Genomic DNA, 55,718 nt, shown 5'->3' with positions numbered 1-55,718 from the left:
GGGCAAGGGGGATGAAGAAGAAGCAGGGGTGCGAGGGGGAGTTTGAAACTACTTCGCACTTATTCATTTGTGATTAACACTCTTTCCTCTTCTCCCCTGCCCCCTGCTCCTCTGCTCCTCTGCTCCCTGCTCCTCTGCTCCCTAGATTTTAGCCCCTAGCCCCTATCTAGAAACTTTTACGAGATTATACTGGTCTGGTTCTCCAAATTCTATAAGAAACTACAATGTCTTTTTCTACTCAGGGTGTTCCAGGATTACCCGATCTCACACATCCAGCAGAACTAATCCAATTTGGAACCGATGTACTAAAAGCTTCGTTATTATTGGTCTTTTTGATAGTAGCTTTGGGAGTGGCGATCGCTCTTGTCAGTTTTACCTTTCGTCGCCATCAGGCGGAAGAAGCGATTTTCATTGGTGAGTGGGCTGTTCGTTATTCCCAACTATTGCGGGGATTGCAGCATTTAACTCTGGTATTAGTTCTGTTGGTGGTGGGATTTTTTCTTTGTTCAACTTTGAGCAATCGCTATCACTATTGGGAACAAGCCAAGGTGACTCAAGTAGCTCAAAGTGTGGCTGGGGATAAGCTAGAACAAGTTGCACCCCAAGTACGTTATGTAACTCAAGAGCCGATTACGTATACAACTCAAGTAGATGGCAAGATAGTCAAGGTAAATGATACGCAACAGGTCAACCGCTTTTTGACACTTGCTGGATCACAAATTCAAGTCAAGCTTGACCAAAATACCGATGTTCAAGGTCGCAGCGCCATTTATCGCATAGATTATAGTGCTGACTACAAAGTTGTGAATCGACTCAAAGATATTAGTAATTTTTTCTTTGAAGTACCACCACCCAACGGTTACTCGCTGCTTTCTAACTATAAAGTAGAACGCGATCGCATTCGATTAGAACAAACAAATCCGGGAGACTATGGTTTTCCTTTTCGCCTGCAACCAGGTGAAGAAACTAGCTTTCGCGTCACCTATCAGGCTCAAGGAGGGCCGCGTTGGGTTTATAGCACCACTGGACAGTTACTCTCTGGGTTCCGCCTTACAGCAATTGCCAACTTTTCTGCTGATTTTGCCAGCGGTATTGTACCTAATGAGATTAAAACTGAGGGACAAAGTACTCAATTTACTTGGATATTTGACGATAATGTTTCCGTGAGAAATCCATTTGGAGTATTTACCAACACTAACCCTATTCGTAATACTGGTATAATTCCCCGTCTTTTATTGCTAACACCAGCAATCTTTTTGTGGTGGATATTATTGTTATATTTATCCCTACCAATGAGTTTAAAAAATGTCGCGATCGCTGGTAGTATTTTCTTTGCTTGTTTATTGACTTTGACTTATCTAGCTCGCTTCATGAATGCTGAGTTGGCTTGGACGATGATTTCCCTAATCTTACTAATATTGACATGGGGGTTGGGGTCAACTAAAAGTGCTTCTTTAGCTGCGATCGTTTGTACCATTGCTGGTGCAGTATTGCCAGTTTTCGGATTATTAGTACCTTTTAGTGGTTTGACTCTCAGCGGCGCAGGCTTGCTTTCTGCTGTTTGGCTAGCGGTGCGTCATTGGTATGGCTGGTATGGTTTACAGCTAGAAGACTTTAAAAAGTGAAAAAGCTTGTAGAGACAGTATTATGAAACTGCCTAACCCTGAACGCGCTATCGTTGAAATAGACAAAATAGCAGTTTACTGTCTCAACCCAGAGCATCCAGAAGGAAAACATAAAGCCCGTGTATTCAAATCTGCCCTAGATTTAGATTTAAATGATGCCGAAGAGTTACAAGCCATACTTTTACAAGCAGTAGCTAATTATGATGCTATCCCTGGTAAAAGAAATCCATACGGTCAAAAATATATTATCGATTTTCCCTTGATTCGTTCAGATAAACAAGCAATTATTCAAAGCGTTTGGATAGTGAAGAATAATGAAAGCTTTCCCCGCCTAGTTACCTGTTATGTACTCTAAACAATGAGGTAATAGCAATGAAATTATTAAATGTTGTGGCTTTAACCGAAGACTTACCAGAATTAGGATTGCACCGCGGTCAAGTAGGAACAATTGTAGAAGAATATGAACCTGGAGTTTTTGAAGTTGAATTTAGTGATTTAACAGGAAAAGCTTATGCATTAGAAACATTAAATGCTAATCAGCTAATGATTTTATATCATCAGCCAATTGTTGCAAGAACATTAGTGTAATTCTGTGTGGTCGTTGCAGTCTGACAACTCATCGTTCTATTTTCTTATGACGTTCTTGGAGTTTCAGCATAATTTCTGCGTGCATCTCGCGGGTAATTGGGTAAAAATACGTCAAAACTAAGCCACAAATCAAACAAATTGTTGGTAGCGGCCCGACTGCAATACGAATAGCCAATAGGGCTGAATCTGGTTGTGTTGGTAGTATACTTTGCCCTGCTACAGCTGATTGAAAACCGGATGCTTGCAAGGCATTACCTACTAGAAATAACCCGAAGGCTAAACCGAATTTTTGCAGCAAAACCATGAAGCCATAAAAAATCCCTTCTCGGCGTTGTCCGGTTTGAAGTTCATCTAATTCAATTACATCTGGAATCATTGACCAGGGAACTAAATAAGCTGTAGATACGCCAACACCTGCCATGACAGCCATAATATACATTAAAACTATTTGACCAGGCTGTAAGAAGAATAGTCCGGCGGCTGCTATTATCCACAGACTCATTCCCAAAAAATAAACAATTTTTTTCCCAATTCTCTTACTCAAAGCAGTCCAGACAAATAACATCAGCAACGCAGTTCCTTGGACTGCAATCATGACTGTAGGTACGTCTGATTCTTGCAGACGCATACAGTTAATCACAAAGTAAGGAATAATGCTGGCTGTAATCTGTACACCTAACCACGAAAAAAGATAAATACCGATTACAAATAGAAAAGGGCGATTGGTAAAAACAATTTTTAGTTGTTCAAAGAAAGGGATAGATGGTGGTTCTTCAAGTTGGGTGCGTTTGGCTTCAAAAGCTAAAATACGATCGCGGACTCCAAAAACACACCAATATAAAGATAAAACCGAAATTACAGTACAAACTGCTGCTAAAACTAGATATTGTTGTTGGCGATCGCTAATCAAAGAAAAAACTACTTTTGATAAAATTAACGAAAGTATACTGCCACCAATAGAAAACGTGAAGCGAAAACTATTGAGGCTAGTACGTTCGTCATAATCTTGAGTTAGTTCTGGAGTCATTGCCGTGTAAGGCAAATTCACAACCGTGTAAAACACCTGAGAAATTAATCCAATCGCTACGTAATACCAGAACAAAGGCCAAATATTTGCACTCTGATCAGCACTAAATCGCGGTACAATCCACTGCAAGAAAAAGAAAATCCCAAAGGGAATTGCTCCATAAAGCATCCAAGGAAGACGACGACCCCAACGACGAGATTTAGTTTTATCCGTTAGTACTCCCACCATTGGATCATTGACTGCATCCCAAATTTTGCCAATCATCAAAACGCTACCAGCTAAACCCGCCGGGATACCAGCGACATTAGTAAAGAAAACCAACAAAAAAAATATCGAAATATTGGCAGTAATCGCTGGGCCTAAATCTCCTGCACCGTAAGCTAATTTTGTTTTAAAATCCAATTTTTGACTTTCAGGGGTTTTTTGGCCATCATCATCAGCAGAATCGTTCATAAATACCTTACGCTCATACTAAAATAAAGAGTTTGTGTTGCTTTCAGTACTAACTAAAAATTACTTCCTTTAAGTTTATGCCAGACCTTTATGTTTCTTGGTCAGATTATCACCAAAAAATTGAACAACTGGCTGCTCAAATTTATCAATCTGGTTGGGAATTCAATCAGATTGTCTGCCTTGCCAGAGGGGGACTGCGAGTCGGAGACATTCTCTCCCGTATATACCAGCAGCCGCTAGCAATTTTAGCAACATCTTCTTACAGTGGCTCTGGCAAACAAGAAAGAGGTAATTTAACATTCTCTCGTCACTTAACGATGACTACCGAAAAATTAGGTGAGCATATTCTTTTAGTCGATGACTTGGTAGATTCTGGAGTCACTCTCCAGCAGACTATCCCTTGGTTAAAGCAAAATAGTAATTTTCCAATTGTGGAAATTCGCACTGCCGTACTTTGGTATAAAGCTTGTTCGGTAATAAAACCCGATTATTATGTTGATTACTTGCCAGACAACCCTTGGATTCATCAACCCTTTGAACATTACGAGCAGATAAACCTCGCAGAACTAGTGGCTAAGGTGAGTCAACTGTGTTGATAAACACATCTACAAAATTAATTTCACACTCACTCATCCCTAAATCAGTGTTTGGATTGATTTCGATAAATAATTCAATTTGCATAAGGTAGTTAATCTAGCGATTTCATTATTACCACTACCAGGGACAATATAAAGCAGCTTCCCGTTTTCTATAGTTGGGAACTGCCTTTCTAGTTTTCGTATTGAAAACTAGAAAAAGCAAGTATTTTGAGAACCAACACAGCTTAAACCCTATTTATGCGATCTAATTAAGCAGGAATGCTTTTACAGGAATTTTTTAGCAGCTTTGCTATTTCTACAATTAACTGCTCAAGGTTTAAAGGCTTTTCCAGAAAAGTTTGAAACCCAGCAAAGAGAGCTTTCTCACGCGCCTGATTTCCAAAATGTCCAGTGATAGCAATCGCTGGAATGTCTTTTTTTTGTGGCAGCGTTAGTGAACGAATTTTATGTATCAACCAATATCCGTCTTCTTCAGGCATATTAATGTCTGAAATTAAAACATCAACTGGTGATTGTTTAATGGCTTCTAATCCATCTTTTGCATTGGATGCTGCTACTACCTGTATTCCATAGCTTTCAAGAAGAAAGGTAATTAAAACAAGGTTATCCTCTAGATCATCTACTACAAGAATTGTCAATCCTTTGAAGATATCTATGTTTGGTGTATCGTTTTTCGGATTCCTATTAAAAGAATTACCTGACACGAGAGATTGTCCCCTTTAGTTGTCTACTCAATTACAAATCTTTTCACCTAGAGCCAGCGCTACAGTTTGACCTTGAAACCTAGTAAATCAAAAGTTTTGAGTATGTTTTTCATAAAAACTACACCCTATTTAATAGGGACACGACTCTTAAGTAATGCCGCTAAAAAAAACGACCGTTGTAATGTTTGTAACCGCGATAAATTAACTACTTATGATCAGGTTGTTGGAGATGCTTATCTATTTTATTATCCCCCTGGTAGGGATTTTTTGTGCGTTATATCCCCTCCCTAAAGGCTAATTTTCACGGCATCTGCAAAGTCAGCACCCGCCTTTAATTAAAAAAGAATAGCTTAAACCTCGCAAGGAAGTTTCGCGGTCATACCTGCCTGAAAGCTTTACAGATAGGTATTTCGACCGAAACAGAAAACTTCATTGCTGACTTTTCTTTCTTAGTTGCGCCCAGTTATGTTGTGCAGATCCTTTATCCTCGTTAGCCATCTGGATTTTTACAAGCAGTACAGTTTCTATCCCGCTACTGGCGAGACTTTAAACCTAGTTTGCACACCTTTTGCACAAACCATACGCCAATGTAAGGTATCAACACTTTACTCAAATAAAAGCGTATGACTCAGTTTATGCAAACATCATTGCGATCGCGTCAACATCCCCTAATTCACCAACTGGCAAATTGTATTGAAGAAGTTTGGCAAGAACATCTGGATTTATCGCCCTATCAAGTTCCTGAAGATTTAGGTTACGTTGAGGGTTGCTTGGAAGGGGAACGGTTGGTTATTGAAAATCATTGCTACCAGACACCGCAGTTTCGCAAGCTGCATTTAGAACTAGCTCAGGTAGGCAATTCGTTGGATATTCTTCATTGTGTGATGTTCCCGAATCCCGAATATGCTCTACCGATTTTTGGAGCAGATTTGGTGGGAGGGAGAGGCGGTATTAATGCGGCGATCGCTGATTTGTCTCCCATCAATAAAGATCGCTCATTACCAAAAAGTTACCACACAGCGTTATCAGCTCTTTCTACCATCCAGTTTTCCCAACCACGTGCTTTGCCCCAGTGGGGTGATATTTTCTCAGAATTTTGTTTGTTTGTGCGCCCAGTTAGCACTCAAGAAGAAGCAGCTTTTTTGCAGCGAGTCCGGGAATTTTTAATCTTGCATTGTCAAATTGCCAGTACCTCAACTCCTTTAACTTCTGATCTTGAGGTAGCCAAGGTATTGGCAGGGCAACTCTCCTACTGCACAAAGCAGCAACAGAATGATAAAACTCGACGGGTTTTAGAAAAATCTTTTGGATCAGAATGGACGGAACGCTATATGACTACCATGCTCTTTGATTGTGCAGCTTGATTGTGAAGTTGATTGTGTGGCACATCCCACAATCAACTTAATAGGAAATGTAAAGAAACATTAAGACAATAGCATGATTGGTAAAGTGCTGAAACGTTTTGTAGATAAGGGTTTTAAATCATGTTTATATTTCTTAATCAACTCTCTCAGGATGTTTAAAAAATTGCACAAGATTTGCACAAACAGGTTGCTTTAATCAAAGGTGGTTCAAAAGGCACTGAACTCTTGACTACTAGGTCAGGGTTCAGATTCCCTCAAACTCTATTAGATATTAGGGAATTGATTGTCATGGATATCTATTTATTAGGCTGTGCAGTGGGTTGCTCTGAATCGAAAAACAGCGTTAGAGGCTGAGCTCTCCTTTGTTACGCCTTCAAAAGCTTTTGTTTGCCCGTTCATCAATACTCACGGCTCAATATCCTGCACCAGTCAGCCTTTGAACTACTTAAACTCATGTCACAACAGGAGATGATCAAATGCTAGACGCTTTTACCAAAGTAGTTGCTCAAGCAGATACCAGAGGCGAATACGTAAGCGATACTCAAATCGATGCGTTGAAAAATATGGTGGCAGAAGGCACCAAGCGCATGGATGTTGTTAACCGCATCACCTCAAATTCCTCCGCTATTGTGGCTAATGCAGCGCGTGGATTATTTGCAGAGCAACCCCAATTGATCGCACCTGGTGGTAACGCTTACACCAACCGTCGGATGGCAGCCTGTTTGCGAGATATGGAAATTATCCTCCGCTATGTAACCTACGCTGTATTTGCAGGTGATGCCAGCGTTTTAGACGATCGCTGCTTGAATGGTTTGCGCGAAACATACCAAGCTCTAGGTGTTCCTGGTAATTCTGTAGCAACTGGTGTCAGCAAAATGAAAGAAGCAGCGATCGCGATCGCTAATAACCCCGATGGAGTTACCCGTGGTGACTGTAACAGTTTGATGTCCGAGTTGAGCAGCTACTTCGACCGGGCAGCTTCAGCAGTAGCTTAAGATTTCCATAAAAAACGCACTCCCTGTCTTAGACTCACAAAACTGACAACCATTTTTGCAAAATTTTTGAGAGGTATATTTAGCATGAAAACTCCTTTAACAGAAGCAGTAGCAACAGCAGATTCTCAAGGACGCTTTCTCAGCTCCACAGAAATTCAAGTGGCTTTTGGTCGGTTCCGTCAAGCTGCTGCTAGCTTGGAAGCTGCTAAAGGATTAAGCTCCAATGCTCAAAGCCTAGCTAATGGTGCAGCAAATGCGGTGTATCAAAAATTCCCTTACACCACCCAAATGCAAGGCTCTAACTATGCTTCAAGCCAAACAGGTAAAGACAAGTGTGTGCGGGACATTGGTTATTACCTCCGCATGATTACTTACTGCTTAATTGCAGGTAGCACTGGGCCAATGGATGACTATCTAATTGGTGGACTGGCTGAAATTAACAGAACCTTTGAGTTGTCTCCTAGCTGGTACATTGAAGCCCTCAAGCATATCAAAGCTAACCACGGTCTTAGTGGAGATCCGGCTGTAGAAGCTAATTCTTACATTGACTACGCCATTAATGCCCTAAGCTAAGGGTATTCTTCTAGCCCAGAACAGCAGAATACTAGTTAATGCTCCGTTTCGTTGCATAAGTAGTCTGTAGTTCTGGGCATGTTGTTTGTAATAGTCAGGAGCTGAGATATGACAAGTTCTATGGCAGCTAGGCAATTAGGATTTGAGCCATTTGCAGAGGCATCTCTCTTAGAATTGCCGATAAATTGGACTGAGGGTGATTTACAAGCAGTGATTTCTGCTGCCTATCGTCAGGTATTTGGCAACGACCATTTGATGGAAGTAGAACACTTAGTCAGTGCCGAATCCTTGCTACGCAAGGGTGACATTACAGTTCGGGATTTTGTGCGGGCTTTGGCTCAGTCAGAATTGTACCGACAAAAGTTTTTTCACTCAACACCCCAGGTTCGCTTTATCGAATTGAACTATAAACATCTTCTCGGTCGCGCACCTTATAACGAGTCAGAGATTACCTACCACGTCAATCTTTACATTGAGCAAGGATACGAAGCAGAGATCAATTCTTACATTGACTCAGTGGAATATCAAGAAAGTTTTGGAGAATCCATTGTCCCATATTACCGAGGGTTTGAAACTCAACGCGGACAAAAAACCGTAGGTTTTAACCGCATGTTGCAACTTTATCAGGGATATGCGAACAGCGATCGCGCCCAAGGTAAAAACAAATCGGCTTGGCTAACTCACGATTTGGCTCGTAATTTAGCAAATCCAGTGCGGACACCTACCTTTGGAAAGAAACTAACAGGCACAATCAGTGGCGATCGCGGACAGGTATATCGAGTGCGTGTGATGCAATCTCACAGCGGCCGCACGCCCCAAATCCGGCGCAGCATGAGTGAGTATCTTGTTGCCTACGATCAGCTTTCACCCACACTCCAACGGTTGAATCAACGTGGTAGTAAAGTAGTAAGTATTTCCCCTGCTTGATCAAAATTAATGGTCAAACACACCATATAAGGAGAAGAGTTTAGTGGCAATTACAACTGCGGCTTCCCGTCTAGGAACTGCCGCCTTTAGCGAAAGTAGCCCTATTGAACTGCGTGCCAATTGGACACTAGAAGATGGTAAAGCTGTTGTGAATGCAGTTTACCGTCAGGTATTGGGCAATGAGCATCTAATGGCAGCAGAACGTCTTACCAGTCTTGAGTCTCTGCTTTATAACGGTCAACTTAGTGTACGTGAGTTTGTCCGTGCTGTTGCCAAGTCTGAGTTATACAAAAACAAGTTCCTTTACCCCCATTTCCAAACACGAGTAATTGAATTGAACTTCAAGCACTTGCTAGGACGCGCTCCCTATGACGAGTCTGAAGTAATTGAACATTTAGATCGCTATCAAAATCACGGATTTGAGGCAGATATTGATTCTTACATCGATTCTGCTGAATATGAAGCGAGCTTTGGTGATTACATTGTGCCCTACTATCGCGGGTTCTCAACTCAATCTGGTCAAAAGACCGTGGGATTTACCCGGATGTTTCGTCTCTATCGGGGCTATGCTAGTAGCGATCGCTCCCAGTTGGAAGGAACTAGTTCTCGTCTAGCGGGTGAACTTGCTAGAAATAGCGCCTCTACGGTTGTCGGCCCCTCTGGTGGTAGTGAAGGCTTCGCTTACCGCCCTTCCAAACAAGGTGTTACGCCCAACCGCACCTTTGGCAGATCCTCTGTTGGCTCTTCCAGTGGTCTTTACCGCATAGAGGTATCGGGAATCTCTCTGCCAAGATACCCTTGGGTTCGCCGCAGCAATAAAGAGTTTGTTGTTCCCTACGACCAGTTATCAGATACCCTCCAGCGGATTAATAAGCTGGGAGGTAAAGTAGCAAGTGTCACACTTGCACAATAACTTAAAATAACAAATTGGCTCAGGGAATATTAAACCTCCTGCAAAAGTCATTGATTTAGAAGATGAGAGACAGGAGTCAGAATATTTCGACTTCTGTCTTCTGAATTTTAATTCCCAAGCAAAAGTCTATAGACTTCTTGCAGAAGTGGGGGAAAGGGGAAAGGAGAAGGGGGAAAGGTATGGAATTTTCCCTTACCCTTTAACCTTTAACCTTTCCCCAACGTCTTGCAAAAATTACTTTTGCAAGATGTCTTAATTTAGACACAATTAAAAATCGCTATCATACCCTTAATTAGGAGATATTGCAGCCATGTTGGGAAAATCTGCATTAACTAGAGCCTCTAACTCAACATCAAATAACCGTATCTTTGTCTATGAAGTGGAAGGATTACGGCAGAATGAGCAAACTGAAAAAAACAGCTACCCGGTTCGCAATAGCAGCACCGTTTTTATTCAAGTTCCATACAGCCGTATGAATGATGAGATGCGTCGTCTGACTCGTTTAGGAGCCAAAATCGTCAGCATCCGTCCACTTACAGAAAGTTCAACTGAAGCTACTAAAAATTCAGACGAGAATTAAGGTATAGGGCATGGGGAAGAAGGGGTAAGGGGGAAAGGGTAAGGGGGAAAGGGTTTGTCTCTTCATCCTTTACCCAGCCCGCAGGGCTATTTTCCCTTTACCCTTTACCCAAGATTGTTTATTCCTCATCCTTTACCCCTTGCCCTGTAACGTTTACCCAAGATTGTTTATCCCCTGCCCTCTGCCTCTCTCAATGTTTCTGAATTTGAGAAATCGCTAATTTTGCAAGTAGACGCACAACCTCTAGTTCGTCGTTGAGGGCAGATTGTAGAGGTGCTAATGCGGTGCGATCGCCTATTTTGCCGAGGGAAGTTACAGCTGCCTTTCTCACTTCCCCATCGCGATCGCCCAATGCCAAAATTAGATGAGGGACGGCGGGAGGATAGTTAATTTGAGCTAATGCCGCTGCGGCTTCTGTACGAATTACGGGGGCTGGATCGGTCAGAGATGATATTAGTACGTTACAAGCGCGTTCGTCTGACTGTTCTTGAGCCACATGGGCGATCGCACCAACTACCGCGCATCTAACATCAACAGAATCGGAATCGAGGGCTTTATACAAATATTCTGCGGCTTCTGAGCCAATAAATGCTAACGCCCAGGCTGCTTGTCCTTTGGTACTTTCAGGATATTCAGGTGATGCTAAAACCTCTAGTAATGCTGGTACTGCGGATTCACCTGTCCTGGCTAACGCTCCAGCGGCTGAAGCTCTAACCACGGTATCCTCATCATTTAATAAAGCGTGGAGTAAGGTTGGTACAGCTGTGGGGTCTGCAATAATTGTGAGAGTTTTAGCAGCAGCTCGCCTGATTACTGGGTTAGGATGGTTTGCCACCGCTTCTATTAAAAATGGGGTTGCTGGTTCCCCAATTTCACCGAGTGTCTCTGCAAAACGTAGCCTAACTAAACCTCGCCGATCGCCCAGACCATCAACTACCATCCGCTTCAGAAGTTCATGGTCATTGGGGTCGAAGGTGTCGAGGGTGATTTGGTCACTGACCATCTCAATCAGGGCATCAGTTTCTGCCTGAGCCAGCAAAATCGAATCATCTTCAGATTGCGTTTTGGAGTTGAGCATATTACTCATTGCAAATTCCCTATCGCCAGTGACTTCGTTGGATGACAGTTTTGAAATTTAAAATTCAAAAACTGGATTTTTAATTTTTAGTTCTTAATTTCTCGGTACTGCATAGCACCATCCAAAGGTTAAAAATTAACCTAATTATCTACCGTCAAAGCAGCCTGCTGATTGCGGAGTGCTTGCAGAGTGGCATCAATTTTAGCAAGATCAGGCTCTAGTTGTGCAAGTGCTTGAGACCTCAACATCTTAGCCCGTTGCGCCATTGTCAGGGTGTCGCTAACTAGGCGTTCCCGATATTCTTCTAATTCTGCGATCACTTCTGTTAGTTCTTGAGCAGTTACCGGATCTGTTGCGGTGAGTTCTGAGGATTCAGTCATATCTATTCTTTTTCCTAAAAGTAATTGCTAAATGCTTGTATCCGATCTTCTCAGATTGCGTTACCCGTGGGCAAACCTTTTTAAAAAGAGCAGGGAAGGCAGGGGAGCAGGGGAGAAATAACTAAATCTCTTGCTATTGCCTATTGCCTATTGCCCATTTCTCTCAATCAATATCGCCAAAATACTCTCTTACACCTGAAATTTTGCCGTCTTTGACATCAAAGGAAATGGCATTCCGTCCTTTGAAAGGCTGGTTGGCAATGGTTCCTTGACTTTCAAACTCAAACGTTACAGTTGTATCGTTACTAGTGACCTGATCTGGTGGACTCAATATGAGGCGATCGCCTGTTTCTTTGTGCCTCCATAGCCTGGCACTCATCTGCTCTTTACCTTCATATCCAAAGGATGTATCCCGCTGTTTACCAACTGGAACCCAGAACTTCACTTCATCACTAAGCATGTCAATGTAAGGTTGAAAATCTCCTGTTGCCCATCCTTGGGCGAGATAATCGAATGCCTGTTGGGCAATCTTAAAAGTCGTATTCTGCTGCATCTGTTAGCAGTATTAAGAATTTTGAGGATTTTGAGCGATCGCTACTGCCAATTCTCGATATCGACGTGGATCACCTTCAGGGAACACTAACCGTTCCTGATCACGGCGCTCGTAAAGTTTCTCCATAATCAAGTGCCAATCCATTGCTGACAGAGGCGAGGGCTGAACTGCAACAAGTTGGGTCTGAGGAACTGCTGTAGTTGCTAACAGTTGCTGCTGTGCCATCCATACACGACCACGAACGGCCCAATTATCATCACTGTTCGCCATTTGCTCAAGTTGCGCCAGAATTTGCGATCGCCAATCTACATAGTTGGCAGAAATCGCCGTTGCCAAGCAATGTAAGCCAACGACTGCCGAATACCGCACAATCCACTCTTCATCTTGTTGTGCCACAAACAATAAAGCTTCCAAAGCCTCTTCTTGAGCAATTTCTAGGAGGTCGTCCGGGAACCAATGCCACTTCATGGCTCCTAAACCTCTAGCTGCTGCTCGGCGGACACTGAGGGCAAAATCAGCAGTTGCTGCTCCCAATAAAGTTACTAATCCCCTGGGGTCGCCAATACCTGCTAATGCACGGATTGCCCAAGCTCTAGCGGAGTAGTTATGTCGATCTAGTTGATCTAGCAAAGCCGGTACTGCTGGTTCTCCGATTTGTATTAGCCCATCCACAGCTGCAACTGCTGCGCCCGGATTGTTGTAGCCCAAGGCTGCAATCAAAGTTGGCACAGATCCTTCCAGACGAGCTGCTGCTAAGTTTTGTACAGCTTCTAACAGCAGGGTAGAAGAATCGGCTTCTTCTACGGCACGAATCAAAGATTGGAGGGTGGCATTCATGAGGAGTGAAAATGAAGGATGAATAAAAATCTTTTAAGAGATTGATACATATATCAAATATATATAACAATCCTATAGCAATTTATGGAGCTTTTTTTGTGATTGAAATGTGATACGGCACGTCTCTACAGCAAGATAAAATAAAAACAAATCAACAAAAGGCAGTATTTATGGCAACCCAGGTTAGTGAGACCAAATCTTCCACTGAACTGGTAATTTCTTGGGAACCATTGCCCGACGATTTTCAGTTAGAAGATGAGCCAGTGGAGAATACAAGTCAGCCAATCTTGGCTGGTGCTTTGCGTGAAAGTTTAGAAATCAATGGTTTCATCCAACCCCAGATGCTGATAGCTTCAAATTTTGGTCTTTGTGCAACACTCAACGGACAGTTTATTGCTAAAGCTCCTGACTGGGTTTATGTTCCTTTTGTAAATGAGGTTTTAGTTAATCGCAAAAGCTACACACCCAACTTAGAAGGAGATATTCCAGAGGTTGTGATAGAATTTCTCTCTGACACTGAAGGCGGAGAATATTCGGTCAAGCGAGCTTATACACCAGGAAAATGGTTTTTTTACGAACAAATTTTGCAGGTTCCCATTTACGTGATTTTTGAGCCAAATGGGGGTTTACTAGAATTTTATCAACTCGAAAATGGACGTTACGAATTAAAGCAACCTGATGAAAATGGTCGTCATTGGATTGGTGCGATGGGATTATTTTTAGGAACTTGGCAAGGAACAAAAGAAGCCAGAACAGGTTATTGGTTACGATGGTGGGATGAATCAGGTAATCTGTTGCTGTGGGCAGTTGAACAGATTGAACAAGAACGCCAACGTGCCGAACAAGAACGCCAGCAAAAAGAACGGTTGATTGCCTATTTACAATCTCAAGGTATAGACCCGAATAATTTGCCTACAGTTTAAATACTTACCTAAAGCAATTCATCCATTAATGTCATCACCTTAATTGCTCCTGAAGATAAATTTGGTGGCGTGGTTTGTTGCAATTGCTTTTCTAGTAGACCTTTGAGGGCGATGAGTTTGAGACTATTTTCTGCTAATGTCGAAGCGATCGCCTCTGCCGCAGGTAAATATCCAATTGCTCCTAAATCAGCTAGAACAGCCCGACGTAATTGTAAATCTTTGTTGGAGAGTTCTTGTATAAGGCGATCGCCATACTTGTTTGCTTCGTATGGATCAGATGCTAACTGGTACATTGCGCGCGCTGCCGCATATTTAATTCTAGGCAGAAAGTGATCCAAAAAAGGAAGAATATATGGAATTGCATCTGTTGCCCCCAGTGTTCCCAATGCCTCTAGAATTGAGTCAAAGGGTTGAGCTAGTTGCGGAGGTTCGGGAGCCGGTAAAGTTCCTGGGACATGATTATTGAGCAATTCAATCAAAATTGGAATACAAGACAAGTCCCCCAACATCTCTAGAGACTGTGCTGCTGCTTCTCTGACATAAAAGTCAGAACATTCCAATGCTCGCATTAAGGGAGCTACCGCCCGACGATCGCCTAATTTTCCTAATGCTCTCGCTGCATTTCTCCGTAGGGGATAACCACCAACTTCTGTGCGATCGTCTTCATCTTCGAGGGCTTTAATCAACACATCTATTGCTTCTTGGGCATCAACTCGAAAGCGTCCTAACCACCAAGCAGCGTATACCCGTAATCCTAAATCTTCTCCCTGGAGATTGGCGATCGCTTGCTCTACTGTAAGTTGATTATCGTCTTGGATACCAGATTCGTTGTCCATAGCGAAAGGTTTTTGGATGGAAGACAAAAGTCAGTAATCAGAATCATATATTTCTCTGATGCCTGAATTCTGAACGCCAGTTCAACAACTTTTTTACAAAAAACAATGCCCGGAGTGGTAAACAATCACTAACATCTGTCAGTCATCGCATACCCCTCCGGGCAGAATTATCAACTAGCTTAGAGCGTTGATAGCGTAGTCGATGTAGGAGTTAGCTTCAACAGCAGCATCACCGCTTTGACCATGGTTAGCTTTGACGTACTTCAAAGCTTCAATGTACCAGCTGGGAGACAACTCGAATGTGCGGTTGATTTCAGCCAAACCACCGAGCAAGAAATCATCCAATGGGCCTGTACCACCCACAACTAGACAATAGGTAATGATGCGAATGTAGTAACCAATGTCACGAACGCACTTGTCTTTACCAGTTTGACTAGAAGCGTAGTTAGGGCCTTGGGTGCTGGTGGTGTATGGGAATTTTTGGTAAACAGCATTTGCTGCGCCATTAGCCAAGCTTTGAGCATTGGCACTCAATGCTTTAGCAGCTTGTAAGCTAGCTCCAGCTTGACGGAAGCGACCAAATGCAACTTGAATTTCGGTAGAGCTGAGGAAGCGTCCTTGAGAATCAGCAGCAGCTACTGCTTCGGTTAGAGGGGTTTTCATAGTTTACTTATCTCCCAATTATTTTGTGAAAAATGCAGCAATGGACTTGTTACAAATAGCAGTACAGCGTTCAACAATTAAGCGACAGCAGCAGCAGCTTTATCGAAGTAGCTACCTAATTCAGAGATTAGGTTGTTGCAATCGCCTCTGGTGATACCGTTGGTGTTGTTAGCGATCGCGATCGCTGCGTCCTTCATTTTCTTAACGCCCACTGCTACAGAAGCACCAGGAGTACCCAAAGCTTGGTAGGTTTCCCGTAGACCATTTAAGCAACGATCATCGAGGACACTAGCATCTCCAGAGAAGGTAGCGTAGGTGACGTAGCGCAAAATAATTTCCATATCGCGCAAACAAGCAGCCATCCGACGGTTGGTGTAAGCATTACCACCAGGAGCAATCAACTGGGGTTGCTCGGCAAACAGTTCACGAGCCGCATTCGCAACAATCGCTGATGAGTTGCTGGTAATACGGTTCACGATGTCCATGCGTTTGTTGCCATCAGCAACCATTGCACTCAGTGCATCTAGTTGGGAAGCACTCAGGTATTCGCCCCGTGCATCAGCCTGAGAAACTACCTTTGCAAATGCGTCGAACATAAACTCAATCTCCTATATGTTTAGTTGAGTACGGTTTAGATCACAACCGAGTTTGGTTAAGTTTGGCGTAAGACTGCTTGAGCAGTCTAGGGAAGGCAAAGCCAGTTGATGATTCACCAGCAAAATGTCTTCCTTTCTTCCGATCAGGAAACTTGGAAGATTTTACATTTCTTAAAAGATTGAATGGACTGAATCTCAGGTTACTGGACAACCTGCACCTGTTTTCTAAACGTGCATTTCAACCTTTTTTTCAACCTCTTTTTTTTATACTATGTCGTTGGATCATTTTTTGTTACGAATTATCATGAGTTTTTATAATTTTTCGTAACTTAACTTTACAAATGATTCATAAAGGGGCATGGGGCATGCCCTATGCCCTATACCCTATTGTCAATTTTCTCTCTAAGTCAAACAAAAAGCCGTGGATATATTCCTCTGTCCACTCGGTTCCATAAAAGCGGGTGAACATGCCCCGTGCTGGGTCTTTCTCAGCCCGATATCGTAGATAGCGCAGTTGAGCCTGTTCAATGTCCGCTAAGGACTGAGAATCTGTGACTGGTTCGGCCTGATCAACAAAATTTAGATAAGCCTGGAGATAGTCTTTAAAAGCCGCAAACACATGGGTTTCTACAGCTTCATCTTCCTGTGTGCGAGTCCAAAGAAACGCTGGCGAGAAAAATGGACGTGCTTCTTCAGGAAAATCTCCTCCCCAAGGAAGATGCTGTTGATATGTTTCAAATATGGGCAATATCGGTTGTGTGTACTTTGCTTGGTAGGCTGGATCATCTCGAAACAAGGGCTGCATATCTAGGGCAATCAGGTGTCCTCCAGGTAGAGTTACCAAGTCTGCACCGAAGAAGGGCAAATCGTAGTTCAGATGAGGAAAGATCACAAAATTGAGAACTTGAAGCGATTTTCCGCCTTGGACATGAGCAGCTCTAATTTGCCGCAGCTTTGGGGATTGAAAGCCAGTACTGGTGGTTAATACTTCTTCTTGATGTTTACCCTTGCCTACAAGTGCTGATTTAGCCTCAAATCCTGCGGGAATGGGATAGGGTTGCAAGTCTAAACGTTCGTGCAACAAAGCGATCGCATGGTTCAAAAAAGGCTGATATAAAGTCATGGTAAGTCTAATTATTTTTTGCCTACTCCAGCAGCTAATGGCACTGCATCCTCAAATAAAAATTCATGCAAAAATCGTTCTGACCATTCATGTCCAAAATAGCTGCTGAATAAACCAGACGCAGGGTCACGTTCTGCGCTGTATTGGTCGTAGTCCTTCTGCGCTTTGATAATTCGCCGAATGTCCTCTGGATTGGTTAGAGGTGTGGCTGACTCTAGCATCTGCCAGTAAAGATTTAGATAATCTTTAAATGCTGCAAATACCCTTGTTCTCACAGTTTCTGCATCTGTTTTGGCAAACAGCAGATATTTTGAGAAGTACTGGTTAGCATCGTAAAACTTCATTTCTAAATCTTGCGCCAAGTCAGGATACTTCTCATGTAAGGCTTTCAGGGGATGAATATACTTTTTGAGGTAAGCTTCATCCTGAAATAATGGCTGAAAGTCCATCACAATCAAGTTTTTGACCTGACCGAACGATAGAAAGTCTACGCCGAGTAACGGCAAATCGTAGTGGTAATTAGGATAAATAACACTATTGAGGATTTGGGCACTCGCACCTGCATCGATGCTGGTATAGCGAATTTTGCGAAACTCTGGACATTGATAACACCAACTGCGAATAGTAGCAGGATTTCTGCCGCGATCGCTTGCTTGATATTCTAAACCCGTTGGAATTGGGCGACTTTGTAAATTAAACCGTTGAAATAATGATTGTTCTAGATGCTGAATAAAGGTTGTATACATCAATGTTATGCACTCATATACCTTTAACCCTTGAGAATACGAAACATCATGAATCCGCGTCCCATTTCTCATAAATAAAGCAACAATCCTTAATTTTTGGGCATGGGACATTGAGAAGAAGGGGTAAGGGGGAAAGGGTAAGGGGGAAAGGGTTTGTTTCTTCATCCTTTACCCTTTACCCGTTTAACCTTTTCCCCCCTGCTTCCCCCAGGGCTGTTTCATTCCCTAAAAGGCGCTGATTTACAAGCGTTTCAAGCAAAAAAAACAGGTGACTAAAAAATCTGATTGGGCAAGAAAATGGTGAACGCACTTAAATTTGCTGGTTGAGGTGGTAGTTTTTCTTTTTCCCACTCAAGCAAATTTCTGATTCATACTCTTGACAAAATCTCTAAGAGATCGAATGAATCAGCCCTGCCTGCTTCCCCTGCCTCTTCCCTAGTCTCTAGACAAATTACGTTGCATCATCTGTGCTAAAACTTCTTCAGACACACAGCGCCGTTCAGAACAATAGGTCATCAAATAAACGCCGTTCATCATGCGAACTGTGCTGGCGCGTACCCGAAAATCATCTGTAAGAAACCAACAGCGCTCTTGTCCTTGATTATTGTCATATTCTGTATCAATGGTCAAAATGCCATCTTTACCAAACCAATAACGACTGACTACCGGAATTTTTTCTACATAGCCCTGGTCGCGCAATAGTTTACCCGATCGCCCCATATCATCATCTGGTATATCAACCAAAACTGCGGCATAGTCTGGATTTGGCTCTTGTTCATCCAAATTACCTTGCCACATAAAGCTGGCTCCCCCCATTGACTTCGCTGGGTCAATTCCTTGCTGTTCACAGATGGTTTTAACTCTTGGGTCATCTTTAGTAATAATGCCTATATGGAGGTTCGATTCCCCTGACTCATCCGCCACCAAATCAAAGTGATGTACGGTGCGCTGGATAAACCAGACTCCTTCGCTTTTGCGAAAAAAGTCAAGCATCGTCATGGGGGGGATGAGTCGCATCGTTTTTCTACCTCAGAGTGATTCTATATAGTTATCGCCTTCTACCTACTTCACTGAGCCAATTCTCGCTCAATCGCCGCTACCAATTGCAAATCATTGGGTGGAACAGCACTTTTAAATCGGGCAACAACTTCTCCTTGTTTATTCACTAAAAACTTCTCGAAGTTCCAGGAGACATTGCCTGTAGGTTCTACGGCTTTAGTTAGAAAGGCATAGAGTGGATGCTGCTGTGATCCTTGAGCATGAACTTTATCAAATAACTGAAAACTGACTCCATAGCGAGTCGTACAAAATTCCACAATTTCTTCATTGGTTCCTGGTTCCTGCATTCCATAGTCGTTGCAGGGAAATGACAAAATCTCTAGCCCTTGAGTACGATATTTCTGATATAGCTCCTCCAGCCCTTTGTACTGGGAGGTGTAGCCGCAGTAGGAGGCTACATTGACAATCAATAACACTTTGCCCAGATATTCTTTTAAGAGCGTGTCTCTGCCATCAATAGTTTTGACGGAAATGTCCGCGATCGTCGTACTCATGTCAGGTCAATCTAAATTTTTTTGCCACCCTTCATCCTACGATGAAGAATGGCATAATTGCCGATAGATTTTGTAAGGTTTCAGACAATCGATAACAGCTATAATACCCCTAAATAATTGATCTCAACTCATGACAGGCAAGGAGATGCAAAAACCATCCCCAGAAATTTTAGCTGCTATCAAGGCAGGGGTAGCTCTCAATCAAGAGGACTTGTACCAATTGAATTTCAGTGGTCTTGATCTACAAGGAGCCAACCTGAAAAAAGCCAATTTGATTGGAGTTAATCTCGCCCAAGCTAATTTGAATGAAGCAGATTTGAGTCAAGCCGATCTTCGTGGAGCAAACTTAAGTAGGGCTGTTTTAAAGAATGCAAATCTACAGGGAGCCTGTTTACATCGTGCTAATTTGAGTGGGGCGGATTTGAGTGGGGCTAATTTGGAGGGAAGTAAGCTGCAAGTATCCCGGTATAATAGCCAAACAATTTTTCCGGCAGAATTTGCCTACAAAAGCTCAGGGGCGGTTGGGCCTGGTGCAAACCTCAATGGAGCTTATCTGAATACTGCCAACTTGCGGGATGCTGATTTACAGGGTGCAAATATGCTGGGGGCATATCTCGGTGGTGCTGACTTGACAGGAGCAAATTTAAAAGGTGCTAGGCTCAGCAGTGCTGACTTGCGGAGAGCTTTTTTGACGGGTGCTTATTTGCGAAATGCTCGATTAAATGGGGCGAATCTAGCGTCTGTTGATTTGCGGGCTGCGGATTTAACTGATGTGGAATTTGAGCATTTAGAAAGTATTGCTGGAGCAGATTTTAGTAATGTGCAGGGACTGAGTGAGGCAAATAGATCGCGCTTACTTAGCCACCCGATGGAAGAGTTGGATGTCTGGAATTCATTTACGCGTAACACAACGCGGGCTAGTTTGGAGAAAGGCTAAGGAGTTCAAAAGAAGCAAGGGGAGAGGAACCTGCTTAGCCAAGGCGGAAATTTAACTTTTGCTTACATAGTGCGAAGGCTTGTTTGTGCTGATAGTTTCTTCAATAGGACTTACAGTCCTGTTTAATATAGGACTCATATTTGATTGCGTGCAAAAATCTAGTACACCTCAAATCACTTTTTTCCTGTTAAGAGTTCCCTACCTACGCAAGTAAACCCTCCAAATCAAAGCGGATTCCTATAGCTGTTGTTTTGCCTCATGCAAATCAATACTTAATTTGTGTATACTCAGAACCATTAAATACTGTATTTTGCTATCAATATTTTAATAATTTTTATTATTTAACGTAATCTTACCTTAAGAAATTTAATATTAATTAAATCAGTAAATTACTTTTATTTAACCGAATCTTTACTTAGATAAATTTAAATTAGATGAAACTGCTATTAGGTAAATATAGTGCATAAAATACAACATTTTGTGTCTGCTTATTTGGTGCAAAAGGATACAATATCTTACACTTATTTACGGAGTAGACATTCAAATTTTTAGATGTATGATCTGAACTAACTTGCTTAATATTCTGATAATTACTTAAACAAAGGTCTGTTTTAGTAATTACTGACACCAGCTTTTACTGATGGCTGTGAAATTTCATCAGGGCTTCTGGGTAATAAATTACCCTTAAGGGTACTAGCTTTGTCAAAGCATTTCTGTCAGATTGAAAAATGATAGAAGTAATTGCTAATTGCATTCAATACAGTTTTTGCGACAATAAATGGTTACTTGTTTATGTCTCAACATTAGTTGAACACGCAATCAAAAATTGCAAACGACTATATAGGTAAATTTTTAACACCTTTTCAGCGTAGGTTGCTGCAAAAAAGGTTACAAGAAGTTTTACTAGATTCACATCGTCAGCGTATTGAAATTATGTTGTTAGCTGACCAAGGACAATCTCAAACAGCGATTTGTCAAATTTTAGGTTGTTGTCCAGCAACGGCAAGATATTGGATGCATATAGCGCGTGCTGGCATGGCACATCAATGGCAGGATTGTCCAATTGGTCGCCCGAAAGCAGTAAATGAAAAATATTTAGAACGGTTAAAAGAATTGATTAGTCATAGCCCTCGTGACTACGGCTATTCTTTTAAGCGGTGGACTGCTAGCTGGTTGCAGAAACATTTAGCTAAAGAATTAGGGATTGAAGTGAGCGATCGCCATATCAAGCGACTACTCAAAATTATGGGACTATCCACTATTACCAAAAAAATAAACTTCTAGAAATAGCGGATAAAAATGCTAATCAATCTAGTATATCGATTGATGATATAAAACTAGAAAATATCTCTGAACCTGACGATTTATTATCTATATATTCAGATAAATTAGGTATGTAATAAAAATTTATGTTTTCTTACCAGTAAAATCTCAACATTTACAGAAGAAGATTAACCAAGCTTATTTTCCTACACTGACATAACGGGTTGGACATTTGTGGCAGCGAGTGACTCGACGTTACCCATGTTTTTTACAGCAAAGTGTGTCTGATTGCGGTGCTGCTTGTTTAGTTATGATTGCTCGTTACTGGGGCAAAAATTTTAGCCTCAACCATTTGCGCGATCGCGCTAACGTAGATCGTAATGGAGCATCGTTGCGCTCGCTTCCGCAGCAGCCGAGAGTCTTGGCTTTTCGACTAGACCTGTCAAAGCTTCTCTAGATCAGCTGGCCAAACAAACACTGCCGCAATTGTACATTGGGAAAAAGCTCACTATATAGTTGTTTATAAAATCACGAAAAAACACGTAATTTTAGTTGATCCTAATATCGTCCAACGTATTCTAAAGCGAGTGCAATTTCTGGCAGGTTGTACAAATTACGCACTTCTATTACAACCTACAGTTTTACTACAAGAATCCAAAGAAGACAGCACAAGTAGTTTTTGGCAGTTTTTTGAATTAGTCAAACCGCACTGACTTACTTAACCCTCTTTTATCACTTTGGGAAAACCCAAAGTGATAAAAGAGGGATAGACATGGTACTGGCAGCAACCATCAATAGCTTTTTCAACATCAGCAGTTTTCCTATAAGGATTGTTAAACAAGTTAAGAAAGAATGCTTATTAAAGCATGACCGCGTATAACCCTAGACACCTTTTGTAAAATAAAGGTTAAGTAATCTTTATCTAACGGGTTAAGTGTTACAGCCGTACTGATGACTGTGTATGATTAAAATAAAATATTTATGAATTATTTACGATTGCTATACTTATATTTTGTATTTTGCTTCTTGTTCTATTCTATCTAAAGCTTTCTTTGCTCTAAAGAGTATTCTTAAATAGGCTACTTGACTACTCCATGCTGAACGAGGCAAGAGAAAGCTTGCAGAGTTGACTTGGCTTTGAGAGTCGTCTGGTGATAACTTTAAATTGCCATTTATGGGATTGGAAACAGAATTATTATCCATCTAAATTCTTTAATTACGAATTACGAATTACGAATTACGAATTACGAATTACGAATTACGAAGTTGTATGATTCCTGCTTTGGCTGCCAACTTTCTGACCATTGAATTTTATCAGCAGTAAAGTGTAGTTGATCATTGTCTGGACAGGAAGCATCAATTGGTTCTTCAATCAAAGCAAATTCACCATTATCAAAAGGTTTACCCTCGGCTTGATTCTTGAGAAATACTCGTTCTTTAATGCCGCGTTTAGCTTGTGTCAGGGCGCGATGATGACAATAAGGATTGTTACCTCGTTTGTCAAAAAATACGTGTGCAGTCCAACTGCAACCACCTCGACATAGTTCTGCAAATTCACAAGTTTTGCAGAAACCCCATAAATGTTCTGTGCCTTTAGGTGTCCCAGCCCCTAAATTAAAGCGCAGTTCTTCTGTCTCTTCAATGATGGTTCGCAAAGAGTAATCGCGGATGTTACCACCTGTGTAGGCGGAAGTTGGCAACGAAGGACAACCTTTAATGGCACCATCAGCTTCAATTCCTAATGTCGAGAGTCCAGCATTGCATCCTTGCCAAAATGACCAAGCACTCCCACCACGCAAAAATCGCTCGTAAGGGCCGAAGTAGCCAATGTTATTTCCTGGCTGAAGCTTAATTCCTTCTTGCTGTGCGCGTTCAGCAACACGAGCAATCATCGGATACACATCTAATAATTCATAAGGTTGCAGAAGAATTTCGCTGTTATCTGCCGCGTTTCCCATTGGTACAGTCAATTGAATCTGCCAAGCAAAGATTCCAGCATCGCGGATATGTTCGTAGATACTGGGAAATTCTGGTGCAGAGAGGCGATTGATTTGAGTATTGCAACCAAAAGCGATACCTACTTGTTTAAGATGACTCATGGTTTTAAATGCCCATTGCCAAGAGCCTTGTCTACCACGGAGGCGGTCGTGGGTAGCTTCTAGTCCATCAACTGAAACAGAAACTACTTTAATCCCGGCTGCTTTCATTTGGTGTGCTGTTTCTAAAGTGATGCCATAACCGCCGGTAGTCATACCACAAACCATTCCTGCTTGATTAATAGCTTGGGCAATTTCTAACCAATCTGGACGTAGAAAAGCTTCGCCACCAATGATAGTAACTTCGGTGATTCCTACGTCTGCCATTTGTTTGACTAAATCGAGGGCTTCGGCTGTAGAAAGTTCTTTAGCCCTTGTATGGCCTGCACGAGAACCACAGTGTTGGCAGGCAAGATTGCATTTTAATGTAATTTCCCAAACCGCATAACTAATTCTGCGATCGCTCATCCAAAATATCCTCTATTGAACTTAATTTAAAGAGGGACGGTTTACAGTTTTTCGGTTATCCGTCCCGAATATCTTAAGTGATGTTTCTAAATTGCTGAAACATTATATATCTAGTACAACTCCATAGAGAGGTTGAACAGGTGGCCAAAAAATAACTCCATACATTGGCTGGTATACTGGCTTGCTACCAATTAATGAAGAAACCCCACCAAAAACAGTTTCTAGTTCTTCGTCATTTAAATCTCTGATTTCACCTTCATCAGCATTTGACTCTAATAATTGAGCTGTATATTCTTCAAACTCTTCTGGAGTAAAATCATAGCCAGCTTCTTTGACTATTCTGCTACATTCATCTTTGCTTTCAACTTGTTGCATTTGGGTGCGGAAAGCTTCATCTTTAACTAGCTTTTCATAGAAAGCTCTGACATTTTCAAAAGACATAATTTTCTCCTTAAGTAACTATTTCTGGTAGAGCAACTTCATGTATTGGCAGAGATGGGTTGTAATTGTCGGTTATAATTTGTGGACAACGCAGACAAGCTGCCTTACCTGCTTGCTGCCACCAACGGCAATCCCTACGTATAGAACAGGGAGGTAGTTCTTTTACTACAGCAGGCAATTTTTCTGCAACTCTTGTTGCTAAACGACAATCTTGTCCATCAAAATGCTGACAATTTTTTGATGCACAAGGAGCAGCAGTACGAAAAATTTCAGTAGGTGTAACTGGGTTAGCTTTTGCTAACAGTTCATTGGTGACAGGTAGTGGCTGCTTGAGATAAGTTACGCGCGGTTCTGTTACTTTGCCACCAACTAAACCAAAGACCACACTGTCTGCTAATTCTGGTCTAGCACTAGGACAAAGTGTAGTTTTATCAGCAGAACTTTCCATGAGTTAAAGCTTTAATGAAAATAATTTTTGACTCAAGGATTAAGCTTTTAATACGTCGGGATCTGTGGCAATCAGTCCTACGATTATTGGAGGGCAAATAATTTTAAGCGCTACAGGTGTACTCGCTCCTCCAACAATATTTCCGGCTTCTTCACTAGATAAATCTGATAAACTTTCATTAGCATCTATAATTTGATTTCTACGTGCTAGAGCATTGTTTATAGATTCATCAATTAAATCATTAATTTCGAGTTGATCCTTGAATTTCCTGTTATTTTTGTCCATTGTAATTTCTCCAAATATCTAAGTGAATTTTGGTTTGCTACTGAATAATATTACAGCTACCCAATTTCTTTTGATTTTATGAGAAAATTAAAATACTAAAATTGTTGTTTTAAATTCTTTTTGACTAAAAATAAACTATTTATGTCCCAAAAATAAATGCAAATACCGTTTAGTTGTTATAATTGTACTAATTTTGTAACTTATTTATAGAATAAATGAATTACTTATGTCCCTAAAACGTTAAAGTAATATATCAATGTGCTTATTTTATTTAAAATAATCAACCGAAATGTAGAGAACTTCTAAGAGGTTGTTTTAAAAGTCTAATTTATTACTTGCCCTGACGACTAGAAGTCGCGCGACGCAGAAGGCACAGAGAGGAAAAGATCAAGACTTGACTTGTGTGTACACCGTAGCTTTTTAAGGGGAGCCAGCGCTGTGGGCGGGTTTCCCGACTTGTTCGCGCAGCGTCTCCCTTTGGGAAAAGCGACTGGTGTGGGTTAGGGGGGATCAATGAGTGCCCAAAATCACAGCCAACCACTTTTAGAACAACCTCTAAATAAAAAATCAATCACTGTGTAAGCAGATGAGGCAGTGTGGTTTAGTTTGTGTAGTCGTAACCTTTAGGATGTGGGTTTTTAACCCTGTCTTGAAAAGCTTCTTGTGGAGGGAAACTCTCTGTCCTTGCATTTCTTAATAACTTTCTATAACTCCAGCCTAAGGGGGAACTCCCGGCATCGTTACTCTGATGTTGATTACTAGGATTGCCATAAAAGAAGGGACTGAGGTCAATTTAACCGCTGTTCTAAATACTGCCCAATCATCTGTTCTTCTCCAGCGCGGGAAATGATAGTTTGACGAGTGCGGTATTGAGTACCGATCAGTTTCAATTCTTCTTCAAACACATTCCCACTATATTCAGTTCGTAAACACATGGTTTTGGGGTCACGCATAGAAAACTGAGCGATGATGGGTTTTGAGGTAGAAAATCCGCGATCGCGATACAAGGCTGTTCCTAAAACCCCAAATACTGTTGAGCCTTTAGTCTGCTTGGGACTAGGACTAATATAATTACTTTCCCACGTCGTTAAAGCCCCGCAAGTTAAAGCAGTTTCATTTGCCATTTCGTGCAATCTAGCTAATTTGATCAACTCCTCGTTTCCTGGCTCTAGAAACTGCACAGTCAAGAAACTAACTACTTCCTGTGTTTCTCCATCCTTGAGTGTGTAGTAACGACGCTGCGATCGCCAGTTCCCTTGAGATTGCTGAAAAAATTCTTTAACCAGGGATTCTGAGGATAGCTCAGTAATTTGAGGCTGAAATGTCATAACAGGATTTAACCTCTCCAGGATGGAAATCTATAGAAAGACTTTTGTGTCAAGTAGTCTACAACATATTTTATGTTTTGTCATATAAGTTAATATTTTTACTTCTCTATAATGCACGGTCGATGACCAGCATTACTCAATTGCTGCTTTATGGCTGGATATTAAAAAAGTATTGTTTTAAACAGTTGTCCAACCTTTTTTGAGCAACGCCAAAAAAGTTGCATACCCTTTAGAAAACTCACCTGGATCTGGCAAAAAGTACTCAGGAAATTCTTCATAAGGTCGCCAAGGCTCTGAGGAATTATGCCGTAAGTGCAAGGCACAATCTGTTGCTCCTTCTAATTTCCAGGTCATTTGACCTCCTGTTTGGATCTCAGTCATAGCTTTCTCCACTACAATACGGAATAATTTATTTCCTCAAAATTCTGACACCCTGGCTAGTAATTTTTGTAGAGATTAATACTGTTACTTTAAAAATTAGTACTAAAGTTTCGGAACCTTTCTACGACTTGTTCTAGGTTTTCAGCAGCACTATAAATCATGAAATTTTACAAATTTCTACAGTTTCATCGTAACTAAGATGAAAAGAAGGTAAATCGCTCAGAAGTTAGAGAATCTAAGCTGTTTGATAGAAAAATCGTGTATTTTGTTGTGGTCTAGATCAAATCTTCCATTGCAGCTCCAATTACACGATGATTGGCATCTTGTCTCAATTGAGCCAAAGCTTCTTTAGCGTCAGGGTCATCATAGTGTTTCAAGGCGTAAGCAACCTGTATCCGAATGTGTTCAGATTCGGAATTTTTGAGGATTAGGAGTTGGGATAAGGCAGCCTGATGTTGACGAGAGCCAGCTAAAGTCCCCAGCGCTTCTACAGATGCCTCTTCTACACTTGCATCTTCCCCTTCTAATCCTTGGATGCAAACCTCAAACAGTTCTTCAGAACACTTTAGTTCGATCAAAGCTGCTAATATGCTGCGGCGTAACAGCCAGTGATCATTCATAAAAAATGCCTTCACTAAATGGGAAGCTGAAACCCTGCCAAACAAAGACAGGGAGTTAGCGGCTTCTGCCTGGACATTGGGAGTATTATCAAATTTGATGATTTGGAGTAAAGCAGCAAAAGATTCGGATGTCTGCTGTTTGCCCAATCCCCTAGCAACAAACGATCGCACTAAAAATTCTGGATCTTGAAGATGCTTGGTGAGTAAGGGTAAAGCTATTTCTGGGGGATAATCTTGGAGAGCTGCGATCGCATCAAGACGATATTTAAAATCTGGGTTTTGCAGATTTGTTTCAATTTGATTAAGTTCCATAACACCGAATAGTAAAATTTCTCTCAATTTAATGTAAAAGTGACTGGGGAAAGAGGCGGGGGGCAGGGGAGCAGCAAGAGGGGAAAAGGTTAAAGGGTAAAGGGTAAAGGATGAAAAAACCAACCCTTTAACCCTTCCCCTTTCCCCCTTACCCCTTCTTTCCCATGCCCAATGCCCCATTAATTTTTTATGCCTGCCCATCAAATCGTGTGCGAAAGCTGCCATATTTCAACCAATATTGCTTCAGGTTGTGACAGGGAGTATGCAAACTGGCTTTAGCACGATATAAAAAAACCTGACGATGATCTCCCATCCATACTTTATCAATGGGTTCGACCGAAATCACGGTTCCTCCTAATGCTGCGACGCATTCCGAAAAACGCTCGACGGCGCTATAGTCTACCGTTTCAAAAATAAAAAAATTACCTGAACAAATCAAATGACGGCTGCGGAGCCAACATTGCATCTTTTTTTGAGCTTCTGGTGGCAACATTTTTGCTTCAACTGATTCTAGATCCTTCAGAGAAGCGCTATATGATAGCTGGGACTTCATGGGCAAAATTCTCTAGTTTTTCAAACCGCAAGGGCCCGAAGGTTGAACCCCAAATCTGTTCGTTAGTATTAACATCCATGCCTCTATCCAGGCTGACCCAAGTGGTTTCTGTGACTTCAACATCGCTCACCAGGTAAGTCTGACAGCCATCGCGCTCAATCAAGCACAAATTCCCAGGTTCCACGCTGCCCCGAAACAGATCACCGTCTCGTTGAAAAATCATGCCGCAGTGAAACCGCCGTTTGATGCAGTCGTTCGTAATAGTCTTGAGGATGTCTGAATTACGTGCCGCACCGGCATAAAGATATGCATTTTTTAGACCATAATTTTCAACATAAATGTGGTCTTTTTGATCTACTAGTCGATGCACACCCTGACGATAGGGACTCCACATATCGTAGTCATAGACTTGTTCAGAATAGAAACCAATTCCAGAGAAGAATTCAAATGGCAATGGACGAAAGAAAACATGGATATGAGCATAGTTTTTAGGATTTTCAAAAGATTGTTTATAATTACTGAAATCCCCTGCCATACAACGAGCCAGGGTCACTAAATCATTGGATTTAGACTCAGAGTTATGCAGTGGAGTAGCCATTATTATGGATTGACTAAATTTGGATATTGATGCTGTGGCAATTTTTAATTATTTAGTTTTAACCCTTCGGCTACGCTCAGGGTTTATTTTTAATTTCCTGGCGAATTTCTGAAGAAAACGAGGCTGTAACAACACCTGTATTAGCGCTGGTTTTGATTAGGGAAACTCGACAGCGAACATTAGGGTTAATAAACCAAATTTTTTCCTCTGCGGCTGCCCGATCATATCCTGTAACCAAGACAAAGGTTTCATCTTCAGTTAGATAATAAGTGCCAACCGCTGCCATCGTCTCTGCATAGCCCTGATCACGTAGAAGTTGACCACGATTGGGGTGGTCAGGGTCAGGAACGGGAACTAGGATACAACTGCCTTTGAGGACTTCGTTTTCATCCCAGTCTGATTGACCCTCCCAACTCATACGAAATGGGGACACAACTGTCTGAGCATCGATGTTGTAGGATTTGCACAAATCAAGAACTGCCTGGTCATCTAGAGAAAGGGCAACAATATCGATAACCGATTGTACGGCTTCAAAATGACTGAAAGCCAAGTGATGGACGCTGCGTTGCGATCGCCAACGCCCAATAGAACGCTCAACAAATTCTGTAATGTTCATCAATTGAAATTGGGAATTGGGCATAGGACATGGGACATTGGAGAAGAAGGGGAATGGGGAAAGGGAAAGGGGTTTGTTTATTCATCCTTTACCCTTTACCCTTTACCCTTTAACCTTTTCCCAAGATTATTTTTCCCCTGCTCTCTTCTACGCTACTTCTGCAATGCTAAGAACCTTACCGCCTGCTTTATGCACGGTCTGAATTTTCTGGGATAATTGGGCATACCCCACCTCAACGGTGGTGATGCCTTTTGTGACGCGAGGGCCAGAACTGACTTTTGAGATAGTAATACGGAACCGCTTGCCAGTGTTGCTATAAGCCCCAGAACCAGCAGCAGGAGTAACAATCTTGGTAGGAAGATTGCTGCCAATATCACTAATTAGTTTTGCCGATTTGCCAGCATCACTAGTTGCATCTCCCCGCATCAAGGCAAAGGTACGGTTAAAACTGACATTCTTGATGCCTGTTTGGCTACGATTTCCGCGGGCAGAGGGTACGATATTTTCACCAAAATTTGCTACATATTCATCGCTGTCAATATAGGAATTAATGTCAGCTGTGTAGCCTTGTTCGTTGTAAACTCGGACGTGTTCAGAAATTTCAGTTTGGTCTTGGGGAGCGCGACCCAGCAGGTGTTTAAAGTTTAATTCAATAAAGCGGTAGGGAGAAGAAGTATCAAAAAACAGCGAACGATATAGTTCAGATTGAGCAATTGCTCTGACAAAGCCTCTGACTGTGATGTCGCCATTTCGCAATAGAGACTCTGCGTTGGTGAGGCGTTGGCTATCCATTACATGAGCATTTCCCAATACTTGGCGATACACTGCTCGGATGATTGTTTGTAAATCATCTTCTGTAGCATTGGGACGTAGTTCGACGGACTCTGCTTCGATCCAAAGTGCCATATCAACGTCTCCTGATTTGTAGTTATGCTTGGTTTTATTGAAAAGTTTTTTATTTAAAGAAATAAATAGGGTGGATAATGTCCACCCTATTTGCGTTTATGCTATTTCGGTAATGCTGACGATTTTTCCACTTGTGCGGTTAATGCGCTGGATTTGTGGGGTTATCTTGCTAGCGGGGACAATATATTCAGTAGCACTAACCCGGCGAGGACTGTCAAATTTTGAGCCGGAAACAACGATTTTGAACCGTTTTTCAGTGCCTGAGCCAATCACAGTTGCCGAAGAAGGCTTGATGGAATTGGCAGAATTATTGGCAACAGAGTAGACCAATTGAGAGGACTTGACAGCACTGTCAATTTGAGCAGGGCCACGGTCAAGAGCAAATGTGCGGTTGTAACCCACTTGTTTCATATTGGCTTCGCTATTTCTACCGCGAGAGTAAGGCACAATATTTTCGCCAAAGGCTGACTGATATTCATCGCTGTCGATGTAAGAGTCAATCTCAACTTCGTAACCTTCGGCGACACAGCGGACGATGTGTTCGGAAATTTCTCTTTGGTCTTGGGGTGCGCGGCCGAGTAGGTGCTTAAAGTTCAACTCGACAAAACGGTAGGGAGCGCAGGATTCAAAGTAGCGGGTGCGATAGAAATCAGATTTGGCAACGGCTCTAACAAAATCACGCACAGAAATGGCGCGATCGCACAGCTGCGACTCAGCCGCCACCAAGCGCTCACTCTCCATCACATGAGGATTTCCTAAAACTTGCTTGTAAACTGCCCGAATGATAGTTTGGGTGTCTTCCAAACTGTCGGTAGACCACAGATCAAAAATTGCGGGTGATGCCATTGCAACCTATCTCCTAAAATGATTCAATTTTTTGGTTTGCTTAAATTCATATAAAAGATCTGGTAAAGGGTAATTCGCAACAATTTATACCAGCATTTAATACTGATTTTTAATTACAAACTACCAATTACCAGCTAATTCGTTGAGTATTGCAGCTAGCTTACTACTGACTAGACAGCTGTAATACTGGCAATGACACCGCCTTGTTGGTGAATCCGTTGGTATTCCTGCGACAGTTTTTCGTAGGGTACTAAATAGACTTGGTTAGAACGGCGGAATTTGGAAACTGCGTTAACAGCTTTCGCTCTGTAGCCAGTGACTTCAATGCGGTAAACCTTACCATCAGAACTAGCACCTACTCCTTGACGAGAGCGAGAAGTTCCTGGTGGTGTACGGAAGGTTGCGCCATCGCTAGCAGGCGAAACTACTGGAGTGGGGATTGACTGAATAACTAAAGAATTCAGTTTGGGACTCTTTCCTGCTAGGTCGCCCTTCAAGCTGCTGCTGGAAGCACCACGAACTAGTTGGAAGGTGTGGGTAAACTGAACCATACCCTGAATGGCATCAGTCTTGTAGCCTCGGATGTAGGGTACAAAGTTTTCACCGAAGGTGTTTTGGTATTCGTCGCTGTCGATATAGGAATCAATCTCAGCTTCAAATCCCTTGGTATCCAGAATGGTGCTGTGCAACCGCATTTCTTCCAAATCGAGTGGGGGACGACCAAGAAGATGTCTAAAGTTCAGTTCGATCGCCCGGTAACGAGCGCAACTGGTAAAAAAGCGGGAACGATATAGTTCAGACTTTGCCACTGCACGCACAAATTCGCGGACGCTGAAAGCGCCCTGCTTAAACTGTGATTCTGGTACGACAAGCCTCTCACTTTCCATGACGTAGGCATTGCCTAGTACTTGCCTGTAGACTGCCTGAATAATTGTTTCTACTTCTTCTTCTGAGCGACCGGGTACCCATTCTACGGGGGGGGTTTCATCAAATAGGCTGACCCCTAAGCGTGAAGCTGGTCCAAAAGGCATTTAACGATATCTCCTGCGTTAACGAGAGAATTTAAGAAATTTGTTTCAAAAAGTGAAGAAATCTCAGATTGTTCATCCAGCTAAATTTAAGCTACTGGATTGATTTGTTTCACCACAAAGCATAAATCCCTCCATAAGAGACTTAGCCCCGCAAATTATAAAAGTTTTCGGGGTTTTATACGCTTTGTTATGATCATCTTCATACGAGTGTGTAACCAAAGACATGAAGATTTATGAATCTTGATGATTTTACTTTACAAAAATTAATGTCGTCGGTTAACTCTAGCGCTTCTGGTTATGTGCGTTACAGATGGATAGAGGAAACTAGCTCCTAGCCCCTAGCTCCTTATGCTTTAGTTCAACTTTAAAAATACTGTCAGCGGGCTTTTGGGCGATGGTAGCATCCCAGGCGATCGCCTGCAAAAATGCTTCCGAAGCAAGGGTTTCTACTACATCTACGCCCCAATTTCCTGGTTGTAGGGCATCGGGTGAATTGCTTGTTGGAGGGGTTGTCTTAATGCCACCTAAGACTAAAATCTCTGGGATAGACGAACCTTGTGCTTGACGCTTTTGCGCCAGTACATCAGCACATAGTTCTGCTACTTGCTGGGGCAAAAATTCCTCTGGAGAAAATAAAATTTCTACAATCCAATGAGGATTATTCACCTGACGACATTTGATATTTTTATGAGCAATTAAACCTTCTTGAAACACTTCAGTAAATTCTTCTCGACTGAGAACTGGTACGATGTCGGTGGAAACATCGAAGTTATGGGAAAGCAGCATCCGCCCTCGAAGTATATCGTTCACAATTTTTATTTTTGTTAATAAAATCTTTTAATTTAGCCTACCTTAATTGGTTACTCGAATTTCTCAATTCTGGAACTGTTGCAATTGTCCAATCAGGTGATCAAAATAAGGGGCAAATATTTCTTGCTGCTGTGGTTCTAAGCACTGCAAACTGGCAACTTTAATACCTTCTAATCCCACTACCATTGCATCTAAGGGCACTCGCAATTCTTGATAAAGCAGTTGCATATAGTGGAGACTTTCTGCACTGGTGTAATCGGTGTGTCCTCCAGCTATTCCGTAGGTAATACAACGCAGGAAGTGCCAGAAATCTCGGCAGCAGGCTTCAGCTCGTTCCGGGGGGTAGAGTCCGCCGCCAGATTGGGTAATATTAGGGAAGGTTTTTAAGACTTCAGTTCTAGCTTCGTCAACGATATCATTGACGCGATCGCGGAGTATTTGTGTGACTAAAATTAATTCTGCTGTATCTGGTACAAGCTTTTGAAGTTGCTGACAATCGTCATCTGTGAGGTAGCGTCTTTGATCATCGGCTATCTGAAATAGCTGAATGGCTGCTGCTGGATGGGTGTTGTGCCAAGTTGCAAAGCTGACAATCCGGGCTTTTTGGATGAGTTCTTGAACTTTTTCGCTGAGTTGTGGTTTGATCATGGGAGATTAAGAAGAAATAGCACTTCGTCGCCGGAGAACTTCCAGCAGAGTTGTAAAGGTTTGGGGAGGAGATGCTGTTACTTCAATGACATCTTCAGATATGGGATGCTGCACCTTTAAGCGCCAAGCGTGCAGTGCTTGGCCTGGCAAATTTACCCCGACGGAACGGCCAGAACCATAAACTGGGTCGCCAACAATAGGATGACCGATTTTGGTACTATGGACGCGAATTTGATGGGTACGTCCAGTTTCTAGTTGGAAGTGAACTAATGTGTAGTTACCCAGTCGTTCTAGTACTCGCCAATGAGTAACGGCAGATCTTCCGCCTTTTTCTATGGGGATAACTGCCATTTTTTTGCGGTCTTGAGGATTGCGACCAATGGGTAAGTCGATGATACCACTTTCGGTTTTTGGCGCACCGTAAACTACACCTAAATATTCTCGTCGTGCAGTTTTTGCTTGAAGTTGAGCTTGCAAACTTTGATAGGCAATATCTGTTTTGGCAATTGCGATCGCCCCTGTTGTATCCTTATCTAATCGGTGGACAATTCCTGGACGTTGGACTCCTCCAATTCCTGGGAGGTTGGGACAATGTGCTAATAAAGCATTTACCAATGTACCGTCTGGATGGCCAGGTGCAGGATGGACGACTAAGCCAGCAGGTTTATTCAGAATGATTATTTGGTCGTCTTCATATAGAATATCTAAGGGGATTTCTTCTGCTTGCAGTTCTAGAGGTTGCGCTTCTGGGATTTCGAGAGTGATGCGATCGCCTACTTTGATATTAATCTTTTTACTTGTGCAGACTTGATTATTGAGTTGGACATTACCTTGTTCAATTAATTGTTGAATACGAGAACGGGATAAATCTGGTAACTCTTCGGCAAGATATCGATCAAGGCGATCGCTATTTTCTTCGACTTGTAAATTAAATTCGCTCACAATTGCTCTGGATTAATTCCCCGTTCTTGAAGTAAAGCGCGGAGTGCTTGTAGTTCATTTTCTGCTTTTTCTGCACGTTGGCGTTCTTGTTCCCGTTGTTGTGCTAGTTCTAAATATGTAAGAAAGCGCTGCCCATCAGGACGATAAATTTGAAGCTCATCATCTGATAATTCAAAACGTATATTGAGACGGGGACTGACCCAACTAGCCATTTGCGGAATTTCGGCTAATTCATTATCAGAACGTAACCAACCACTTAACTCGCCTGTTTCTGGATCATACAAGTAATATTCTTCTACCCCATAGCGTTCATAAAATTTGTATTTGGCAATCATTTCTTTAGCAGTATTGCTAGGAGAAAGAATTTCAAATACTACTTGCGGAGAAATATTATCTTCTTGCCATTGTAGATAAGAACCTCTATCACCTTTCGGTCTGCCCAAGACTACCATGACATCAGGCGCTCTGCGAGTAATATTATCGCCCTGGACAGGATACCAAAATAAGTCACCAGCAACGAATACATTAGGATCATTAGCAAATAAAAGATCCAAATTTTTTTTAATGAGTACAATCAACTCAAACTGTTTTGTATTTTCTGCCATTGGTTGTCCGTCACTGTCGGGGTAGACAATGGCTTTGTGGCTGGAAGATGGTAGCTGTGTGACCATTGCTGTCAGTCCAATTTTACAAGTGTATTGCTAATTTTAACGAACTGCATTTGCCATGCAGATTCAAAGGTTCACGAGATTTGATTTGAGAACGCGATCGCAGTATGAAAAAATGTCGGTGCTAAACTTGCATAGGCGATCGCTATTTTCTTCGACTTGTAAATTAAATTCGGTCACAATTGCTCTGGATTAATTCCCCGTTCTTGAAGTAAAGCGCGGAGTGCTTGTAGTTCATTTTCTGCTTGTTCGGCTCGTTGGCGTTCTTGTTCGGCTCTAGCTTCAGCTTGCTCTGCACGTTGTCTTTCTTGCTGTCGTTGCTGATCTAATTCTAAATATGTCAGAAAGCGCTGCCCATCATGACGATAAATTTGCAACTCCTCTTCAGATAATTCAAAGCGCACTCCCAATTTGGGACTTACCCAACCAGCCATTTGGTCAATTACTTCTAATCGTGAATTACGAAGTTGCCAACCTGTTAAGTCCACTACATCAGGTTCATAGAGGTAATATTCTTCTACACCGTAGCGCTCATAAAACTCAATTTTTTTCGCCATTTTGGAAATTCGGTTTCCTGGCGACCAAATTTCAAACACTACTTGTGGCGGAATATTGTCTTCAAGCCATTGTTTATAAGAGCCTCGGTATCCTTTGGGTCTACCAAATACTACCATCACATCAGGAGCTTGGCGCAGCTTATTATCACCTTCTACGGGATACCACAGCAAGTCACCAGCAACAAACACATTAGGATCATTAGCAAACAGCAGGTCTAAATTTTCTTTAATCCAGACAATTAATTCAAACTGCTTGGTATTGTCTGCCATTGGTTGTCCGTCACTGTCGGGGTAGATGATGTCTTTGTGGGTGGAAGATGGTAGCTGTGTAACCATTGCGGTGATTCCCAGTTAACGGGTGGCATTGTTAATTTTAACAATTACTCCAAAAGAGAAATATTTAGCGACGCGAACGAGTTATCAAACGATATAAACGCAGGATACTCCAAAGAATAAGATTGGCAACTAAACCAGTTGCTAAACTCCACCAAAACGCTGTCGTTTGGAAAAAAGGCAAGTCTTGGGGTGGTGGTTCTTGGGCAAGAATAATAGATGATGCTATTTGGCTGGTAGCTAATCCTACACCTGCGATCGCTACTGTGTTGTTGAGATTGCGATCGCGCTTGGCTTGCTCTATCTCTACCATACCGCGAATGGTAGTAGTTACGTTTTCTAATATTGCTAATCCAGGGTTGAGGCTGAGATAGTCTTTTTCTAACTGTACCTGATATTTATTTTTAACTATATTGCTGAACTCTTTTAAAAATTGTTCGTTGAACAAATATTTTTGACACTGTTTATCGTAGTTTTTTAAATTTACTTCTACTGTATGCTGTTGAATTGGTAATAAATTGATATTTTGAACATATTTTGATAGAGAATTAATATTTATTTGTAATTCTTCTTTTAACTCTTGTAAGTCTTTTTTGGAAAGAATATTAGTGTCTGTTAAACTATCTTTGAATTGTTGCAGTAACCTCAATTTTAATGTTCTTCCCTGTTCATAAGACCATAAAATTTTATGTTTGCAATAAAATAAATATCGCCAAGCGTTATAGTATTGCGAAGCAGCAGCAAATTTTGCTTCTTCGGGATAAAAGATTAACATAACGTGACTATCTTTTTCAATTCCTTCCCAACGTTCTTCCCCACGCCACATTTCCCAGACAGTCGCGCCTAAGAATTCTCCTTTTTGTTGATATTGATGTGCTTGAGTAATCAGAGATTTATAAATATCTTGAACTGTAATTTCATCAATTAAGCTATTATCGGGAACTGTCCAACCAGAAATTATCCACGTTTGACCTAAATAACCATTTTTTGAGAATCTTCCCAGTGTTAAATTCTCTACTTGCGGTAAAATCGACAAGTCTTTAAGCTGAACAAATGTAGATGCAAGAGCAGTTAATTCAATTTGTCGATCTAAAGAACAACTAAACCGCAAGCAATTCGTGTCATCAAATTTCACTTGACTATAACAACCATCAACAGCAGTAGAAATTGTGTTCCAAAAGTCTAAGCGTTCTGCATCTGCATCATTAATTTTATTAGAAAAATCTTTGTCTTTAAGTTTATCTGGCAAACTTAACCAATAATCTTGGTAAATTTTGCTATTTCCTGATCCTTCTATGATGTTGTAGATAAATAAATCGAGAGTTGGATATTGAATTTTGCTCATTAAGAATTTTGTGTTTAACCAGGAATAATTTCTGATTTGTGTTTTTTGGCTGCTGAACTAGAGTCAGTAGCTGTCAAAATGGGAATGGCAATATTTGCTATTCGTTCTGGAGGAGCAGTTGTAGATTGATTTTGCTGGCTGGGGTTATCGTATTTGTTAAGTTCTTGAGTTTCGTATTGCGTTTGAATATCAACCCGTGCTTGCCAATAAAGTGATTTAATACAATCGTCTTCTGCTAATTTTAGCAAGCGATTAATTGCATCTTGGGATTGATTAAGTAACATTTTGCCAACTTCGTTAATGTCTTGTTGCAACTGTGTTGGTAATTGCGTATCTAATTGGGCTAAAGCTGTTAGAAAAGCTTGCAGTGTGACTACTTCTAGTTGATTCAGCATAAATTTAACGAATATATATTTAAACAGGTTTGCCAGTTAAAATGAACCCTGCCCAATAATAAGGATGAGCATAAATTGGTTCATTTGAAATCATCTTTTTTAAATCATTTTTAATCATGAGTGCTTCAGTTTTTAAGTACTCTTTACATTGGAGATCATATAAATTACTAGCTAATTCATCGTACCATTTGGCTAAATCTGCATAAGTCAACTGGCACAACCATTCTTTAGCCTGCTTGAGTGCAGTAGCAGGTATTTGATTTTCTTTAAATAACTGGTAAAACTTAGTCATTAATAGAGCAGTAGACCGTTCATCTACTCTCCATAAGCTGCTGACAACGTAGTTTGCACTCTTAGCCAAAAACCCACTAACTAAACCTACATATTCATCGGTCAAGCTTTCTGAGCTAGTAATCCCTGTTTCGCAAGCTGAAAGACAAATTAATTCATACTGATTCAAGTCTAAATTGTCATCATCAACTATATCCCCCAAAGTTAATTTATCAGGTTCCGTTAACATTAAAAATGACTCTCGTGGATTTTCAGGTGTGTGGTTGGCATGTCCAGCAAAATTGAACAAACCTATATTTTTGCGTAAAGCTGTAATTAATTGTTCTTGTCTGATTGGTGATGGCAAAGGATTTGCTTTTGGATACACGGACGCGAAAGCAGCCGACGCAATAGTGGTAAAAGGTAACTCATTAGTGGCTATATTCACCATACTTGCACCCTTTATTTTTGGAGAAGATACTTGCGTCATCAACTTTAACCCAATTTGAAAGCTTGGCAAATATGTAATTTGAAAGCGTCCTGGAAATAGGTAATCTAAAGGTAGTAGATGTAATTCTCGGTGGGGGATTAATATTAACTGCTCAACATCTTTGAGATTGTCTCGAATGCGATTAATTTCTAGAATGTTGCGGAGTTGATTTAGCAACATAGATTCCATTTTCTGCCGCCAAGGGGCTTGTTCTTTTTTTGTGCCTGTGTAATTTCCTTGGCAGTAATCTTGATAAGTTTGTTTCCATTCTTGCATCCAGGCTTCAAAACGCTGGAGTTGGTATGTATGGGCAGGATATTTTTGCTTTTGTAATTCGGGTGGTAATTGCGGTTGCAACACCAAGGGCGGCTGATTGTATTTAATAATAAAAGTAGTGATAGCACCAGGGCTGATATGCCAGTATACCGCCGCTGTTTTAGGATTAAGGAGTTTTTGCATATCTTGGTAATTAAACTGGCGCGGCTGATAATCCCAACCTTCACGCAGCCAAGCCAGACAAGTATTTTTCCGCGCTTCTGCTAACTCTAAAGCCTCAATGTACTGATATTTATTTTTAATGCGAATATCTACACGTAATTGGTCAAAAGCAGCAAATTTACGCCTCAGTCCGATTTCTTTCCCTTTAGATTGGCATTGTCCCACCAATTCTTCTAGGCGCTGTGTCGCCTCTTCTTGCCTTCTTTGGAATGTCCGGTTATCACCCAAGGCGCTACATACTTTTAATAGTTCTTGCAATAGTTGCAAGTGTTGCTGGGGAAACTTATTGAAAGTGAGAAAGTTGAGGGCTTGTTCATAGCTAGCTTTTGCTGTAAACCAGTCAGGAAAAGGGTTAAGTTGCTGTTTTCCGTAGTCATACAAAACTTCCCCTTTACGACGATGCAATTCACCGCAACCTTGCTCATAGTCAGGTGTTTGTGGCTGAAGTGCATTGATACCATCATCCCAAGTTTTCACCGCAGCTTTGTAGTCTTGAGATTTGAGAACTGCTAAACCCCGATTCTCCCAAGCTAGCCAGGACTGGTAATCTGTTAAACGCAGAGCTTCATCAAAAGATGCGATCGCTTCTTCATATCGCCCCAAATTCACCAGCGCAACGCCCCGATTGTACCAAACTGAGTCTTGGTCAGGTTTAATTTCTATAGCTTTGTCGTAAGACGCGATCGCCTCTTCATGTCGCCCTAAACGATGCAACACATTTCCTCGGTTGCCCCAAGCATAATAGAAGTCAGGTCTGATTTTTATAGATTTATCAAAATATGTGATCGCTTCTTCGTATCGCCCCAAATCATTCAGTGCAGTTCCCCCATTGAACCAAGTTGAGTGGTCGTCAGGTTTGACTTCTATACCTTTGTTATAAGATGCGATCGCTTCTTCATGTCGCCCCAAATCATCCAGCGCATTTCCTCGGTTGCCCCAAGCAGAATTGAAGTCAGGTTTGATTTTTATAGCTTTGTCGTAGGATGCGATCGCTTCTTCATATCGTCTCAAATTCCTTAACGCAATTCCCCGGCTGTTACAAGCATAGTGGTCGTCAGGTTTAATTTCTATGGCTTTGTCATAAGATACGATCGCTTCTTCATATCGTCCCAAATCATTCAGCGCATATCCTCGGTTGCCCCAAGCAGAATTGAAGTCAGGTTTGATTTTTATGGCTTTGTCGTAAGATGCGATCGCTTCTTCATATCGTTCTAAATTACGCAGCGCAATTCCTCGATTGTGCCAAGCTGAGTGATCGTCAGGTTTTATTTTTATGGCTTCATCAAATGAAGTAAGCGCTTCTTCATATTTTTTTAAAAAGTCACATAATATAACACCCCGCCCATTCCAAGCTTCATACTTGTCAGGTTTGATTTCTATGGCTTTGTCATAAGATGCGATCGCTTCTTCGTATCGCCCTAAATTACGCAGCGCAACTCCCCGGTTGTACCAAGCTGAGTCGTCGTCAGGTTTAATTTCTATAGCTTTGTCAAAAGATGCGATCACTTCTTCACTTCGCCCCAAATTCCCCAGCGCATATCCTCGGTTGTACCAAGCATAGTGGTCGTCAGGTTTAATTTCGATGGCTTTGTCGTAAGATGCGATCGCTTCTTCATAGCGCTGCAATTCATCTAACGCAATTCCCCTACCCCGCCAATCTTCTGCATCTTGGGGAGTAAGTGCGATCGCTTGCTCAAAATCCGTCTGTGCTTCCTGTGCTTGCTTCAGTTTTTTATAAGCCATACCCCGCCGTGCTAATGCCAAAATATAGTTTGGCTGCATTGCCAAAGCTTGATTTAGGTATGTAACTGCATCTTGATATTGTTCTAGGCGATAGTAAGCTAAACCTAGCCCATACAACACTTGAGGATTGTGCGGTTCCAGTGCAGCTACTTGGTAAAAGGTGTCTACAGCTACTTGGTAACTTCCTCGATCTAGTTGGTCGTGTCCTTGTTGAAGAAGTGTTTGCACGTTGGGGTTTAGAGTCATTTTGATAGTTTCAGGATGCCTTAGTTATTATTACCTATACACAATACAGAGAAAAAAATATTCTTAAATATTTGGTCATTTTTAAAACTTGAAGTTTCTATATAAAATTGCTAACACATGACAGTTATATACTTTACCAATGTAACTAAATAGAATATCAAACTATATATCTCCTGTACATTTTGCTCGCCACCGGATATTTAAATTAATCAATTTAACGGTAAATTAGTAAACAATTATATTAATCAGCTTTTATATTTCCTTTACTTAATGGTTATGAATTTCACATACTTTTTCCGGCTTTGATTACAACTGACAGTAGTCTGAATGTAAGTGAATAAATTACTTCCATCTACCATTGAGCTATAAACGTAATTCGTAATGACGCTTGCGGACTCGCTAACGCTGCGCTAACGTAATTCGTAATTCGTGAGGGAGTTGCCGTCTTGACGCTTTGCGTCGTTAACGCAGCGTAAATAAAGCCTGCGAGCAACTCTTAAAGACGCTACGCGTAGCTTGCTTTGACCTAGGAGTACGTTTAGAGTGAGTCAGACGCTCCTACCTTGCTCTAAGCGTAGCGATAGCGAGTTTGCGAACTCCTTACGGAGAAGGATTAGTATTCAATCGTAAGGATGTTTTTAAGACTACCCACATGGGGCAGTGTTAAGTAAGCAAGAGGAGCAACAACTGACTATTGACAACTAACAACTGACAACTGACCCGCGTAGTACTTTTGCTACTGATGGGCTAGAGCCAATAGTCTGCTGAGAATACTTGAGTTACTGTTAGATTAGCCCGATTAGCAAAGGATACAGAAAATCAAATTGATTTTTGCAATACTATTTCCTGACAATCAGTTGGGTCATTTTGCCATTTGGCAAGACCATCGCAGGGTCTACCAAGGCAAATTTGAATTTGATGAACAATAGCTTAGCAGATATTGGGAAATTAGGAGTTAGGGGTGAAGAATCTCTGTACCAACTCAAATGTGACAGCTATATTTATCTGAACAGTAACTCATAAAATGTCGCAGTGAATTCCGCAAAGGATATTCGCAAATTTTGAATGCAAATATTAATTCTATCTTGAAAGCCGTCCCACCCAATGAAGACACTACCCATTAGTAGATATAGATTTTTCCAAAAACTCCAGCCCTTACCACTATTAAAAAAAATCACTGGTAGGTCTGTTACTGGTTGTTTGCAAGTATTTAGCACTTCAGGTTCTTGGTCAATCTATGTAGACGAGGGTAAGCTAATTTATGCCTGCTACTCAGAGAAGATGTTTGAGCCGCTTTATCGTAACTTGCAAAAACTGAGTCAGCAAATTTCTACTCTTCCTCGCGGAATCCACGAGCAAGTACAGGCGATATTTGAAACTGGGATTGAAAATCAGGCAATACCAAACCCTGATTATCTGGCCATTTGTTGGTTAGTGACTCAAAAATATATTAGTCCTTCTCAAGCCGCCATACTGATAGAGCAATTAGCACTAGAAGTCCTAGAATCGTTTCTGGGCTTGGAAGAAGGGAGCTATGAGTTTATTCCAGAAAGCTTTTTGGATGATATGCCAAAGTTCTGTCATCTGAATCTCCGCTTACTAGTCGAACAGTGTCAAAAGCCTTCTCCACATACAGAAAATGTCTATTCTTCACTTGAATTAAGCCAGCGATCGCAATTATTACGCCCAACTCAGCCACGAACTCAACCCAAAACTGAGCCGCCAGCGTCGAGAACAGAATCCTCTCAAAGATTTTTATCTCAGCAAAATCATGCTGTTGAGAGTAGCTACCAGCAAACTTCTTCAACTTCTGTTAATAAGAAAACCTATACTATATTTTGTATTGATGACAGCCCAGCTATATTAAATGTCATCAAAAACTTTTTAGATGAGCAAATATTTTCCTTTATCGGAGTTACAGATTCTTTAAAAGCGTTGATGGAAATTCTCCGTACCAAACCGGACATAATTTTATTAGATGTAGATATGCCTAATTTAGATGGGTATGAATTATGCTCTTTGTTACGTAAACATTCACATTTTAAAAATACGCCTGTGATTATGGTTACAGGAAAAACCCGGCTGATAGATAGAGCCAAAGCTAAGTTTGTTGGAGCTTCCGGTTACTTGAAAAAGCCTTTTACACAAGGAGATTTACTGAAAACAGTCTTTCAGCACATTGTGTAATTGAGTTATATGGCAGAAGGAATTGGTCAGTGGTCAGTTGTTAGTGGTCAGTGGTCAGTTGTTAGTTGTTATTCTTGCTCCCTCTGCTTACCCTGCTTCTTTTACGTCAACGCTCAAACTGGACGACACTCAGACAAAATACTGTGCATATTTACCACTTGTCCAATTACTGCGATCGCTGGGGCTTCAAATCCTGTCTTTTCAACTTGCTCAACTATTGTTCCTAATTCACCAATCAATTCTTCTTGTTCGGGTCGTGTACCCCAACGCACTAAAGCAATAGGTGTCTCTAAACTTAGCCCAGCCGTACTTAGCTGTTCCACAATATAAGGCAGGTTGTGGATTCCCATGTATATTACAATTGTTTCGGAACCGTGGGCGATCGCTTGCCAATTTACTTGTGGACGATACTTACCCGCCGATTCGTGGCCAGTAACAAAAGTGACAGATGAACTGTGCAATCGATGGGTTAAAGGTATACCTGCGTAGGCTGGAGCAGCAATTCCCGATGTAATTCCCGGCACAACCTCTACAGATATCCCTGCTTTTACTAGATCTACCATTTCTTCGCCACCACGACCAAAAATAAACGGGTCGCCGCCTTTGAGCCGCACTACTATTGCACGATCTTGGGCTTTTTCTATTAGCAGATGGGTTGTTTCTTCTTGCAATAGTGAATGTCTCCCCATCCGCTTACCGGCGTTGATTTGCTCTGCTTGGGGGTTAATCATTGCCAGAATTGCCGGACTCACTAGGGCATCATAGATAACTACATCTGCACATTCCAACAAGCCTTTGCCCTTGAGGGTCATTAATCCTGGATCTCCTGGCCCCGCACCGACTAAATAAACCTTTCCCAAATACTTTGACCCCTCTTTTTCTGTGCAGTTTACGTGTATGATACCAATTCCCAAATCAGATCGGCTAATTCTGCACTTGCTCCCAAAGGCTGAGCCAGTTGGAAAGTCACAGATGGGAAATGTAATTTTAACTCTTCTACTGACCGGGCGATCGCATCTGTTATGCCACCTGTGAATAGAAAGTATGGCAAAATTGCAATTTCTCTTTTACCAGCCGCAATCAACTCTTCTACCCGCGATTCTAAACTACCAGATGTAGCCCAATAAGCGCTGACTGCTCCCAGATTCGCCGCCCGTGTTTCTACTAGTTGTTTAGAGCCAGGACGGCGACTACCATGAGCTAACAGAATCCATGCTTGTGTTTTGATAGCAGCCATTTGCTTTGTCAGCAATGTCTCTAAACCAGGTTGACTGCCTAAATATGGTTGCAGGTCAATTATTATATCTTGACTAAGAGCTTGTTGTGCCAGCGCGATTTCTGCTGGAATATCTGTCATCACATGAACTCCTGGTAGGAGAAATAGCGGGATGATTTTCAGGCGATTACATCCATAAGCCAAAGCACTCTGAGCAAATGTCCTAATTTGCTCATGCAGAGGCTGAGAACTCATTTCTAAACAAGCTATACCTACAAGATTTTCAGACTTGGGTGGAGATATAGATTTTTGCAGTTTGTGATTTACTAGCCCAGCTAATTGCTGCATAGAAATTTCTGGGCGTGGGTCACGACTTCCGTGGGATACCAGCAGATATGCTGATGACATTGATATAAGGTATAACTCTCAGGGGCTAATTTTAGGGTAATACTAATTCGTAATTCGTATAGCGAGTAAATCACGTAAGTGATGATATTCTGATTGCTCAAAGTACCCTAATAACTGAGGTATTTGGAGATGCTGCAATTCATGGAGGCGAATTGCTTCCTGACTAAATAATTTCACTGCTTTTTGAAAGCTTTCCCCGTTTTCTTCAGGAAAACAGAGTTGTTTAATCACACACCTGTTTTTGTGTTCATCCACTGCCAAAAAAGTTCTGCTAAAACCACCACATCCAATGAAACAAAGCAGATGATAGCGGTCTTGAAGCAATAATTGTCCACTACATTTGTTACAAAATCGAGCCGTATCGGAATTTTGCGAATACAAACAACCAATGTGGGGACAGAGTTTCATTACAAGGTAGAGTTTTTCCTGGACTTAATTATTAGTATTCCCAATTAATTCCAGATTTTCCCCTGGCTTCTGGTCTTATTGCTGTTCAGCGGTGTAGGTATAAAAGTTATTCAATGCCCCCACTGTTTCAAATCTATAAGAAGGTATCCAATCACTCAGTTGGAAATCTGTACGGTAAACACTAAAAAAAATAAAGTCTTGCCTTTGTGTAGTCAACGCCAGAACTTCTTTCATGCGGGGGTTAGCCGAATCTACCATTTTTTGACAATTTGAATGTATTAAACTTTCTAGGAATTTTGGTGTTTTCTTGCAAACATCCTCTTTTAAGTATTGTGTCAGTCGTTGCACTGCGTATTCTTCATATTCAGTTTGACTGGGATTGGTCTTGGCCATTGTCACACCAGATATGGCTAGTCCTGCTGCTCCCGTGTATGCCATAATCGTAAGGGCTTTCATGTTTTCTAACTGTGATTCGTTGTGGTCATTAGGCTCCCAAGACTCTAGATTAACTGAGTCCGTTCCTGGGAAAAAACTCTTGATCCCTTCCCCAAAAGATTGTATAATCAGAATTGTTGAATGAATGGCGAGCGTAGCCAAGTGGTTAAGGCAGTGGTTTGTGGTACCACCATTCGTGGGTTCAATTCCCATCGTTCGCCCTGTATTACTAGCAATAGTGTAATATTTTTCGTAAAAAGCAATTTATTTTTTACGAAAACAAATCTAATTTAAGTAGAAATTTTTTATTTCTAGCTGTTTTGCTAAGAAATTTATTTTATTAGGTTAGCTTATAGATATTTTAATGTATATAAGTAAAATTACTTTACTAAGTTAAAATAAGATTTTTTTTGTAGAAAGTCGGTATTTCTTACTTTACCGATTTGCAAAAAATATTTTAATAAACTCAATAATGGAAGCAGATTAATCATATCTGCTTCCAAAAAAATGTTTTTGAACGTACAGACACAGACAGGTTTTAGAAAATTCCTAAAAGAATAATGAAAGTCAGCCCACAGAGAGCTAGTAAAGAAACAATCAAGATATTGCCTATACTGTGGTCAGAAGGTGCTAAGTTTTGTGTATTGTTAGCCATATTAACCGACCCTGTTTCTATTAATTTTTGTGACAAAATTGCAGCGTTTAATTAATTACTTGCTGCTTCTTTAATTATCGACTACTTCTTAATTAATGCTTTGATCGATCGCAAATCGTAATCTAAGATTTTCCCAGTAGTAAAGAGTTGGTAGCCAATTAAAAATAAAATAGATGATGCCAGGATTACTAAAAGATTGACTGACGCGAATATATTACCAGTAAAAGTAATTACTGCAATTCCTAGAGCTATCAAAAGCCAACCTAAGTTCTGGTTAACTCGCCGCTGGAAAAGAACAAAAGCCCCAGCACAACACAATAAAATACCAGGAATACGAAAGAAAATCCCCACTTGGATATTTGCAGTTAAAATAACAACGCCTGTTATCATCAAAGCCAAGCCTACAAGCTTCGTTGGTCTATCTACTGTAGCTTGTCTATTATTCTTGGTACTTGGAGATTGAAATCTAGTAGGATTGGCAGCAGGTATAAAGTTGTGTGGATATTCTTGTTGATTTTGAAATATAAATGTTACTTTCCCACCCTGACCAAGGTCAATTTTATCTCCTAACTTCAACTGGTAAGGAGTTCTAGGCTCCAGCTTTACATTGTTAAGGAATGTGCTATTAGAGCTTCCTAAGTCTTCAATAAAGTAATTATTTTCTTCTACTTGAATTTGTGCATGAATGCGAGAAATTACATCAGCATTTGGCAAGTTAGTAAGATCAATATCAGGTGGACTTTGGTCATTCGGTTTACCAATATGAACTACAGCAAGATTTGGTGGTAACTCAAAGGAAATATTGGTCTGGACATGCAATAGTTCTACACTCAGCCCTGTAGTGTTCAATTCGTTTAAATTTTGCATGGCTTGTTTTTTAAAGGAGCAATTTTTTAATTTCTCTAGCTTGCCCTAAATTTAAGCAGCAGTATATTGGTATTGCTATGAATGATTTGAGGAAATAGTTGAGAAACCATGACAATATCAGGGTCAATCTCAACTTTCTCTGACTCAGTAATGACTTAACACTGTTGAAATAATTCCTCAAAGCTTTTAGAGGTAGCTTCTGGTTTAGCAACAATCTCAACAACTTTATTGCGTGCAGCTGGTTCAAGTAGAGACTCGACGCAAACTTGGGCAACTTTTTGTCGAGGAATACTACCATCGAATAATGTATCAGCACTCTGCATCACGATCGCATCGGTGTTATCTTCATTTTTTAGACCACCAGGACGCACAATCGTATAAGTCAGACCACTTTTTTGGATGTACTCCTCTGCTTGTTTTTTCCAAACCAAAATTAGCCAAAACAAGTTCAACGGATGGAACAACTGGGAAGTACACAAAGAAGAAACCATGACAAAATGCTCAATTCCCTTAGATTTAGCGACATCCACTAAATTTTTAGTCCCTTCAAAATCTACTTTATAAGGGCCAGTAGGGTCAAAGCTAGGTTTTGCTCCAGTAGCACACAGCAATACTGTAGTGTCTCCCAAAGCAGCATTCAGGCTTTCTGGCTTTAATACATCCCCTACTACCAATTCAGCCTCAGGAGGCAAAATAGCTCTAGCTTGCTCGACATCCCGCACCAAAGCCCGAACCGGAATATTCCGTGCTATTAGTTCTTTGACGATGCGACGACCGGTTTCACCTGTTGCCCCTGCTACAAATGCTTTCATGATTTACGTTATCCTGGGAAACTAATATGTGACTGTTTAGTTCTTTAATTTTAGTAATTCTATGAAGTTCGTGATAAATTATTGAGTTTTAGTCAAAAATTGTACTTCGTTGCTAAACGACCCAAACAAACTGGGAATTATTAATATAGACAAACGCCAAAATATACGGGAACGCATTCATGCTTTCAACAAACGGCGAATATCAATCTCTCGATATAACAGAAACAGTTTTGCCCGTAGCGTCAAATCCAGCAGCAGCCGAAGACACCCCCACACCAGCAACTGTGGGGACACCAACCAAGTTTTATGGTCGTTATAGCGACTCAATGGCGTTGTGTGCCCCAAAAGATACAGTTACTGAGTATCTTGATGCTCACGCTTCATGGTTTTCGCGTTGTGCGGAACCCATGAAGGTGCAACCTTTGGGGGAAAATGGTTACGCTCTCATCATCGGTCGTTTTGGCTCTTTTGGTTACGAAGTAGAGCCGAAAGTTGGTTTAGAACTATTACCCCAAGATAAAGGGGTCTACAGCATTCGGACAATTCCCATTCCTGATTATCATCCACCTGGTTACGATGTAGACTATCATGCATCACTACAGTTAAAAGAAAATTTAACTGAGATGACCTTAGTTGAATGGGAATTGGATTTAGTCGTTGATCTTCACTTCCCTCGGTTTATTCAACGATTACCTCAGTCTTTGATACAGTCTACAGGCGATCGCTTACTAAACCAAATCGTCCGTCAAGTCTCTCGCCGCTTAACTCGTAAAGTCCAGGAAGATTTTCACCAATCTTTAGGTATATGCTTTCCTGGCAATTATAAAAAAAAGTGGTTAATCAACTAAGAGGCAGAGGGGCATAGGAGAATGATTTTTACCCATGCCCGATACCCTTTTTTGAATTAAAAATTAATTAATTAAAAATTATTATTGTTCTTAATTTTTAACTTTTAATTTTTAATTTTTAATTCCCCGAAGTGGTTGCCTATGCCTTTGTGAGAATCCTTTGGACAATTTGCACGCCAGTAATAGCTTGCCAAGTGAAAAGCCCTAAAAGCACAAAATTTAATAAAATGTGAGTCATGCGCGCCCAATTTGCTCCTTTTTGCATAAAAGGAGACAAAGCAGCAGAAGATGCAATTAAGCCTGTCATCCCAAGTCCTGCTAAAAGGTGAGGTTGAACAAATAACTTACCGTTATTGATGTAAGTGACAGCCATACCTCCAATTGCACCTATCACCATCACAGCCAGAATTATGGAACCAATTTGGTAGTGTTTGATGTTATATCTACCTTTAATTAGTTCTTTTTTCTCGTCTCCTTGAGCGTTTCTGGTACGCTGTACTTGCAGTCCTAGGTAAGCAGCATAAAGTGATAATGCTAAAAGTACCCACATAAGTAGCGGGTGAATAAAGTTTAGCCCAAATTTAACCGAAGGGGACAGTTCCAGAGTCATTGTGTTCTCGCCCAATTCTTAAATCTTCATAAAAATTAGTATAACTTTAAGCATGGGGCATAGGGCATTGAGAATTGGGCATGGGTAAAAATCATTCTCCTGTGCTTTGGTTGTTGAGTTTCGACTACGCGGCAGTTGAGCGTAGTCTAAACACTGCTCTCTTACGTCTTCCCATTTTCTGCTCTAAACCTCTTGCAAAAGTGGTTAAACGATCTCAGACTAAATTCTGATACTAGACGAACAAAACCTGCTGATGCGGGACTTATTCATGACAGAAAATAACGATGTCTTGCTGCTAAAGGCTGCTAAAAGTGGGGATATCAAGCGGCTGTGTGCGCTACTGAATGATGGTGCTAGGGTTGACGCGTGCGATCGCGATGGTACCACGGCGTTAATGTTTGCTGCCAATTTAGGCTACACCGAAATTGTGCGATCGCTGTTGGATGCTGGGGCAAATATTAATTTAGCTCGAAAACGCTATGGTTTAACGGCTTTGATGTTGGCTGCTAGTGCTAATCGGCTCGATATTGTGCAGCTTTTAGTATCTAGAGGAGCTGATGTTGATGCTACCAATGAAGATGGTAGTACAGCTTTAATGGCAGCCGCGCTCAAAGGTTATGTCGAAGTAGTGCGAGTTTTATTGGCTGCTGGGGCTAAAGGAAATTTCACAGATAAAGATGATGACACTGCTTTGAAGCTGGCTGTAAAACATGGGCATACAGCAGTTGTAAAACTCCTATTACAAAGTGGTGTAGATGTCAATGCCCAAGATGAAGAAGGCGAAACGCCTTTGACTATAGCAGCTGACTTAGGAAATCTACATGGGTTGCAAGCATTGTTAGATGCAGGGGCTGATGTAGACTTAAAAAATGGGGATGGTGGAACTGCACTCTTGGCAGCAGCAGCAGCAGGACATAGTGCGATCGCAGCTGCTTTATTAAATCAAGGTGCCCAAATTAATCTCCAAGACCAAGATGGTGAAACAGCCCTACACCTGGCTGTTGTGGAAGGTTACATAGATGTAGTGCAAGTGTTATTGAACCGGGGTGCAAATGTGCAAATTCAAAATCACCTGGGCGATACACCAATTTTGGTAGCAGCATTGCAGGGACACAGCCAAATTGTGGAAGCACTGCTACGTTTTGGGGCAGATATCAATGGTAACAACCTGAGTGAAAGACCTTTGTTGCTGGCGGTATCACAGGGATACACTGATACAGTAAAAATATTGCTAGATTATGGCGCTGATGCCAATATTCCAGGAAATGATGGCAAAACTGCTTTGATCAAAGCAACCGAACGCAAATATACAGAGATCATCAAACTGTTGCTGTCAAGGGGAGCAGATGTCAATTTTCGAGACTCCGCAGGGGCGACAGCATTGATGTGGGCTGCCTCTGCTGGTTATGTTGAAATTGTGCAGATATTGCTCGCAGCTGGAGCCAATTTGAATTTGAAAAACCGGGGTGGCTATACTGCTTTGATGATTGCGGAATTTAACGGTTATCGGGATGTAGTTAGGAGTTTACAAAAAGCTGGGGCAGAGGAATAGCGTGAAGACTATTAGACATCTCCGAAAAGAATTTCAAACTTTTATGCTGTCTAGGTAAAAACCTAATTTATGGAGATGTCTATTAGCTTAAGTTTAGCTATAGATTAAAGTATTTAGGTATCTATCGTGTACAGCTAGTTCCTGCGATCGCCAAGCAGGTAATTACAGTTCTCTTTAGTTCGCATTGTCTCAATTAGATTGGTGACTGAGCTTGCCGAAGTGCGGGCTACGCCTACGCTCTGATTTGTTGCGGATACGAATTATTCATATTTAATGGTATAGCATAAAGGCATAACTTAACTTAATAAAATTCTTGGAGTTTTAAGATGACTTATGGAGTTGAAGCAGAATATTAGAGCAGTAATTTATTCAGGTGAACAGCACGGATACGTAGCAGAATGTCTAGAAGTTTCTGTAGTAACTCAGGGAGAGACTCTGGATGAAGTTGTTCATAACCTTCGTGAAGCAGTCGCTTTGCATTTAGAAGACGAAGATCCAACTCAATTTGGTTTAGTAGATAAACCTTCTCTAATGATAACTTTTGAACTTCAACTAGAATATGCCTAGACTCAAATGATTATCAGGTGCTGAGATTGTTGATATTTTGGGTGAGTTTGGCTTTGAAGTACACAGCCAAAAGGGCAGTTATATTAAGTTGCGTCGTTCTGGTGTAGAACAAAAAGAGACTTTAACAATACCATTACATCGGCAGTTAGATACAGGAACTTGCAAAGCTATTTTTAGACAGGCAAGTAAATACATTCCTGAAGAACAACTTTTTCCATTCTTTTACGAGTAAAGTAAGTAGCCAACTCTCGTAAATAAACGATAAATGAAGCTTAATGCCTTAGGCATATCGCCAATAATAAAACCTATCCTATATATCACTGTCAATTTATGCGATCGGATTCTGAGCAACTGTGTCTACGACGGGCTACGCCTACGCATTTCTGATGATGGGTTGATTTAGGCGATCGCTCTAATCCAAATTGTAGTTATTTGAGCAAGTAGAGGTTTGTTGAGGCAAATAGAATAAAATAAAAACAACACACTAAACTTAATTTTATGGATTTGCAATCCCGAATTGTTATAGATCCTAACGTCCTTGTCGGCAAACCAATTATTAAAGGTACTCGTCTTTCTGTTGAGTTTATCATTGACCTTCTTGCTCAAGGCTGGACAAATGACGAAATTCTCTGCAACTACCCTGGTATTACCCTCGAAGATATTCAAGCTTGTTTAGGCTATGCTAGTGCCAGCCTTAAAGCTGAAAAAGTTTACGCTTTTCCTGGGTAATTATGCGCTTTCTAGCCAACGAAAATTTCCCAGGAGATGCCATAGAAGCACTTCGCTCGCTGCGGAGGTCACGATGTTACATGGATTCGCACTGATGCTCCTGGGATTGCTGATACCGAAGTTTTAAACCGCGCTCAAGGTGACGAGCGCATTCTCCTCACCTTTGATAAAGACTTTGGTAAACTCGCCTTCCGTTCACATTTGCCTGCAACTTGTGGGATTATCTTATTTCGGATTAAAGCACCTTCCGGTATAGTTGTTGCTCAAAAAGTGGCGATCGCCATAGCATCTCGCCCTGACTGGGCAGGACATTTCAGTGTGGTTGAAGACGAGCGTATCCGAATGCGAGTCCTCTGAAAAGATTGTTAATAATATTTTTAAATATAATAAAAAACACAAGGGGTAGTAGGCGATTGCATTTCTGGTGATAGGGTTGATGTGAGCGATCGCACTTCTGGTGAAGGGATTGATTTGGGCGATCGCACTCTGAGAAAGTGTGTCTAGTGAGCGATCGCACTTTTGGTGCTGGGGTGATGTGGGTGATCGCACTTTTGATGATGGGGTTGATTTGGGCGATCGCTCTCTTAGCAACTGTCTTAAAGAAGCGATCGCACTTTTGATGATGGGGTTGATGTGGGCGATGTCTACGAAAAGCTTATCTACGCATGAAGAACAATAGATGAGCAAAATAACACCAAAGCACGTTTTTGATAATTTTGTTAAAATTGCTGAGTAGATATTATCTACACTACTTTGCTAAAAAACAAATTTATTTGATTAACTGACAAAATTAATCGAGGTAATTAAACATGAAATTAACAGCCACAGAACAAGGGTTACTAATTCCTAAAGAACTATTAGGAGAAAATGAAGAATTTGAGATTATTCAAGAACATGGGAAAATTATTATTACTAGTATCAAAAAAATATCTTCTATTTGGGATTTAGGTTCAAATCCTGTGGAATGTGATGTAAGAGATGGTGCACTTAACCATGATCATTATCTCTATAACCAATGAAAAATATCTACTTTTTAGATACCAGCTATATTTTAGCTCTGGAAATCAAAAATGAAGATGTTCATCAAAAAGTATTACTAAATTGGGCTACTTTAATAAAGTCCAAACCTTTTTTAATAACAACAACATATATTTTTGATGAAGTTGTTACTTTTTTTAATAGTCGAAACCTTAATTATAAAGCAGTTGAAGTTGGTAATCGATTATTGGAAAGTCCTGATATAGAATTAATCGAAATCGATAAAACTCTATTTAATCAAGGATGGAAATATTTTCAAAAGCATAAAGACAAATCTTATTCTCTCACTGATTGTTTATCATTTATTGTTATGCAACAACGAGAGATTGTTACAGCTTTAACCTTAGATAATCATTTTTCTCAAGCGGGATTTCAAATTTTACCATCATAAATTAAGTGATGAGCAGTGAACAAGCACAAAGTGTCAAATTAGCGATTTCTAGCGACAAGAAGCAGAGCTTCTACGCATTTCTGATGATAGGGTGATTTAGGTGATCGCTCTTGTTTGTTTACGAAAGCCTTAGAACTTAACTTGCTAAAGTTGCCTTGTGTCAGTAAGGAAAAATACGCAAAGGTAAAAAAAATCTTTAAATCCAGTAATAAGCATTATTGCAGATGCTACCTCTGATAAGCTGTTGAATATCTAACTTGATATTAGCTGGCAGTCAAGGGTTTAGCCTGTATAGCTTCGCTAAGTCTTAATGTTGATACGTATAGAATACGACTTGCTCAACATAATAATTAATCTAAATACCTATGGATGCCAAAGAAGTTTTAGATTTATACCAACAAGGAAACAGAAATTTTCAAGGAGTTGATCTAAAAGGTCAATCTTTTGAAAAACAAAACCTTCAAGGTATAGACTTTAGGCAAGCTAATCTTGAAGAAGCTAACTTTAGAGGAGCTAATCTTCAAGGAGCTAAATTTATTGGTTCAGATATCCGTGGTACAGACTTCACAAAAGCAATACTTATAAAAGCTGACTTTACTGAAGCTAAAGCGGGACTAATTGGTAATAAAATTTGGAATGAATTATTATTTTTATTTTTAAGTTTTATTCCCTTTTCATTATTGCTCTTCATCTTTTTATTACCAGTATCCATTTGGGCTTACTCATTGTCTGAGTTGAATTTTGAACAAGAATCAGAACAATTACGATTTACTATCCTGATATTTTTTATTTCTCTAGTTGGATTTTTAAATTTTAATATTGTCAACTTTATACAAGGGCTAAAAGCATCATTAATAATTTTTTCTATGACAGCAACAGCAATTTTTCTTGTAAAATTCAATCAACCTGCAATTTTATTTATGATTGTGGTATTCCTTTTGGCAGGGTTAATATTCTTTAGCATCAGTTTTGCTTCGTGGTTAACAATATGCATTGAAAAAAAACTGAATCAAAATTATTTAAAATTATCCAAATTATTTAAAGCTATCCGAAAAACAGTAATAGTCCTAGCAATAATAACACTTATGACGATATATTCAAACAATCTAAATATATTTTTAGTATTAATAACAATAACAGGCATATTTTTTTTAATTTTAATCTTAATTAAAGCCTACTTGATGGATGAATTAAAGCGGCTTTTAATTATAATTCAACTAGCTGTATCTTTTATGTGTGTAATTATTCTATACAATCAAATCTACGAAAAAGTAGATGATTATTTTAAGCTATCAATTCTTTTTTTACAAATAAATATTTTTGCAATACCACTATATATATATAG

The 55,718-nt window shown here is 40.8% G+C and carries 65 protein-coding genes, 1 tRNA gene and 2 pseudogenes; 26 read left to right on the top strand and 42 right to left on the bottom strand.

What is annotated here, in order from left to right; all coding sequences use genetic code 11:
• Positions 1-224 precede the first annotated feature (224 nt).
• Genes I8751_RS14435 through I8751_RS14425 form a run of 3 tightly spaced genes read left to right on the top strand, consistent with a single transcriptional unit; the run spans position 225 to position 2,213 of the window.
• Complete coding sequence (locus I8751_RS14435; protein WP_214439841.1) at positions 225-1,625, top strand: hypothetical protein; 1,401 nt, start codon at positions 225-227, stop codon at positions 1,623-1,625.
• Between the two features lie 22 nt (positions 1,626-1,647).
• Positions 1,648-1,980 carry a DUF6883 domain-containing protein gene (locus I8751_RS14430; RefSeq protein ID WP_214439840.1) on the top strand — a complete coding sequence of 111 codons (333 nt, stop codon included), beginning with the start codon at positions 1,648-1,650 and terminating at the stop codon, positions 1,978-1,980.
• Positions 1,981-1,997: 17 nt separating this feature from the next.
• Positions 1,998-2,213, top strand: a complete 216-nt coding sequence (locus tag I8751_RS14425) for a DUF4926 domain-containing protein (RefSeq protein WP_214439839.1) — start codon at positions 1,998-2,000, stop codon at positions 2,211-2,213.
• Between the two features lie 28 nt (positions 2,214-2,241).
• Here the strand turns inward: I8751_RS14425 and I8751_RS14420 are convergent, their stop codons facing one another.
• Positions 2,242-3,693: an MFS transporter gene (locus I8751_RS14420; protein WP_214439838.1), complete on the bottom strand. Its 1,452-nt coding sequence runs from the start codon at positions 3,691-3,693 to the stop codon at positions 2,242-2,244.
• A gap of 77 nt (positions 3,694-3,770) precedes the next feature.
• On the opposite strand from I8751_RS14420, the gene I8751_RS14415 reads away from it, so the two are divergent.
• Positions 3,771-4,289, top strand: a complete 519-nt coding sequence (locus I8751_RS14415; RefSeq protein WP_214439837.1) for a phosphoribosyltransferase — start codon at positions 3,771-3,773, stop codon at positions 4,287-4,289.
• 251 nt (positions 4,290-4,540) lie between these two features.
• Here the strand turns inward: I8751_RS14415 and I8751_RS14410 are convergent, their stop codons facing one another.
• On the bottom strand, positions 4,541-4,996 hold the full coding sequence (locus I8751_RS14410) for a response regulator (RefSeq protein ID WP_214439836.1): 456 nt from the start codon (positions 4,994-4,996) through the stop codon (positions 4,541-4,543).
• Between the two features lie 623 nt (positions 4,997-5,619).
• Here I8751_RS14410 and I8751_RS14405 point away from each other — a divergent pair.
• The 6 genes from I8751_RS14405 (at position 5,620) to I8751_RS14380 (ending at position 10,348) form a co-directional block, all read left to right on the top strand.
• The gene (locus I8751_RS14405; protein WP_225894155.1) at positions 5,620-6,360 is read left to right on the top strand and encodes a phycocyanobilin:ferredoxin oxidoreductase; all 741 of its coding nucleotides are present in this window, start codon (positions 5,620-5,622) and stop codon (positions 6,358-6,360) included.
• 476 nt (positions 6,361-6,836) lie between these two features.
• Positions 6,837-7,355 (top strand): phycocyanin subunit beta, encoded by a 519-nt coding sequence (locus I8751_RS14400; protein ID WP_214439835.1) that lies wholly within the window; start codon positions 6,837-6,839, stop codon positions 7,353-7,355.
• An 84-nt stretch (positions 7,356-7,439) separates the two neighbouring features.
• On the top strand, positions 7,440-7,928 hold the full coding sequence (cpcA, locus tag I8751_RS14395; protein ID WP_214439834.1) for a phycocyanin subunit alpha: 489 nt from the start codon (positions 7,440-7,442) through the stop codon (positions 7,926-7,928).
• Between the two features lie 108 nt (positions 7,929-8,036).
• On the top strand, positions 8,037-8,855 hold the full coding sequence (locus I8751_RS14390; protein ID WP_214439833.1) for a phycobilisome linker polypeptide: 819 nt from the start codon (positions 8,037-8,039) through the stop codon (positions 8,853-8,855).
• A gap of 43 nt (positions 8,856-8,898) precedes the next feature.
• Positions 8,899-9,768 (top strand): phycobilisome rod-core linker polypeptide, encoded by an 870-nt coding sequence (locus tag I8751_RS14385; RefSeq protein ID WP_214439832.1) that lies wholly within the window; start codon positions 8,899-8,901, stop codon positions 9,766-9,768.
• Positions 9,769-10,078: 310 nt separating this feature from the next.
• Positions 10,079-10,348: a phycobilisome linker polypeptide gene (locus tag I8751_RS14380; protein ID WP_214439831.1), complete on the top strand. Its 270-nt coding sequence runs from the start codon at positions 10,079-10,081 to the stop codon at positions 10,346-10,348.
• Positions 10,349-10,538: 190 nt separating this feature from the next.
• Here I8751_RS14380 and I8751_RS14375 read toward each other — a convergent pair whose 3' ends face one another.
• The 4 genes from I8751_RS14375 to I8751_RS14360 form a co-directional block, all read right to left on the bottom strand.
• Complete coding sequence (locus I8751_RS14375) at positions 10,539-11,435, bottom strand: HEAT repeat domain-containing protein (RefSeq protein ID WP_214439830.1); 897 nt, start codon at positions 11,433-11,435, stop codon at positions 10,539-10,541.
• 131 nt (positions 11,436-11,566) lie between these two features.
• Positions 11,567-11,806, bottom strand: coding sequence for a hypothetical protein (locus tag I8751_RS14370; RefSeq protein WP_214439829.1), 240 nt, complete (start codon positions 11,804-11,806; stop codon positions 11,567-11,569).
• A 163-nt stretch (positions 11,807-11,969) separates the two neighbouring features.
• Positions 11,970-12,359 carry a nuclear transport factor 2 family protein gene (locus I8751_RS14365; RefSeq protein WP_214439828.1) on the bottom strand — a complete coding sequence of 130 codons (390 nt, stop codon included), beginning with the start codon at positions 12,357-12,359 and terminating at the stop codon, positions 11,970-11,972.
• A gap of 12 nt (positions 12,360-12,371) precedes the next feature.
• The gene (locus tag I8751_RS14360) at positions 12,372-13,196 is read right to left on the bottom strand and encodes a HEAT repeat domain-containing protein (RefSeq protein ID WP_214439827.1); all 825 of its coding nucleotides are present in this window, start codon (positions 13,194-13,196) and stop codon (positions 12,372-12,374) included.
• A gap of 170 nt (positions 13,197-13,366) precedes the next feature.
• On the opposite strand from I8751_RS14360, the gene I8751_RS14355 reads away from it, so the two are divergent.
• Positions 13,367-14,119, top strand: a complete 753-nt coding sequence (locus I8751_RS14355; protein ID WP_214439826.1) for a Uma2 family endonuclease — start codon at positions 13,367-13,369, stop codon at positions 14,117-14,119.
• An 8-nt stretch (positions 14,120-14,127) separates the two neighbouring features.
• On the opposite strand, the gene I8751_RS14350 is transcribed toward I8751_RS14355, so the two are convergent.
• The 7 genes from I8751_RS14350 to I8751_RS14320 all read right to left on the bottom strand — a co-directional run bounded on the left by I8751_RS14350 (position 14,128) and on the right by I8751_RS14320 (position 19,636).
• Positions 14,128-14,955, bottom strand: a complete 828-nt coding sequence (locus tag I8751_RS14350) for a HEAT repeat domain-containing protein (protein ID WP_214439825.1) — start codon at positions 14,953-14,955, stop codon at positions 14,128-14,130.
• A 174-nt stretch (positions 14,956-15,129) separates the two neighbouring features.
• The gene (cpcA, locus tag I8751_RS14345; RefSeq protein ID WP_214439824.1) at positions 15,130-15,618 is read right to left on the bottom strand and encodes a phycocyanin subunit alpha; all 489 of its coding nucleotides are present in this window, start codon (positions 15,616-15,618) and stop codon (positions 15,130-15,132) included.
• 77 nt (positions 15,619-15,695) lie between these two features.
• Positions 15,696-16,214, bottom strand: coding sequence for a phycocyanin subunit beta (locus I8751_RS14340; protein WP_214439823.1), 519 nt, complete (start codon positions 16,212-16,214; stop codon positions 15,696-15,698).
• A 370-nt stretch (positions 16,215-16,584) separates the two neighbouring features.
• Complete coding sequence (locus I8751_RS14335) at positions 16,585-17,337, bottom strand: phycoerythrobilin:ferredoxin oxidoreductase (RefSeq protein WP_214439822.1); 753 nt, start codon at positions 17,335-17,337, stop codon at positions 16,585-16,587.
• Positions 17,338-17,348: 11 nt separating this feature from the next.
• Positions 17,349-18,083: a 15,16-dihydrobiliverdin:ferredoxin oxidoreductase gene (locus tag I8751_RS14330; RefSeq protein ID WP_214439848.1), complete on the bottom strand. Its 735-nt coding sequence runs from the start codon at positions 18,081-18,083 to the stop codon at positions 17,349-17,351.
• Positions 18,084-18,518: 435 nt separating this feature from the next.
• Positions 18,519-19,100, bottom strand: coding sequence for a phycobiliprotein lyase (locus I8751_RS14325; protein ID WP_214439821.1), 582 nt, complete (start codon positions 19,098-19,100; stop codon positions 18,519-18,521).
• 50 nt (positions 19,101-19,150) lie between these two features.
• Entirely contained in the window at positions 19,151-19,636 is a 486-nt protein-coding gene (locus tag I8751_RS14320) for a glutathione peroxidase (protein ID WP_214439820.1), read from the bottom strand.
• Positions 19,637-19,781: 145 nt separating this feature from the next.
• Between I8751_RS14320 and I8751_RS14315 the strand changes: the two genes are divergently transcribed.
• The 3 genes and pseudogenes from I8751_RS14315 to I8751_RS14305 all read left to right on the top strand — a co-directional run.
• Positions 19,782-20,573 carry a pentapeptide repeat-containing protein gene (locus I8751_RS14315; protein WP_225894154.1) on the top strand — a complete coding sequence of 264 codons (792 nt, stop codon included), beginning with the start codon at positions 19,782-19,784 and terminating at the stop codon, positions 20,571-20,573.
• 807 nt (positions 20,574-21,380) lie between these two features.
• Positions 21,381-21,973, top strand: a pseudogene (locus I8751_RS29635) (helix-turn-helix domain-containing protein).
• A 41-nt stretch (positions 21,974-22,014) separates the two neighbouring features.
• A pseudogene (locus I8751_RS14305) lies at positions 22,015-22,546 on the top strand (cysteine peptidase family C39 domain-containing protein); the annotation flags it as partial.
• A 295-nt stretch (positions 22,547-22,841) separates the two neighbouring features.
• Here the strand turns inward: I8751_RS14305 and I8751_RS14300 are convergent.
• The 22 genes from I8751_RS14300 to I8751_RS14195 form a co-directional block, all read right to left on the bottom strand.
• Positions 22,842-23,039, bottom strand: coding sequence for a hypothetical protein (locus I8751_RS14300; protein WP_214439850.1), 198 nt, complete (start codon positions 23,037-23,039; stop codon positions 22,842-22,844).
• A 41-nt stretch (positions 23,040-23,080) separates the two neighbouring features.
• Positions 23,081-24,340, bottom strand: coding sequence for a nif11-class peptide radical SAM maturase 3 (locus tag I8751_RS14295; protein ID WP_214439818.1), 1,260 nt, complete (start codon positions 24,338-24,340; stop codon positions 23,081-23,083).
• A gap of 102 nt (positions 24,341-24,442) precedes the next feature.
• Complete coding sequence (locus I8751_RS14290) at positions 24,443-24,781, bottom strand: Nif11-like leader peptide family natural product precursor (RefSeq protein WP_214439817.1); 339 nt, start codon at positions 24,779-24,781, stop codon at positions 24,443-24,445.
• Positions 24,782-24,791: 10 nt separating this feature from the next.
• The gene (locus I8751_RS14285) at positions 24,792-25,229 is read right to left on the bottom strand and encodes a nitrogen fixation protein (protein ID WP_214439816.1); all 438 of its coding nucleotides are present in this window, start codon (positions 25,227-25,229) and stop codon (positions 24,792-24,794) included.
• Positions 25,230-25,268: 39 nt separating this feature from the next.
• The gene (locus tag I8751_RS14280) at positions 25,269-25,514 is read right to left on the bottom strand and encodes a hypothetical protein (protein WP_214439815.1); all 246 of its coding nucleotides are present in this window, start codon (positions 25,512-25,514) and stop codon (positions 25,269-25,271) included.
• A gap of 788 nt (positions 25,515-26,302) precedes the next feature.
• On the bottom strand, positions 26,303-26,842 hold the full coding sequence (locus tag I8751_RS14275; protein ID WP_214439814.1) for a phycobiliprotein lyase: 540 nt from the start codon (positions 26,840-26,842) through the stop codon (positions 26,303-26,305).
• A 177-nt stretch (positions 26,843-27,019) separates the two neighbouring features.
• Positions 27,020-27,223: a hypothetical protein gene (locus I8751_RS14270; RefSeq protein WP_214439813.1), complete on the bottom strand. Its 204-nt coding sequence runs from the start codon at positions 27,221-27,223 to the stop codon at positions 27,020-27,022.
• 275 nt (positions 27,224-27,498) lie between these two features.
• Positions 27,499-28,155 carry a HEAT repeat domain-containing protein gene (locus tag I8751_RS14265; protein ID WP_214439812.1) on the bottom strand — a complete coding sequence of 219 codons (657 nt, stop codon included), beginning with the start codon at positions 28,153-28,155 and terminating at the stop codon, positions 27,499-27,501.
• Positions 28,156-28,342: 187 nt separating this feature from the next.
• Positions 28,343-28,708 (bottom strand): CpeR family transcriptional regulator, encoded by a 366-nt coding sequence (locus tag I8751_RS14260; protein ID WP_225894153.1) that lies wholly within the window; start codon positions 28,706-28,708, stop codon positions 28,343-28,345.
• A complete protein-coding gene (locus I8751_RS14255; RefSeq protein WP_214439811.1) occupies positions 28,686-29,306 on the bottom strand; it encodes a chromophore lyase CpcT/CpeT in 621 nt (206 codons plus the stop codon). Before I8751_RS14255 ends, I8751_RS14260 begins: the two co-directional genes overlap by 23 nt.
• A gap of 76 nt (positions 29,307-29,382) precedes the next feature.
• Positions 29,383-29,946 (bottom strand): phycobiliprotein lyase, encoded by a 564-nt coding sequence (locus tag I8751_RS14250; RefSeq protein WP_225894152.1) that lies wholly within the window; start codon positions 29,944-29,946, stop codon positions 29,383-29,385.
• A 123-nt stretch (positions 29,947-30,069) separates the two neighbouring features.
• Entirely contained in the window at positions 30,070-30,828 is a 759-nt protein-coding gene (locus I8751_RS14245) for a phycobilisome rod-core linker polypeptide (protein WP_214439810.1), read from the bottom strand.
• Positions 30,829-30,924: 96 nt separating this feature from the next.
• Positions 30,925-31,674 (bottom strand): phycobilisome rod-core linker polypeptide, encoded by a 750-nt coding sequence (locus I8751_RS14240; RefSeq protein ID WP_214439809.1) that lies wholly within the window; start codon positions 31,672-31,674, stop codon positions 30,925-30,927.
• A gap of 170 nt (positions 31,675-31,844) precedes the next feature.
• Positions 31,845-32,705, bottom strand: coding sequence for a phycobilisome linker polypeptide (locus I8751_RS14235; protein WP_214439808.1), 861 nt, complete (start codon positions 32,703-32,705; stop codon positions 31,845-31,847).
• A gap of 324 nt (positions 32,706-33,029) precedes the next feature.
• The gene (locus I8751_RS14230) at positions 33,030-33,515 is read right to left on the bottom strand and encodes a DUF2656 domain-containing protein (protein ID WP_318780326.1); all 486 of its coding nucleotides are present in this window, start codon (positions 33,513-33,515) and stop codon (positions 33,030-33,032) included.
• A 63-nt stretch (positions 33,516-33,578) separates the two neighbouring features.
• Positions 33,579-34,163, bottom strand: coding sequence for a globin family protein (locus I8751_RS14225; RefSeq protein ID WP_214439807.1), 585 nt, complete (start codon positions 34,161-34,163; stop codon positions 33,579-33,581).
• A 6-nt stretch (positions 34,164-34,169) separates the two neighbouring features.
• Positions 34,170-35,108 carry an RluA family pseudouridine synthase gene (locus tag I8751_RS14220; RefSeq protein ID WP_214439843.1) on the bottom strand — a complete coding sequence of 313 codons (939 nt, stop codon included), beginning with the start codon at positions 35,106-35,108 and terminating at the stop codon, positions 34,170-34,172.
• The gene (locus I8751_RS14215; RefSeq protein ID WP_214439806.1) at positions 35,102-35,776 is read right to left on the bottom strand and encodes a Uma2 family endonuclease; all 675 of its coding nucleotides are present in this window, start codon (positions 35,774-35,776) and stop codon (positions 35,102-35,104) included. Before I8751_RS14215 ends, I8751_RS14220 begins: the two co-directional genes overlap by 7 nt.
• A 173-nt stretch (positions 35,777-35,949) precedes the next feature.
• On the bottom strand, positions 35,950-36,666 hold the full coding sequence (locus tag I8751_RS14210) for a Uma2 family endonuclease (RefSeq protein ID WP_214439805.1): 717 nt from the start codon (positions 36,664-36,666) through the stop codon (positions 35,950-35,952).
• A gap of 64 nt (positions 36,667-36,730) precedes the next feature.
• On the bottom strand, positions 36,731-38,008 hold the full coding sequence (locus I8751_RS14205; protein WP_214439804.1) for a hypothetical protein: 1,278 nt from the start codon (positions 38,006-38,008) through the stop codon (positions 36,731-36,733).
• Between the two features lie 14 nt (positions 38,009-38,022).
• Positions 38,023-38,403 carry a hypothetical protein gene (locus tag I8751_RS14200; RefSeq protein ID WP_214439803.1) on the bottom strand — a complete coding sequence of 127 codons (381 nt, stop codon included), beginning with the start codon at positions 38,401-38,403 and terminating at the stop codon, positions 38,023-38,025.
• A 19-nt stretch (positions 38,404-38,422) separates the two neighbouring features.
• Positions 38,423-41,650 carry a CHAT domain-containing protein gene (locus tag I8751_RS14195; protein WP_214439802.1) on the bottom strand — a complete coding sequence of 1,076 codons (3,228 nt, stop codon included), beginning with the start codon at positions 41,648-41,650 and terminating at the stop codon, positions 38,423-38,425.
• 1,104 nt (positions 41,651-42,754) lie between these two features.
• On the opposite strand from I8751_RS14195, the gene I8751_RS14190 reads away from it, so the two are divergent.
• Positions 42,755-43,837: a response regulator gene (locus tag I8751_RS14190; protein WP_214439801.1), complete on the top strand. Its 1,083-nt coding sequence runs from the start codon at positions 42,755-42,757 to the stop codon at positions 43,835-43,837.
• A gap of 113 nt (positions 43,838-43,950) precedes the next feature.
• Here the strand turns inward: I8751_RS14190 and cobA are convergent, their stop codons facing one another.
• The 4 genes from cobA to I8751_RS14170 form a co-directional block, all read right to left on the bottom strand.
• The gene (gene cobA, locus I8751_RS14185) at positions 43,951-44,697 is read right to left on the bottom strand and encodes a uroporphyrinogen-III C-methyltransferase (protein WP_214439800.1); all 747 of its coding nucleotides are present in this window, start codon (positions 44,695-44,697) and stop codon (positions 43,951-43,953) included.
• A 29-nt stretch (positions 44,698-44,726) separates the two neighbouring features.
• Positions 44,727-45,461: a sirohydrochlorin chelatase gene (locus I8751_RS14180; RefSeq protein WP_214439799.1), complete on the bottom strand. Its 735-nt coding sequence runs from the start codon at positions 45,459-45,461 to the stop codon at positions 44,727-44,729.
• Between the two features lie 42 nt (positions 45,462-45,503).
• Positions 45,504-45,869 carry a protein kinase family protein gene (locus I8751_RS14175; protein ID WP_214439798.1) on the bottom strand — a complete coding sequence of 122 codons (366 nt, stop codon included), beginning with the start codon at positions 45,867-45,869 and terminating at the stop codon, positions 45,504-45,506.
• Positions 45,870-45,944: 75 nt separating this feature from the next.
• Positions 45,945-46,325 carry a DUF4359 domain-containing protein gene (locus I8751_RS14170; RefSeq protein ID WP_214439797.1) on the bottom strand — a complete coding sequence of 127 codons (381 nt, stop codon included), beginning with the start codon at positions 46,323-46,325 and terminating at the stop codon, positions 45,945-45,947.
• A 127-nt stretch (positions 46,326-46,452) separates the two neighbouring features.
• On the opposite strand from I8751_RS14170, the gene I8751_RS14165 reads away from it, so the two are divergent.
• Positions 46,453-46,525: transfer RNA gene (locus I8751_RS14165), tRNA-His, on the top strand.
• Positions 46,526-47,040: 515 nt separating this feature from the next.
• Here I8751_RS14165 and I8751_RS14160 read toward each other — a convergent pair.
• Both I8751_RS14160 and I8751_RS14155 read right to left on the bottom strand, forming a co-directional pair.
• A complete protein-coding gene (locus I8751_RS14160; RefSeq protein ID WP_214439796.1) occupies positions 47,041-47,826 on the bottom strand; it encodes an FHA domain-containing protein in 786 nt (261 codons plus the stop codon).
• Positions 47,827-47,981: 155 nt separating this feature from the next.
• A complete protein-coding gene (locus tag I8751_RS14155; protein WP_214439795.1) occupies positions 47,982-48,638 on the bottom strand; it encodes an SDR family oxidoreductase in 657 nt (218 codons plus the stop codon).
• A gap of 179 nt (positions 48,639-48,817) precedes the next feature.
• Between I8751_RS14155 and I8751_RS14150 the strand changes: the two genes are divergently transcribed.
• Complete coding sequence (locus I8751_RS14150) at positions 48,818-49,486, top strand: DUF1997 domain-containing protein (protein ID WP_214439794.1); 669 nt, start codon at positions 48,818-48,820, stop codon at positions 49,484-49,486.
• A gap of 139 nt (positions 49,487-49,625) precedes the next feature.
• Here I8751_RS14150 and I8751_RS14145 read toward each other — a convergent pair whose 3' ends face one another.
• Positions 49,626-50,096, bottom strand: a complete 471-nt coding sequence (locus I8751_RS14145; protein WP_214439793.1) for a DUF4079 domain-containing protein — start codon at positions 50,094-50,096, stop codon at positions 49,626-49,628.
• Between the two features lie 268 nt (positions 50,097-50,364).
• Between I8751_RS14145 and I8751_RS14140 the strand changes: the two genes are divergently transcribed.
• The 9 genes from I8751_RS14140 to I8751_RS14100 all read left to right on the top strand — a co-directional run.
• Complete coding sequence (locus tag I8751_RS14140; protein WP_214439792.1) at positions 50,365-51,648, top strand: ankyrin repeat domain-containing protein; 1,284 nt, start codon at positions 50,365-50,367, stop codon at positions 51,646-51,648.
• Positions 51,649-51,981: 333 nt separating this feature from the next.
• A complete protein-coding gene (locus I8751_RS14135; RefSeq protein ID WP_214439791.1) occupies positions 51,982-52,215 on the top strand; it encodes a type II toxin-antitoxin system HicB family antitoxin in 234 nt (77 codons plus the stop codon).
• Between the two features lie 25 nt (positions 52,216-52,240).
• Positions 52,241-52,447: a type II toxin-antitoxin system HicA family toxin gene (locus I8751_RS14130; RefSeq protein WP_318780327.1), complete on the top strand. Its 207-nt coding sequence runs from the start codon at positions 52,241-52,243 to the stop codon at positions 52,445-52,447.
• A 266-nt stretch (positions 52,448-52,713) separates the two neighbouring features.
• Complete coding sequence (locus tag I8751_RS14125) at positions 52,714-52,944, top strand: DUF433 domain-containing protein (protein WP_214439789.1); 231 nt, start codon at positions 52,714-52,716, stop codon at positions 52,942-52,944.
• A gap of 84 nt (positions 52,945-53,028) precedes the next feature.
• Entirely contained in the window at positions 53,029-53,301 is a 273-nt protein-coding gene (locus tag I8751_RS30410; protein ID WP_214439842.1) for a DUF5615 family PIN-like protein, read from the top strand.
• A 139-nt stretch (positions 53,302-53,440) separates the two neighbouring features.
• A complete protein-coding gene (locus I8751_RS14115) occupies positions 53,441-53,623 on the top strand; it encodes a hypothetical protein (protein ID WP_214439788.1) in 183 nt (60 codons plus the stop codon).
• A 130-nt stretch (positions 53,624-53,753) separates the two neighbouring features.
• Positions 53,754-53,963, top strand: a complete 210-nt coding sequence (locus I8751_RS14110) for a hypothetical protein (RefSeq protein ID WP_214439787.1) — start codon at positions 53,754-53,756, stop codon at positions 53,961-53,963.
• Positions 53,960-54,373 (top strand): type II toxin-antitoxin system VapC family toxin, encoded by a 414-nt coding sequence (locus tag I8751_RS14105; protein ID WP_214439786.1) that lies wholly within the window; start codon positions 53,960-53,962, stop codon positions 54,371-54,373. Before I8751_RS14110 ends, I8751_RS14105 begins: the two co-directional genes overlap by 4 nt.
• Before the next feature lie 365 nt (positions 54,374-54,738).
• The coding region (locus I8751_RS14100) for a pentapeptide repeat-containing protein (RefSeq protein WP_214439785.1) at positions 54,739-55,718 on the top strand (980 nt) is incomplete at its 3' end.

The organism is Atlanticothrix silvestris CENA357 (assembly GCF_016056295.1).
In the GTDB taxonomy this organism is placed as follows: domain Bacteria; phylum Cyanobacteriota; class Cyanobacteriia; order Cyanobacteriales; family Nostocaceae; genus Atlanticothrix; species Atlanticothrix silvestris.
The sequence above is the reverse complement of the archived record's forward strand: the minus strand, read 5'-3'. Positions and strand labels throughout refer to the sequence as shown.

Coding starts and splice junctions, on each gene's coding strand:
- I8751_RS14365 (WP_214439828.1), bottom strand. CDS start 12,359: ATGCAGCAGAATACGACTTTTAAGATTGCCCAACAGGCATTCGATTAT.
- I8751_RS14280 (WP_214439815.1), bottom strand. CDS start 25,514: ATGGACAAAAATAACAGGAAATTCAAGGATCAACTCGAAATTAATGAT.
- I8751_RS14335 (WP_214439822.1), bottom strand. CDS start 17,337: ATGACTTTATATCAGCCTTTTTTGAACCATGCGATCGCTTTGTTGCAC.
- I8751_RS14250 (WP_225894152.1), bottom strand. CDS start 29,946: ATGCCCAATTCCCAATTTCAATTGATGAACATTACAGAATTTGTTGAG.
- I8751_RS14210 (WP_214439805.1), bottom strand. CDS start 36,666: ATGGTTACACAGCTACCATCTTCCACCCACAAAGACATCATCTACCCC.
- I8751_RS14245 (WP_214439810.1), bottom strand. CDS start 30,828: ATGGCACTTTGGATCGAAGCAGAGTCCGTCGAACTACGTCCCAATGCT.
- I8751_RS14340 (WP_214439823.1), bottom strand. CDS start 16,214: ATGTTCGACGCATTTGCAAAGGTAGTTTCTCAGGCTGATGCACGGGGC.
- cpcA (WP_214439824.1), bottom strand. CDS start 15,618: ATGAAAACCCCTCTAACCGAAGCAGTAGCTGCTGCTGATTCTCAAGGA.
- I8751_RS14235 (WP_214439808.1), bottom strand. CDS start 32,705: ATGCCTTTTGGACCAGCTTCACGCTTAGGGGTCAGCCTATTTGATGAA.
- I8751_RS14190 (WP_214439801.1), top strand. CDS start 42,755: ATGAAGACACTACCCATTAGTAGATATAGATTTTTCCAAAAACTCCAG.
- I8751_RS14370 (WP_214439829.1), bottom strand. CDS start 11,806: ATGACTGAATCCTCAGAACTCACCGCAACAGATCCGGTAACTGCTCAA.
- I8751_RS14225 (WP_214439807.1), bottom strand. CDS start 34,163: ATGATCAAACCACAACTCAGCGAAAAAGTTCAAGAACTCATCCAAAAA.
- I8751_RS14415 (WP_214439837.1), top strand. CDS start 3,771: ATGCCAGACCTTTATGTTTCTTGGTCAGATTATCACCAAAAAATTGAA.
- I8751_RS14105 (WP_214439786.1), top strand. CDS start 53,960: ATGAAAAATATCTACTTTTTAGATACCAGCTATATTTTAGCTCTGGAA.
- I8751_RS14125 (WP_214439789.1), top strand. CDS start 52,714: ATGGATTTGCAATCCCGAATTGTTATAGATCCTAACGTCCTTGTCGGC.
- I8751_RS14380 (WP_214439831.1), top strand. CDS start 10,079: ATGTTGGGAAAATCTGCATTAACTAGAGCCTCTAACTCAACATCAAAT.
- I8751_RS14170 (WP_214439797.1), bottom strand. CDS start 46,325: ATGAAAGCCCTTACGATTATGGCATACACGGGAGCAGCAGGACTAGCC.
- I8751_RS14290 (WP_214439817.1), bottom strand. CDS start 24,781: ATGTCTTTTGAAAATGTCAGAGCTTTCTATGAAAAGCTAGTTAAAGAT.
- I8751_RS14145 (WP_214439793.1), bottom strand. CDS start 50,096: ATGACTCTGGAACTGTCCCCTTCGGTTAAATTTGGGCTAAACTTTATT.
- I8751_RS14285 (WP_214439816.1), bottom strand. CDS start 25,229: ATGGAAAGTTCTGCTGATAAAACTACACTTTGTCCTAGTGCTAGACCA.
- I8751_RS14425 (WP_214439839.1), top strand. CDS start 1,998: ATGAAATTATTAAATGTTGTGGCTTTAACCGAAGACTTACCAGAATTA.
- I8751_RS14160 (WP_214439796.1), bottom strand. CDS start 47,826: ATGCAAAATTTAAACGAATTGAACACTACAGGGCTGAGTGTAGAACTA.
- I8751_RS14375 (WP_214439830.1), bottom strand. CDS start 11,435: ATGAGTAATATGCTCAACTCCAAAACGCAATCTGAAGATGATTCGATT.
- I8751_RS14150 (WP_214439794.1), top strand. CDS start 48,818: ATGCTTTCAACAAACGGCGAATATCAATCTCTCGATATAACAGAAACA.
- I8751_RS14320 (WP_214439820.1), bottom strand. CDS start 19,636: ATGAGTACGACGATCGCGGACATTTCCGTCAAAACTATTGATGGCAGA.
- I8751_RS14405 (WP_225894155.1), top strand. CDS start 5,620: ATGACTCAGTTTATGCAAACATCATTGCGATCGCGTCAACATCCCCTA.
- I8751_RS14205 (WP_214439804.1), bottom strand. CDS start 38,008: ATGAGCAAAATTCAATATCCAACTCTCGATTTATTTATCTACAACATC.
- I8751_RS14140 (WP_214439792.1), top strand. CDS start 50,365: ATGACAGAAAATAACGATGTCTTGCTGCTAAAGGCTGCTAAAAGTGGG.
- I8751_RS14195 (WP_214439802.1), bottom strand. CDS start 41,650: ATGACTCTAAACCCCAACGTGCAAACACTTCTTCAACAAGGACACGAC.
- cpcA (WP_214439834.1), top strand. CDS start 7,440: ATGAAAACTCCTTTAACAGAAGCAGTAGCAACAGCAGATTCTCAAGGA.
- I8751_RS14180 (WP_214439799.1), bottom strand. CDS start 45,461: ATGTCATCAGCATATCTGCTGGTATCCCACGGAAGTCGTGACCCACGC.
- I8751_RS14215 (WP_214439806.1), bottom strand. CDS start 35,776: ATGGTCACACAGCTACCATCTTCCAGCCACAAAGCCATTGTCTACCCC.
- I8751_RS14270 (WP_214439813.1), bottom strand. CDS start 27,223: ATGACTGAGATCCAAACAGGAGGTCAAATGACCTGGAAATTAGAAGGA.
- I8751_RS14260 (WP_225894153.1), bottom strand. CDS start 28,708: ATGAAGTCCCAGCTATCATATAGCGCTTCTCTGAAGGATCTAGAATCA.
- I8751_RS14330 (WP_214439848.1), bottom strand. CDS start 18,083: ATGTATACAACCTTTATTCAGCATCTAGAACAATCATTATTTCAACGG.
- I8751_RS14265 (WP_214439812.1), bottom strand. CDS start 28,155: ATGGAACTTAATCAAATTGAAACAAATCTGCAAAACCCAGATTTTAAA.
- I8751_RS14400 (WP_214439835.1), top strand. CDS start 6,837: ATGCTAGACGCTTTTACCAAAGTAGTTGCTCAAGCAGATACCAGAGGC.
- I8751_RS14275 (WP_214439814.1), bottom strand. CDS start 26,842: ATGACATTTCAGCCTCAAATTACTGAGCTATCCTCAGAATCCCTGGTT.
- I8751_RS14240 (WP_214439809.1), bottom strand. CDS start 31,674: ATGGCATCACCCGCAATTTTTGATCTGTGGTCTACCGACAGTTTGGAA.
- I8751_RS14420 (WP_214439838.1), bottom strand. CDS start 3,693: ATGAACGATTCTGCTGATGATGATGGCCAAAAAACCCCTGAAAGTCAA.
- I8751_RS14315 (WP_225894154.1), top strand. CDS start 19,782: ATGCAAAAACCATCCCCAGAAATTTTAGCTGCTATCAAGGCAGGGGTA.
- I8751_RS14255 (WP_214439811.1), bottom strand. CDS start 29,306: ATGGCTACTCCACTGCATAACTCTGAGTCTAAATCCAATGATTTAGTG.
- I8751_RS14155 (WP_214439795.1), bottom strand. CDS start 48,638: ATGAAAGCATTTGTAGCAGGGGCAACAGGTGAAACCGGTCGTCGCATC.
- I8751_RS14390 (WP_214439833.1), top strand. CDS start 8,037: ATGACAAGTTCTATGGCAGCTAGGCAATTAGGATTTGAGCCATTTGCA.
- I8751_RS14175 (WP_214439798.1), bottom strand. CDS start 45,869: ATGAAACTCTGTCCCCACATTGGTTGTTTGTATTCGCAAAATTCCGAT.
- I8751_RS14110 (WP_214439787.1), top strand. CDS start 53,754: ATGAAATTAACAGCCACAGAACAAGGGTTACTAATTCCTAAAGAACTA.
- I8751_RS14295 (WP_214439818.1), bottom strand. CDS start 24,340: ATGAGCGATCGCAGAATTAGTTATGCGGTTTGGGAAATTACATTAAAA.
- I8751_RS14135 (WP_214439791.1), top strand. CDS start 51,982: ATGGAGTTGAAGCAGAATATTAGAGCAGTAATTTATTCAGGTGAACAG.
- I8751_RS14355 (WP_214439826.1), top strand. CDS start 13,367: ATGGCAACCCAGGTTAGTGAGACCAAATCTTCCACTGAACTGGTAATT.
- I8751_RS14360 (WP_214439827.1), bottom strand. CDS start 13,196: ATGAATGCCACCCTCCAATCTTTGATTCGTGCCGTAGAAGAAGCCGAT.
- I8751_RS14435 (WP_214439841.1), top strand. CDS start 225: ATGTCTTTTTCTACTCAGGGTGTTCCAGGATTACCCGATCTCACACAT.
- I8751_RS14430 (WP_214439840.1), top strand. CDS start 1,648: ATGAAACTGCCTAACCCTGAACGCGCTATCGTTGAAATAGACAAAATA.
- I8751_RS14200 (WP_214439803.1), bottom strand. CDS start 38,403: ATGCTGAATCAACTAGAAGTAGTCACACTGCAAGCTTTTCTAACAGCT.
- I8751_RS14325 (WP_214439821.1), bottom strand. CDS start 19,100: ATGCGACTCATCCCCCCCATGACGATGCTTGACTTTTTTCGCAAAAGC.
- I8751_RS14300 (WP_214439850.1), bottom strand. CDS start 23,039: ATGGATAATAATTCTGTTTCCAATCCCATAAATGGCAATTTAAAGTTA.
- I8751_RS14350 (WP_214439825.1), bottom strand. CDS start 14,955: ATGGACAACGAATCTGGTATCCAAGACGATAATCAACTTACAGTAGAG.